The 57,671-nt window shown below is 36.0% G+C and carries 56 protein-coding genes and 1 other annotated feature (2 of these 57 cut by a window edge); of the genes, 54 read left to right on the top strand and 2 right to left on the bottom strand.

Going from position 1 to position 57,671, the window contains the following annotated elements:
• Positions 1 to 338, top strand: the final stretch of a protein-coding gene (locus AC4GZ8_RS18880; protein WP_491083438.1) for a SepM family pheromone-processing serine protease. It extends 691 nt beyond the left edge of the window; the window shows 338 of its 1,029 coding nt (coding positions 692–1,029); the start codon falls outside the window, past its left edge; it ends in the stop codon at positions 336 to 338.
• A 224-nt stretch (positions 339 to 562) separates the two neighbouring features.
• On the opposite strand, the gene AC4GZ8_RS18875 is transcribed toward AC4GZ8_RS18880, so the two are convergent.
• Positions 563 to 1,780 carry a nucleotidyltransferase gene (locus AC4GZ8_RS18875; protein WP_491083437.1) on the bottom strand — a complete coding sequence of 406 codons (1,218 nt, stop codon included), beginning with the start codon at positions 1,778 to 1,780 and terminating at the stop codon, positions 563 to 565.
• Positions 1,781 to 2,084: 304 nt separating this feature from the next.
• On the opposite strand from AC4GZ8_RS18875, the gene AC4GZ8_RS18870 reads away from it, so the two are divergent.
• The 4 genes from AC4GZ8_RS18870 (at position 2,085) to AC4GZ8_RS18855 (ending at position 4,534) form a co-directional block, all read left to right on the top strand.
• Positions 2,085 to 2,603, top strand: coding sequence for a YceD family protein (locus AC4GZ8_RS18870; RefSeq protein WP_491083436.1), 519 nt, complete (start codon positions 2,085 to 2,087; stop codon positions 2,601 to 2,603).
• Between the two features lie 87 nt (positions 2,604 to 2,690).
• Complete coding sequence (gene rpmF / locus AC4GZ8_RS18865; protein ID WP_491083435.1) at positions 2,691 to 2,864, top strand: 50S ribosomal protein L32; 174 nt, start codon at positions 2,691 to 2,693, stop codon at positions 2,862 to 2,864.
• A gap of 96 nt (positions 2,865 to 2,960) precedes the next feature.
• Complete coding sequence (locus tag AC4GZ8_RS18860) at positions 2,961 to 3,728, top strand: enoyl-CoA hydratase/isomerase family protein (RefSeq protein WP_491083434.1); 768 nt, start codon at positions 2,961 to 2,963, stop codon at positions 3,726 to 3,728.
• 176 nt (positions 3,729 to 3,904) lie between these two features.
• Positions 3,905 to 4,534 (top strand): RsfA family transcriptional regulator, encoded by a 630-nt coding sequence (locus AC4GZ8_RS18855; protein ID WP_491083433.1) that lies wholly within the window; start codon positions 3,905 to 3,907, stop codon positions 4,532 to 4,534.
• A gap of 116 nt (positions 4,535 to 4,650) precedes the next feature.
• Here the strand turns inward: AC4GZ8_RS18855 and AC4GZ8_RS18850 are convergent, their stop codons facing one another.
• A complete protein-coding gene (locus AC4GZ8_RS18850; RefSeq protein ID WP_491083432.1) occupies positions 4,651 to 5,115 on the bottom strand; it encodes an N-acetyltransferase in 465 nt (154 codons plus the stop codon).
• A gap of 296 nt (positions 5,116 to 5,411) precedes the next feature.
• Between AC4GZ8_RS18850 and AC4GZ8_RS18845 the strand changes: the two genes are divergently transcribed.
• From AC4GZ8_RS18845 to cobA, 49 genes are all read left to right on the top strand, one after another.
• Positions 5,412 to 6,290, top strand: a complete 879-nt coding sequence (locus AC4GZ8_RS18845) for a 2-dehydropantoate 2-reductase (protein WP_491083431.1) — start codon at positions 5,412 to 5,414, stop codon at positions 6,288 to 6,290.
• 12 nt (positions 6,291 to 6,302) lie between these two features.
• Positions 6,303 to 6,698: a DUF3397 domain-containing protein gene (locus tag AC4GZ8_RS18840; protein ID WP_491083430.1), complete on the top strand. Its 396-nt coding sequence runs from the start codon at positions 6,303 to 6,305 to the stop codon at positions 6,696 to 6,698.
• A 76-nt stretch (positions 6,699 to 6,774) separates the two neighbouring features.
• A complete protein-coding gene (bshC, locus tag AC4GZ8_RS18835) occupies positions 6,775 to 8,403 on the top strand; it encodes a bacillithiol biosynthesis cysteine-adding enzyme BshC (protein ID WP_491083429.1) in 1,629 nt (542 codons plus the stop codon).
• Positions 8,404 to 8,526: 123 nt separating this feature from the next.
• Positions 8,527 to 8,958: a division/cell wall cluster transcriptional repressor MraZ gene (gene mraZ, locus AC4GZ8_RS18830; protein ID WP_491083428.1), complete on the top strand. Its 432-nt coding sequence runs from the start codon at positions 8,527 to 8,529 to the stop codon at positions 8,956 to 8,958.
• Positions 8,959 to 9,086: 128 nt separating this feature from the next.
• Positions 9,087 to 10,019 carry a 16S rRNA (cytosine(1402)-N(4))-methyltransferase RsmH gene (gene rsmH / locus AC4GZ8_RS18825; RefSeq protein WP_491083427.1) on the top strand — a complete coding sequence of 311 codons (933 nt, stop codon included), beginning with the start codon at positions 9,087 to 9,089 and terminating at the stop codon, positions 10,017 to 10,019.
• Positions 10,020 to 10,056: 37 nt separating this feature from the next.
• Entirely contained in the window at positions 10,057 to 10,419 is a 363-nt protein-coding gene (gene ftsL, locus AC4GZ8_RS18820; RefSeq protein WP_491083426.1) for a cell division protein FtsL, read from the top strand.
• A 107-nt stretch (positions 10,420 to 10,526) separates the two neighbouring features.
• Positions 10,527 to 12,710, top strand: a complete 2,184-nt coding sequence (locus AC4GZ8_RS18815) for a penicillin-binding transpeptidase domain-containing protein (protein WP_491083458.1) — start codon at positions 10,527 to 10,529, stop codon at positions 12,708 to 12,710.
• A gap of 256 nt (positions 12,711 to 12,966) precedes the next feature.
• The gene (locus AC4GZ8_RS18810; protein WP_491083425.1) at positions 12,967 to 14,907 is read left to right on the top strand and encodes a stage V sporulation protein D; all 1,941 of its coding nucleotides are present in this window, start codon (positions 12,967 to 12,969) and stop codon (positions 14,905 to 14,907) included.
• 259 nt (positions 14,908 to 15,166) lie between these two features.
• Positions 15,167 to 16,630, top strand: coding sequence for a UDP-N-acetylmuramoyl-L-alanyl-D-glutamate--2,6-diaminopimelate ligase (locus tag AC4GZ8_RS18805; protein WP_491083424.1), 1,464 nt, complete (start codon positions 15,167 to 15,169; stop codon positions 16,628 to 16,630).
• A gap of 178 nt (positions 16,631 to 16,808) precedes the next feature.
• Positions 16,809 to 17,783, top strand: coding sequence for a phospho-N-acetylmuramoyl-pentapeptide-transferase (mraY, locus tag AC4GZ8_RS18800; protein ID WP_491083423.1), 975 nt, complete (start codon positions 16,809 to 16,811; stop codon positions 17,781 to 17,783).
• Positions 17,784 to 19,139, top strand: a complete 1,356-nt coding sequence (murD, locus tag AC4GZ8_RS18795) for a UDP-N-acetylmuramoyl-L-alanine--D-glutamate ligase (RefSeq protein WP_491083422.1) — start codon at positions 17,784 to 17,786, stop codon at positions 19,137 to 19,139. It begins immediately after the preceding gene.
• Positions 19,140 to 19,304: 165 nt separating this feature from the next.
• On the top strand, positions 19,305 to 20,405 hold the full coding sequence (gene spoVE / locus AC4GZ8_RS18790) for a stage V sporulation protein E (protein WP_491083421.1): 1,101 nt from the start codon (positions 19,305 to 19,307) through the stop codon (positions 20,403 to 20,405).
• Between the two features lie 206 nt (positions 20,406 to 20,611).
• Entirely contained in the window at positions 20,612 to 21,703 is a 1,092-nt protein-coding gene (gene murG / locus AC4GZ8_RS18785) for an undecaprenyldiphospho-muramoylpentapeptide beta-N-acetylglucosaminyltransferase (RefSeq protein WP_491083420.1), read from the top strand.
• 48 nt (positions 21,704 to 21,751) lie between these two features.
• Positions 21,752 to 22,660, top strand: coding sequence for a UDP-N-acetylmuramate dehydrogenase (gene murB / locus AC4GZ8_RS18780; RefSeq protein ID WP_491083419.1), 909 nt, complete (start codon positions 21,752 to 21,754; stop codon positions 22,658 to 22,660).
• Between the two features lie 246 nt (positions 22,661 to 22,906).
• Positions 22,907 to 23,695 carry a cell division protein FtsQ/DivIB gene (locus tag AC4GZ8_RS18775; RefSeq protein WP_491083418.1) on the top strand — a complete coding sequence of 263 codons (789 nt, stop codon included), beginning with the start codon at positions 22,907 to 22,909 and terminating at the stop codon, positions 23,693 to 23,695.
• Positions 23,685 to 24,386, top strand: a complete 702-nt coding sequence (locus AC4GZ8_RS18770; RefSeq protein ID WP_491083457.1) for a DUF881 domain-containing protein — start codon at positions 23,685 to 23,687, stop codon at positions 24,384 to 24,386. The genes AC4GZ8_RS18775 and AC4GZ8_RS18770 overlap by 11 nt, the downstream gene beginning before the upstream one ends.
• A 105-nt stretch (positions 24,387 to 24,491) precedes the next feature.
• Complete coding sequence (locus tag AC4GZ8_RS18765) at positions 24,492 to 25,172, top strand: DUF881 domain-containing protein (protein WP_491083456.1); 681 nt, start codon at positions 24,492 to 24,494, stop codon at positions 25,170 to 25,172.
• A gap of 1 nt (position 25,173) precedes the next feature.
• On the top strand, positions 25,174 to 25,539 hold the full coding sequence (locus AC4GZ8_RS18760) for a small basic family protein (protein WP_491083417.1): 366 nt from the start codon (positions 25,174 to 25,176) through the stop codon (positions 25,537 to 25,539).
• 169 nt (positions 25,540 to 25,708) lie between these two features.
• Entirely contained in the window at positions 25,709 to 26,995 is a 1,287-nt protein-coding gene (ftsA, locus tag AC4GZ8_RS18755) for a cell division protein FtsA (RefSeq protein WP_491083416.1), read from the top strand.
• A 44-nt stretch (positions 26,996 to 27,039) separates the two neighbouring features.
• Positions 27,040 to 28,188: a cell division protein FtsZ gene (gene ftsZ, locus AC4GZ8_RS18750; RefSeq protein WP_491083415.1), complete on the top strand. Its 1,149-nt coding sequence runs from the start codon at positions 27,040 to 27,042 to the stop codon at positions 28,186 to 28,188.
• A 353-nt stretch (positions 28,189 to 28,541) separates the two neighbouring features.
• Positions 28,542 to 29,477, top strand: a complete 936-nt coding sequence (gene spoIIGA, locus AC4GZ8_RS18745; RefSeq protein WP_491083414.1) for a sigma-E processing peptidase SpoIIGA — start codon at positions 28,542 to 28,544, stop codon at positions 29,475 to 29,477.
• Positions 29,478 to 29,599: 122 nt separating this feature from the next.
• Positions 29,600 to 30,319: an RNA polymerase sporulation sigma factor SigE gene (sigE, locus tag AC4GZ8_RS18740; RefSeq protein ID WP_491083413.1), complete on the top strand. Its 720-nt coding sequence runs from the start codon at positions 29,600 to 29,602 to the stop codon at positions 30,317 to 30,319.
• A gap of 100 nt (positions 30,320 to 30,419) precedes the next feature.
• A complete protein-coding gene (gene sigG / locus AC4GZ8_RS18735) occupies positions 30,420 to 31,241 on the top strand; it encodes an RNA polymerase sporulation sigma factor SigG (RefSeq protein ID WP_491083455.1) in 822 nt (273 codons plus the stop codon).
• 144 nt (positions 31,242 to 31,385) lie between these two features.
• Entirely contained in the window at positions 31,386 to 31,640 is a 255-nt protein-coding gene (locus tag AC4GZ8_RS18730) for a YlmC/YmxH family sporulation protein (protein ID WP_491083412.1), read from the top strand.
• A 92-nt stretch (positions 31,641 to 31,732) separates the two neighbouring features.
• A complete protein-coding gene (pgeF, locus tag AC4GZ8_RS18725) occupies positions 31,733 to 32,569 on the top strand; it encodes a peptidoglycan editing factor PgeF (protein WP_491083411.1) in 837 nt (278 codons plus the stop codon).
• Between the two features lie 3 nt (positions 32,570 to 32,572).
• Positions 32,573 to 33,259: a YggS family pyridoxal phosphate-dependent enzyme gene (locus tag AC4GZ8_RS18720; protein ID WP_491083410.1), complete on the top strand. Its 687-nt coding sequence runs from the start codon at positions 32,573 to 32,575 to the stop codon at positions 33,257 to 33,259.
• 1 nt (position 33,260) lies between these two features.
• Positions 33,261 to 33,710, top strand: a complete 450-nt coding sequence (locus tag AC4GZ8_RS18715; protein WP_491083409.1) for a cell division protein SepF — start codon at positions 33,261 to 33,263, stop codon at positions 33,708 to 33,710.
• A gap of 6 nt (positions 33,711 to 33,716) precedes the next feature.
• The gene (locus tag AC4GZ8_RS18710) at positions 33,717 to 33,980 is read left to right on the top strand and encodes a YggT family protein (protein ID WP_491083408.1); all 264 of its coding nucleotides are present in this window, start codon (positions 33,717 to 33,719) and stop codon (positions 33,978 to 33,980) included.
• Positions 33,981 to 34,031: 51 nt separating this feature from the next.
• The gene (locus AC4GZ8_RS18705; protein WP_491083407.1) at positions 34,032 to 34,808 is read left to right on the top strand and encodes a YlmH family RNA-binding protein; all 777 of its coding nucleotides are present in this window, start codon (positions 34,032 to 34,034) and stop codon (positions 34,806 to 34,808) included.
• 137 nt (positions 34,809 to 34,945) lie between these two features.
• Positions 34,946 to 35,452 (top strand): DivIVA domain-containing protein, encoded by a 507-nt coding sequence (locus AC4GZ8_RS18700; protein ID WP_491083406.1) that lies wholly within the window; start codon positions 34,946 to 34,948, stop codon positions 35,450 to 35,452.
• A 70-nt stretch (positions 35,453 to 35,522) separates the two neighbouring features.
• Positions 35,523 to 35,751: a binding site (T-box leader), on the top strand.
• A 114-nt stretch (positions 35,752 to 35,865) separates the two neighbouring features.
• Complete coding sequence (ileS, locus tag AC4GZ8_RS18695; RefSeq protein ID WP_491083405.1) at positions 35,866 to 38,628, top strand: isoleucine--tRNA ligase; 2,763 nt, start codon at positions 35,866 to 35,868, stop codon at positions 38,626 to 38,628.
• Between the two features lie 286 nt (positions 38,629 to 38,914).
• Positions 38,915 to 39,238, top strand: coding sequence for a TraR/DksA family transcriptional regulator (locus AC4GZ8_RS18690; RefSeq protein ID WP_491083454.1), 324 nt, complete (start codon positions 38,915 to 38,917; stop codon positions 39,236 to 39,238).
• Positions 39,239 to 39,611: 373 nt separating this feature from the next.
• Positions 39,612 to 40,076, top strand: a complete 465-nt coding sequence (gene lspA / locus AC4GZ8_RS18685; protein ID WP_491083404.1) for a signal peptidase II — start codon at positions 39,612 to 39,614, stop codon at positions 40,074 to 40,076.
• Entirely contained in the window at positions 40,076 to 40,990 is a 915-nt protein-coding gene (locus AC4GZ8_RS18680) for an RluA family pseudouridine synthase (protein WP_491083403.1), read from the top strand. The genes lspA and AC4GZ8_RS18680 overlap by 1 nt, the downstream gene beginning before the upstream one ends.
• A 199-nt stretch (positions 40,991 to 41,189) precedes the next feature.
• On the top strand, positions 41,190 to 41,735 hold the full coding sequence (pyrR, locus tag AC4GZ8_RS18675; RefSeq protein WP_491083402.1) for a bifunctional pyr operon transcriptional regulator/uracil phosphoribosyltransferase PyrR: 546 nt from the start codon (positions 41,190 to 41,192) through the stop codon (positions 41,733 to 41,735).
• A 189-nt stretch (positions 41,736 to 41,924) separates the two neighbouring features.
• On the top strand, positions 41,925 to 43,205 hold the full coding sequence (locus AC4GZ8_RS18670) for a solute carrier family 23 protein (protein ID WP_491083401.1): 1,281 nt from the start codon (positions 41,925 to 41,927) through the stop codon (positions 43,203 to 43,205).
• Between the two features lie 191 nt (positions 43,206 to 43,396).
• A complete protein-coding gene (locus AC4GZ8_RS18665; RefSeq protein ID WP_491083400.1) occupies positions 43,397 to 44,314 on the top strand; it encodes an aspartate carbamoyltransferase catalytic subunit in 918 nt (305 codons plus the stop codon).
• Entirely contained in the window at positions 44,298 to 45,584 is a 1,287-nt protein-coding gene (gene pyrC / locus AC4GZ8_RS18660) for a dihydroorotase (RefSeq protein WP_491083399.1), read from the top strand. The genes AC4GZ8_RS18665 and pyrC overlap by 17 nt, the downstream gene beginning before the upstream one ends.
• Positions 45,581 to 46,666, top strand: a complete 1,086-nt coding sequence (locus AC4GZ8_RS18655; RefSeq protein ID WP_491083398.1) for a carbamoyl phosphate synthase small subunit — start codon at positions 45,581 to 45,583, stop codon at positions 46,664 to 46,666. The genes pyrC and AC4GZ8_RS18655 overlap by 4 nt, the downstream gene beginning before the upstream one ends.
• Positions 46,666 to 49,878 carry a carbamoyl-phosphate synthase large subunit gene (gene carB / locus AC4GZ8_RS18650; RefSeq protein ID WP_491083397.1) on the top strand — a complete coding sequence of 1,071 codons (3,213 nt, stop codon included), beginning with the start codon at positions 46,666 to 46,668 and terminating at the stop codon, positions 49,876 to 49,878. Before AC4GZ8_RS18655 ends, carB begins: the two co-directional genes overlap by 1 nt.
• Positions 49,875 to 50,660, top strand: a complete 786-nt coding sequence (locus AC4GZ8_RS18645; RefSeq protein ID WP_491083396.1) for a dihydroorotate dehydrogenase electron transfer subunit — start codon at positions 49,875 to 49,877, stop codon at positions 50,658 to 50,660. Before carB ends, AC4GZ8_RS18645 begins: the two co-directional genes overlap by 4 nt.
• Positions 50,654 to 51,589 (top strand): dihydroorotate dehydrogenase, encoded by a 936-nt coding sequence (locus AC4GZ8_RS18640; RefSeq protein WP_491083395.1) that lies wholly within the window; start codon positions 50,654 to 50,656, stop codon positions 51,587 to 51,589. Before AC4GZ8_RS18645 ends, AC4GZ8_RS18640 begins: the two co-directional genes overlap by 7 nt.
• Positions 51,561 to 52,277: an orotidine-5'-phosphate decarboxylase gene (pyrF, locus tag AC4GZ8_RS18635; protein ID WP_491083394.1), complete on the top strand. Its 717-nt coding sequence runs from the start codon at positions 51,561 to 51,563 to the stop codon at positions 52,275 to 52,277. The genes AC4GZ8_RS18640 and pyrF overlap by 29 nt, the downstream gene beginning before the upstream one ends.
• Entirely contained in the window at positions 52,274 to 52,906 is a 633-nt protein-coding gene (gene pyrE / locus AC4GZ8_RS18630) for an orotate phosphoribosyltransferase (protein ID WP_491083393.1), read from the top strand. The genes pyrF and pyrE overlap by 4 nt, the downstream gene beginning before the upstream one ends.
• A gap of 706 nt (positions 52,907 to 53,612) precedes the next feature.
• Positions 53,613 to 54,314 (top strand): phosphoadenylyl-sulfate reductase, encoded by a 702-nt coding sequence (locus AC4GZ8_RS18625; protein ID WP_491083392.1) that lies wholly within the window; start codon positions 53,613 to 53,615, stop codon positions 54,312 to 54,314.
• A 12-nt stretch (positions 54,315 to 54,326) separates the two neighbouring features.
• Positions 54,327 to 55,394 (top strand): sulfate permease, encoded by a 1,068-nt coding sequence (cysP, locus tag AC4GZ8_RS18620; RefSeq protein WP_491083391.1) that lies wholly within the window; start codon positions 54,327 to 54,329, stop codon positions 55,392 to 55,394.
• A gap of 117 nt (positions 55,395 to 55,511) precedes the next feature.
• The gene (gene sat / locus AC4GZ8_RS18615; RefSeq protein ID WP_491083390.1) at positions 55,512 to 56,651 is read left to right on the top strand and encodes a sulfate adenylyltransferase; all 1,140 of its coding nucleotides are present in this window, start codon (positions 55,512 to 55,514) and stop codon (positions 56,649 to 56,651) included.
• A gap of 16 nt (positions 56,652 to 56,667) precedes the next feature.
• On the top strand, positions 56,668 to 57,270 hold the full coding sequence (gene cysC / locus AC4GZ8_RS18610; RefSeq protein WP_491083389.1) for an adenylyl-sulfate kinase: 603 nt from the start codon (positions 56,668 to 56,670) through the stop codon (positions 57,268 to 57,270).
• A gap of 115 nt (positions 57,271 to 57,385) precedes the next feature.
• Positions 57,386 to 57,671 carry the 5' portion of a uroporphyrinogen-III C-methyltransferase gene (gene cobA, locus AC4GZ8_RS18605; RefSeq protein WP_491083388.1) on the top strand. It continues 494 nt past the right edge of the window, so only the first 286 of its 780 coding nucleotides appear in the window; its start codon is at positions 57,386 to 57,388; its stop codon lies off the right edge, out of view.

Here is a 57,671-nt window from a genome sequence, read left to right as displayed (position 1 = left end):
TAGGCGGCCCATCTGCTGGGCTTATGATGTCACTTGAAATTTACAACCAATTAACAGAAGGGGATTTAACAAGAGGGTATCAGATTGCTGGAACTGGTACGATAAATGCTGAAGGGGAAGTAGGTCCGATTGGTGGTATTTCACAGAAAATTGTTGCGGCTGACAAAGAGGGAATCGATATTTTTCTTGCACCAAATGAAAAGGGGAATCCAATATCTAATTACAAAGAGGCTGTTGAAACAGGGAAAAAGATCGGTACGGACATGAAGATTATCCCGGTTGATACGTTTGATGAAGCTGTTGAATACTTACAGAACCTAGAAACAAAAAAAGCATAAAATTGGAAAAAAAGGCTTTCGCAATAAAGATATAGCGAAAGCTTTTTTTAAAAGGAAAGTTAAATTTAGTACTGAGTTTTTGTGTTTAGACACGAAGCACAGGGTGTGCAAGTCCTACAGCCAGCGATGCCGGTTTTGTAACTCCTCTAGGATCAATTTGGAAATGAAACTATTCCAAATCGACTTAATTGCCCAAGGCTTCAAAGCTCTTGCATATTTCTAATCTAATTAATCCGAATAGGCGGAGTTGCAAATTCTTTTTGGAGCAGGCTAGACCGATAGGGTTCAGGTGTAATCATATAATATGTATTCGCTGCCTTTATATCAAGATCTAATATCGGATGATGAAAGGTTGAAAGCTTTGAGATTATTGGTAATTTCACCTTTTTTTTATGTTCTCTTAGATACTCTTGACCTGTAGATGACATCCCTAACAGCCTAATATAAGGAGCTTTTTTGGTGATATTACCATCCATTTGACTTTTTGTAGTATTTGTTAAAATATGAGTACATAATCTTTGAAGTCTTGTCCAGGTATATCTCTTTGTTTTAATTCTTTCCATAAAATCATGAAAACTTGTTGCTTTTTGGATATGCTGCTTTAATCTATTTTCAAGTCCTTCCTCTGCCTCATAAATTGCGTTCATTTCATCTAAGCTCATTGTCAAAATTCGATATTTTAAAAATTGAAAATAGCATTCCCATTGATGAAGAGCATGGTGTTTTTGTTCATAGTCGTTTAGAAGTTGGTGTGTGTGATTAGGAACATAGGCACCTATATCACGATTACCTGAAAAAATGGCTTTGCGAATACTAGTTGCACTGGCAATTGTTGAAGAATTGAAATGAAGATCATGGTATCCAGCAGATGTTCGCTTTATTGTCACTGGTTTTATCGTTGAATGCTGATCGTGTATAGCTTTCACATAATGAAACCCTAAAATGTTGTTTGGTAATGAAAGATCTAATGGAGAAGTTTTAAATTCTCCAAAACTAAGGTTTTGGAATGCTAGAGTCAGTGCCTTAGGATAACTGACCCCTGTTTTTACATACTGATGAATGAATTCTTCGTATTTGTGATTCGATTCAGTCAAAAGCTCGTTTGTTATCAAAAACGGCTCTATGTCTCCTGTTTCACTCCCAAAACAAAGGGAATCACAGAAAAGGGCATCTAGTATAGAAACAGCCCCATTTGCAAATGTTTCAGCCTTTTGGGTGGCAAATGCATAAGGCAATTCGACTACAAGGTCAACACCAGATGCAAGTGCCATCTCAGTTCTCGACCATTTTGATACAATTGCCGGTTCGCCACGTTGTAAGAAATGTCCACTCATGACGGCTATGACAATATCAGCATTCGTTTCTTTCTTAGACTCATTTAAATGGAATAAATGGCCATTGTGAAAAGGATTATATTCTACAACGATTCCTAATACATTCATTTTCTCACCACATTTAACAATTTGTTCTAAAGATTAGTTACTATCACGTTAACCAATTCTTTAACATTATATCTCATTTGTTAAAATGTTTTTCTAAGAATGAAAATTAATTAATGGAATTGTGAAAAATATCCAAAGTTTCATCATGGATCAGAAGTGTGTTTTAAGTATTTACCTTGTGAAAAGTCTTGATTTTATTTTGAAATAATTAGATTATCATGTATACTTACACTGTAAAGAAAAAATATTGACAAATATTATTGCGAAGGCTATAATTACCTTTGTTGCCTTGAGGTGATATGTATTGAAATGGACAATTAGTCAGCTACATCAATTGCAAAGCAAGGGTTTAAAGATTGATGAGGAAATTGATCTAAGCGATTTAGTCAGAACCCATCCGGATATTCGAGACATTTCGCCTGTGAATGTTAAAGGTAGAGCTGATATTAGCTCGACCAAGGTTACATTCCACTTATCAATTTCAGGTTCAATGGTTTTACCTTGTTCTCGAACTTTAGTGGATGTTCCGTATCCATTTTCAATTGATACAACGGAAACTTTCTTATTAAAACCAGCAGACTATGAAACGGAAGAGGAGTTATATCTTCCAGAGGGTGATGTAATTGATCTAATCCCTATTATTAAAGAGATCATAGTTGTTGAAATTCCTATGCAGGTGTTCTGTGATGATGTAACAAATGAAGAAGGTGCTGCTCCACAAGCGGGAAAAGACTGGGAAGTGATCTCAGAAGAAGATCAGAACAATAAAGTTGATCCTCGGTTGGCTGGACTAGCTAAGTTCTTCGAAAATGAAGAAAGCTAATTTTTTTTCTATAGCTTATAACAACAGCAATTGAACCGGTGCTTATCGGTTTCTTTATGCGCAATGCTCTTTAAGGAGGTGGGAATAATGGCTGTACCTTTTAGAAGAACTTCTAAAACGAAAAAACGACTACGTCGTACACATTTTAAACTACAAGTACCTGGTATGGTAGAATGCCCAAACTGCGGTGAAAGCAAACTTGCTCACCGTGTATGTAAAGCATGTGGAACATACAAAGGAAAAGATGTTGTTAGCAAATAATACATTTCTAACAGCTTAAAAAGCGTAAGAATCTTTGATTCTTGCGCTTTTTTTATAGCAATAAGTTTTTTGCAAAAATAAGAAAGGATTATGTTTATGAATAAAGTGATCATTACTGAACCTATTAAAGGTGTCATTGAGCTTAAGCTTAGTAGACCTTCAAAGTTAAATGCTATTGATTTTGAAATAATGGAAGAATTGACTGAAAATTTACATAATTTGCAATCAAATAAAGAATTAAGGGCCATTGTTTTAGTTGGGGAAGGAGAAAAAGCCTTTTGCTCTGGCGGGGATATTGAGGTTTTTAAGAACATAAAAACAAGAGATGAAGCATACGAAATGTTATCGAAAATGGGAGAAGTCTTATACCAGCTTATGACATTTCCGCTTCCAACGTTTGCGTTTTTAAATGGATTAGCTTTTGGCGGCGGCTGTGAGATTGCGGCTGCATGTGATTTTAGGGTTGCCAAACAAGGGATTACTGTCGGTTTTATCCAAGGGAGATTATCTATTATAACTGGCTGGGGTGGCGCAACAATATTACATGAAAAATTAACCTATGACAATGCGATGTCTCTCTTATTCTCAGCTAAAACCATATCAGCTGACAAAGCAAAAGAAATAGGTTTCATCACTGAAATAGTTTCTGAACAATCTTTTATCCAAAAAGCCTATGAATTCATGGATCAAGCCTTGATTAAAAATTCGTCTGTTTTAAGAGCTTACAAAGCAATTAAGGTCGATCAATGGATAAGATCAAATCTTTACTCACGGATGATGACTGAAATTAACAGTTGTGCTGAATTGTGGGCATCTGACGATCACCATCTAGCTGTGGAAAAATTTCTTTCTAGGAACAAATGAAACTAAATAAATTGAAAGTAAATTTCTACCATTATAAGCATGCTGCCAAAAGAACGGTATGTTCAAAGGGGTGATAATGTCCTTCTCATTTTCTTACATAATAGAGTGTAATGTAGTCTACTTAATCTATTAGCTGCATATGTATAGAAAAAAGTAATTAATGGAGGGAGATTATCATGACAACTACACGTCAAGATGCATGGACACATGATGAAGACTTATTGTTAGCGGAAGTTGTGTTGAGGCATATTCGTGAAGGGGCTACCCAACTTGCGGCTTTTGAGGAAGTAGGTCGCAAATTATCAAGAACACCTGCAGCATGTGGATTTAGATGGAATTCTTATGTTCGAAAACAATATAAAACTGGTATTGAACTTGCGAAGAAACAAAGGAAAGAGCTTAGAACTCGCACTTCTCAAGAAACAAAAGATGAAACAGAATCTAAAAAAGAAGTATCTGTTGAAGTTCCTGTTACAGAATCTGTAGGTTCACATTCAAAAAATACAATTAGAGAGCTTATTTCATTCCTCAAGCAATATGAGGAAGCTCCCTCTCTTCAAGTGGTCCAAGAAGAAAATAGTCAATTGAAAATGAAAATCCAAGGTTTAGAAAGAAAAGTAGCTGAGTTACAACAGGAAAAACAATCTCTTGTCAATCATATCCAGATCGTTGAAGAGGATTACCGGGCCCTAATTGAAATCATGGATCGGGCAAGAAAAATGGTAATCCTCCAAGAAGATGAAAGAAGCAGAAAGGTTAAATTCCAAATGGATAAGAATGGGAATTTAGAAAGAGTGGAAAAATAAGCTTATAAAAATACAGCACGGGAAAGATTATAATCTTTCCCGTGCTGTATTTTTATCCTATCAGTTCGATAGATAAGCATGGAGGTATGTGAATACAATTCTATTTCATTACTTATTTACTGCTGAGTAGTTCCTGCCGGATACCAAACTAATGGGTTTTCTCCTTTATCCCGGTCTAAATCATATTTGACAGGCTCAAAGCCCATCTTCGTCCAAAACTCACTTGATTTTATTCTTGGGTTTGTTTTGATCGGAAGTTGATACGATTTAGCAAAATCTACAAGAGCACTTCCATAGCCTTTTCCTTGATAATTAGGTAGAACCTCCAGTTTCCAAAGTTCAAGGTAATCTTGCTTGGGTTGAAAATAATGATCAAATTTTTTGTCAATTCGATAAAGGCTCATCCTAGCTACAAGCTTATCACCATAGTAAATACCATAAAACGGAGAGTCGCTGTCATTTTCAATCATGTTTGATTGAAGATCTTCAAGCATTGAAAGTTCCTGTATTCCATATTCTTTAAACTTTTTAAATTCCTCTAAGGTCTTATAATTGACTAATAATCTTTCAACTTTTAACATAGTTTTTCCCCCTTGGTGCCATAATCTAAAAATAAAGATCATGTAAAATAGATGAAAGTAATTAATAAATTCATTATATCATGGAGAGAGAAGTCTATGGTACGCAAAAGAATAAACGCTTACAGTTTAAAAAGACAATGAAGTAACGTAATTGATTTTTATTAGATAATATAGGCAAAATTCTAGTATTCATGTTGTTATTTTTGATATGATTGTGCTGATTAATGTTTAAAACGATTAATTAACAATATGCACGAAAGCCTGGAAGATTGTTTAAGTAATAGTGGGTGACATTTATGGAAATTGGAATAGTGGGTGCAGGATCATTAGGTCTTCTTTATGCGTACTATCTTTCGAAACAGCATAAAGTAACGTTGTATACAAACCGGCAGGAACAAGCTGACCAAATTAATAGCTTAGGAATACGGATAGTTAAAGGGGATTTTCAAGATACTGCGATTGTTCAAGCAACAGCAATAAAAACGTATACGGAGTCTTTACTGATTATAACCGTAAAACAATATCATTTGGATTCAATCATAAACGAACTAAAAACACTTAGTCCTAGAACCATCGTTTTTCTGCAAAATGGCATGGGACATATTCGTCGCTTAGCTTCCTTGTTACATCATCATGTTGTAGTAGGGATTGCAGAGCATGGAGCATTAAAGGTAGAAGACCATATTGTTCATCATACAGGAGAGGGTACGACAAAGCTTGCTCTTTATCAAAATCATGAAGGGCTTAAATGTGATATAGGTGAATTGGTAAACAGTCAACCACATCATTTTCCAATCGAATTCTTGACTGATTGGGAGGCGATGTTAAAAAGGAAATTGATTGTAAATGCTACTATTAATCCGTTAACAGCTGTTTTACGGGTCAAAAATGGAGATTTAATGACAAATATATATTATAAAAAGTTATTCTATGACCTTTTCGAAGAAGTCATATCAATTCTTGGGATGGAGGGAAAAGAAGAGCTTTGGGACCATGTGAGCAATATTTGTTCGAAAACGGCTGAAAATGAATCTTCCATGTTTCGGGATATTCAACAGGGAAGGCCAACAGAAATTGATTCGATTTTAGGGTATCTAATTTTGAATGCTAATGAAAAGAACATCCCTAATGTATCATTTCTATATCATGCGATTAAAGGGATTGAAGGTAATTAGAGGGGTGTGCATATGGGTGGTTTCTTAAACTGGATTATTTCAATTTTAATTACTTTACCAATCATCAGTTTGTTTTTGCTGTATATTATCATACGTATTTTCAGTGATAACAAAAGAAAGTCATTAGTTTTAACAATTGATTTTTCAACCATTTTTTTTATTATCTCAGTACACTTCCATTTTATTACTATTTTTAAACAATCATTTTTACTTTTCATTTTACTAGTTATAGGTTGTTTATTATTGTTTGTCTATTTTGTTGAGTACAGAAAATCCAAAAGTCTTTCCATAAAAAAGATCACAAGAAAAACATGGAGACTAACATTTTTACTTTTTGTTACAAGCTATATTGTATTAACCGTCATTGGCTTTACATCTGGGGTCATAAAAAACATCTTTCCTTTATAATGCATAAGGAAATGAAAAGTGTTAAAGTACTCGAATTGAGCCAACATAAGATTTTAATCGAGAAAGGAAGTTTTATATGGAGATTGTTGAACTCTCCCTGCGCTCTTCTAACCAATTAGTAAATGACTTGAATGATCAAACCTTAAACAACGAACTATTTTTCGATTATAATGTTCACTCTCCTGAAGTATATCAAAGCAGAGCAGCGGAATTGAAAAATCGCTCTTTTCAGCGTGAAGAGTTGTCAGCATACTTAAGGGATTACACAAACCGATGTTTAAATCAAAATGAGAAAACTCTAGAAAATATTGAAAGACTAAAGGATCCAAACAGTTTAGTTGTGATTGGCGGTCAGCAAGCTGGCTTATTAACAGGTCCTTTATATACAATACATAAAATTATTTCGATTATAAAACTTGCAAAAGATGAAGAAAATCAATTAGGTGTGCCAGTTATTCCTGTATTCTGGATAGCAGGTGAAGATCATGATTTTGCAGAAATTAATCATGTTTTTATTAAGAAAAATAAAATAGCAAAAAAATTAGCTATAAAAGATTATCCTTTAAAGAAACAATCTGTTGCTGAACTGCCAATAAATCGACAAAAAACAATCGAATGGGTAGAGCAGGTTTTTGAAGCTTATGGAGAAACAGATTACTCCAATAACTTAATCAGTAGTATGAAAGAATGTATTGAACAGTCGAATACGTATGTTGATTTTTTTGAAAAGCTCATCCTAACACTATTTGGTCAAACAGGACTTGTGCTCATTAATTCTGGAGACCCCCAATTAAAATCGTTAGAGAAGGCTTGTTTTCGATCAATCGTTGATCGTAATGAGGAGATTTTTCATGCTGTACAATCACAACAACTAGAAATGAAGGATCATCAATATCGCCCAATAATTGAAATGGCTGATAAAAGTGCGAATTTCTTTTATCACCATAATGGTGAACGATTTTTATTGGAAAGACGAGCAAACGATGAGTTTCATATATCAGACATAGGTTTATCGCTTTCAAAAGCTGAGTTAATCGACTTAATTGAAACATCTCCTGAGAAGTTTAGTAACAATGTCGTAACAAGACCCATCATGCAAGAGTATTTATTTCCAACATTAGCGTTTATTGCTGGGCCAGGGGAAGTAACGTACTGGGCAGAATTAAAAAAGGTGTTTTCCCTATTTGAAATGAAAATGCCGCCTGTATTGCCAAGACTACAAATAACTTTTGTGGAAAGAGCAATTGAAAGAAATATTGAAGAAACAGGAGTTAGTATAGAAGAAGTATTATATGAGGGCGTAGAGAAAGCAATTGAGCGGTTCCTTCAAAAAGAAACACCAATAGACATGAATCCTCTCATTGAAAAAGCGAAAAATGATATCTCAGAGATTCATGCATCATTAATTGAGGAAGCCCTTAAAATTGATCCTAGCTTAAAGCCGTTGTTAAAAAAGAACGGGGAATTTATTAAAGGTCATCTAGATTTCTTTTCTAAAACAGTTGAAAAAAGAAAAAGACAACAGCACGAAGTTTTACTATCAAAGTTTCAATCGATTGAATTAGAGTTAATGCCAGGCTTGCATCCACAAGAAAGAGTTTGGAATATATATTACTATTTAAACAAGTTTGGCCCGGAATTTGTTGGAGAATTGCTAAACTTGTCATATTCTTTTAATGGAAAACATAAAATTGTCAAAATTTAAATAAAAGTTTTTTGAAAATCCTGTGAATACAGGGTTTTTTTTTTGTGGAAAGAAATGTAGAATAGAAGTGGAGATAAGTGGGGGGAAGTGGTGAGTTAGGGAGAGAAAGTGGGGACATCGAGCATGTTTATGGGAGAATACCATCACACCATTGATATAAAAGGCAGAATGATCGTCCCTTCAAAGTTTAGGGAGGGCCTTGGAGATTCATTTGTGATCACTAGAGGCTTGGATCAGTGTTTATTTGTTTATCCAATGAGTGAATGGAAAGTAATTGAAGAAAAGCTAAAAGCACTCCCATTGACGAAAAAAGATGCTCGTGCATTTACTCGTTTTTTCTTTTCAGGTGCGACTGAATGTGAAATTGATAAACAAGGTCGTGTTAATATCGCCACACCATTACTGCAATATGCAAAACTAGAGAAAGAATGTGTTGTTATCGGCGTTTCAAATCGGATTGAGTTATGGAGTAAGTCCATTTGGGAAAACTATGTTGCTGAACAGGAAGATTCTTTTGAGGAAATTGCGGAAAATATGATTGACTTTGATCTCTAATCTTCACTTTAGCAATAAAACAAATCATAAAATGGACAAGCTAAAGGTAAGCCAAGAATAGGGATCGTTAACAACCCTATGTTTTGGTTTCTAAAGTAGGAAACTGATTTGATGAGGTGGTACAACTTATGTTTAAACATACAACTGTGTTATTGAAAGAAACTGTAGATGGCTTAAATATTAAAGAAGATGGCGTTTATGTTGATTGTACTCTAGGGGGAGCGGGCCATAGTAGTTACCTTCTCTCAAAGCTATCACAAAAGGGTCATCTATATGCATTTGATCAAGATGATGTAGCACTTAAAAATGCAAAGGAAAAGCTTTCAGAATATGAAGGTCAAGTAACGTTTATCAAAAGCAACTTTCGGTATTTAACAGAAAAATTGGCGGAATTAGGAGTTGACAAGGTTGATGGAATTTTATTTGATCTTGGAGTTTCATCACCTCAGCTGGATACTCCTGAGCGTGGATTTAGCTACCATCATGATGCACCTTTAGATATGAGAATGGATCAGCAATCAGATATATCAGCTTATGAGGTTGTTAACAGCTGGTCATACGAGGAATTAGTGAAAATCTTTTTCCGGTATGGAGAAGAGAAATTCTCAAAACAAATTGCCAGAAAGATTGAGTCTCAAAGAGAGGTACAGCCGATTCGTACGACAGGGGAATTGGTGGACATTATTAAAGAAGCAATTCCTGCGCCAGCTAGAAGAAAGGGTGGACATCCTGCAAAAAGGATTTTTCAAGCCATAAGAATTGCTGTTAATGACGAATTAAAAGTTTTTGAAGAGGCGATAGCTCAATCCATTGAGTTGTTAAAGCCGCAAGGAAGAGTGAGTGTTATTACTTTTCATTCCCTTGAGGATCGAATTTGTAAAACCGCCTTTAAAGAAGCTGCTACACCACCTGAACTTCCTAGGAATATGCCTTTTATACCAGAAGGGTATGAACCTAAGGTAAAGCTTATTACGAGAAAGCCTATATTGCCAAGTGAGCAGGAGCTAGAAGAAAACAATCGAGCAAGATCAGCAAAGCTACGTATTGCTGAAAAAATATAAAAAAGTTGGTACTTAAAAACAAAGGAGGTTGCAAAAAATGAGTAATTTAGCAATGAAATTAGAGCAACAACGTCAAGAACAGATCCAACACATACCAAAACAGGAACCAATAATTGTTAAAAGAAGAGCCACTATTACACCAGGAGAGAAATTTCTCATTTTAGTGTTTGTTTCTTTATTTGTTATTGGAGCAATTGCGATTGTGTCGAATTCGTATTCTGTTTATCAAGCAAATATTGAAATACAAGAAATTGAAGCTCAGATTGAGAAACAAACAAAGTTAAACAGTGACCTCCATGTTCAGGTAGAGGAATTAAGTACATATGACCGTATATGGGAAAAGGCAAAAGAGCTTGGGTTGACATTAGACCAAAATAACGTAAAGAGTGTACAAAATTAATAGTGATATAAACCAAGAGGATGACTCTAAAGTCATCCTCTTCATTCTATCCTACCCAAATCATATTCCAAGGTGGTATGATACACCATAGGAGGTTTAGTATGAAATTGACACAGAAAAACAAGAACATGAATAGAGGCGCTGCATTTTTAGCGTTACTATTTGGTGTGCTATTTTTCACTATTTTTATTCGTTTCTTTTATATTCAATCAACTGGATCAGTTCATGGACAAGCCCTAGCTGCTAGAGCAGAAGAGCTGTATGAAAGTCAACGAACAATTGAAGCGAAAAGAGGTTCAATCTTAGATCGAAAAGGTGAAGTAATTGCTGAAGATAAGTCATCCTATAAACTCGTTGCCATTTTGGATGATAAAATTACAACTGATCCTGATAACCCTCAACATGTTGTTGATGTAGAAGAAACGGCTGAAAAAATTGCACCATTGATTAATTTGGAAGTAAACGAAGTCAAAAAAATTCTCTCGAAAGATTTGTATCAGGTTGAATTTGGTACAGCTGGTCGTGATATTAGCCACACATTGAAAGAAAAGATTGAAGAATTAGAGCTCCCGGGAATTACTTTTATTCGTGATACACAACGTTTTTACCCAAATGGATTATTTGCTTCTCACCTAATTGGATATGCTCAAACCAAAGAGGACACAGGAGAAACAGTTGGAATGATGGGACTTGAAAAAACATTAGAAAAATATCTTCACGAAAAAGATGGGTATATAAAATTTGAAAAAGATCACTATAATTGGAAGCTTCCGAATAGTAATGATAAAATTGTTGCTCCAAAGAATGGGAATAATGTCTATTTAACAATTGATCAAAAAATACAAACTTTTTTAGAAGATTCTATGAATCAAGTTGTAGAGGAATATTCACCGGAAAAAATAATCGCTGTCGTGGCAGACCCTAAGACAGGAAAGATTCTTGCGATGGCTCAGCGTCCTAGCTTCGATCCTAATAAAAGGGACATTACCTCATATTATAATGATGTAATTTCATATCCTTTTGAACCGGGATCGACAATGAAAATCTTTACGCTAGCATCTGCTATTGAAGAAGGAGTATATAATGGAAATGCAACCTTTCAATCTGGTTCATATGCTGTTGGTCCTTCTGTTATTCGTGACCATAAACGTGGAGGCTGGGGTCCTATCACTTTTGATGAAGGTGTTCAAAAATCATCAAATGTTGGATTCTCCATTTTAGCGAAGGAATTGCTAGGAACAGATAGATTATATCAATATTTAGATAAGTTTGGATTTACGAAAAAAACGGGGATTGATTTACCGAACGAAGCGGAAAGCAAAATTAACTACAATTATGAAATTGATAAAGTATCTACAGCATTCGGCCAAGCTTCAGCTATTACACCGATTCAACTAGTTCAAGCAGCAACTGCAATTGGAAATAACGGAAAAATGATGAAGCCATATGTTATTGAAAAAATAGTTGATCAAGATACAGATGAAATAGTAAAAGAAAACAGTCCAAAGGTTGTTTCTCAGCCAATATCTGAAAAAACAGCTAAGGAAACCCTCGATATTTTAGAAACAGTTGTAAGTGCAGAGGGAGGTACTGGTAAACCGTATAAAATTGACGGATATGAAGTAGCAGGGAAAACAGGAACAGCTCAAATTCCAAATCCAAATGGAAAAGGTTATTTAACTGGGCATGATAATTATATCTTTTCTTTCTTAGGAATGGCGCCTAAGGAGGATCCTGAGCTTGTTGTCTATGTCGCGGTTCAACAGCCTGATTTAAAAGGTAAAGCAGGATCAGTACCTGTATCCATGATCTTTAATACTGTCATGAAAAATAGTTTACAATACTTGCAAATAGAACCAACTGAAGAGGTTAAATCAAATAACCAGTCTAAGACAACTTCAAATGGGATTAAACTTCCTGAAATGGTGGATTTAGCTCCCGCTGATGCGATAAATCGTTTGAAAGAGTTAGGCTTAGAACCAATTGCACTTGGTACTGGAAAAGAAGTAATCTCCCAATATCCAGCTGCTGGATCAGAGATGATGACAAATGAAAAAATATTCATTCAAACCTCTGAAAATGCGAAAATACCTGACTTAACGGGCTGGTCTAAACGTGATGTGATGAAGCTAGGAAATTTATTAGGTTTATCAATAAAAGCAGAAGGTTCTGGGTATGTCACAAAACAAAGTATTAAGAAGGATACCATCTTGAAAAAAGGAGACGTCCTAACGGTAACACTTAGTTCTAATGAAGTAAAAAAAGAAAAAAACAGTGAAGCAACTGAATAACGAAAAATAAGTAGGATAGGGCTCAAATAGATTCTGATATAGATGAATTCTAGTAGATAGAATTGCTATATTGGCATGTATTTGGCCTTTTTTTGTCTACTATAAACCCTAAATAGGTCAATTAAAAATGAAGAAGTAAGAGTCAATGTTAAAGATCAAATAGGTGGATGTATCTCTGGCTACTCGTTTTCTGTTCTACCTTTCTTAGTACAAGCATATATATGTGAACGAGCCTAGACAAGGAGGAATAAAGGATATGCGGGTATCTAATGTGACCGTTCGAAAACGTCTTGCTTTGACGTTACTTTTCGGTTTTCTCATTTTCTTAGTGATTGATATACGTCTAGGATATGTTCAATTCTTTCTTGGTAATACACTGACTTCAGGTGCAAAGGATTTATGGAGCAGAAATATTCCTTTTGAGCCTGAACGTGGGGAAATCCTAGATCGTAACGGTGTGAAGCTCGCGACAAATATGAGTGCACCAACGATTTATGTTGTACCAAGGCAGATTGAGAATCCGGCAGAAGCTGCAAAACAATTAGCAGCGGTATTAAATATGTCTGAGGAAAAAGCGTATAACCATATTACGAAGAAGGTATCAATCGAGAGGATCAATCCTGAGGGTAGAAAAATTTCACATGAAAAAGCAAATGAAGTAAGGGATTTAAACATTAAAGGAGTCTATATAGCCGAAGATTCTGTGAGATATTACCCTTATGGAAGCTACCTGTCCCATGTGTTAGGTTTTGCTGGTATAGATAACCAAGGGCTATTAGGTCTTGAAGCTTATTATGATGAACAGTTAAAAGGGCAAAAGGGATATGTGAAATTTTACTCTGATGCCAAAGGAAAAAGGATGCCAGATGAAGCTGACGATTATACAGCACCTGTTGATGGGAATAATTTAAAGTTAACGATTGATTCAAGGGTACAAACGATTCTGGAGAGAGAATTGGATAATGCCCAGGCTACCTACAATCCGGATGGCATTATAGCAATTGCTATGAATCCTAATAATGGGGAAATCTTGGCTATGTCCAGTAGACCTGATTTTGATCCTGCTAACTTTAAAGAAGTAGATCCAATGATCTATAACCGAAATTTGCCGGTTTGGAGTACGTATGAGCCAGGATCTACATTTAAAATTATTACATTAGCCGCAGCTTTAGAAGAAGGAAAAGTAGATTTAAAGAAGGACGAATTCAATGATTCTGGGTCTGTCGAAGTTGATGGTGCAAGACTAAGGTGTTGGAAAAGAGGAGGACATGGACATCAAACGTTTTTAGAGGTTGTCCAAAACTCCTGTAACCCGGGTTTTGTAGAGCTTGGACAAAGGTTAGGTGAAGAAACACTCTTTAAGTATATTAAGGACTTTGGGTTTGGGCAAAAAACAGGAATTGACTTACAAGGTGAAGGGACAGGTATTATGTTTAAGCCTGAACAGGTTGGTCCTGTTGAACTAGCGACAACTGCATTTGGCCAAGGGGTTTCGGTTACTCCGATTCAACAGGTTGCAGCTGTGTCAGCTGCGATAAATGGAGGAGTTCTTTATACTCCATATATTGCGAAAGAATGGGTAGATCCTGTTACAAATGAAGTGATAAGAAGAAATACACCTGAAGCAAAAAGAAAGGTTATTTCAGAAGAGACATCAAAAGAAATTCGTTATGCGCTTGAAAGTGTTGTAGCACTTGGATCTGGTAGAAATGCATTTGTTGATGGGTACCGCGTTGGAGGTAAAACTGGTACTGCTCAAAAAGTAAAAGATGGTCGTTACATGGAAAACAATCATATCGTTTCTTTTATTGGATTTGCACCTGCAGATGATCCGCAAATTGTCGTGTATGTCGCAGTTGACAATCCAAAAGATACCATACAATTTGGTGGAACGGTAGCTGCACCTATCGTTGGTAATATTATGAGAGATGTTTTACCTGAGATAGGTGTAAAGCCTAGAGAAGGTCAAATTGAAAAAGAATATAAATGGCTCGACACAAAACTTGTCGAAGTACCGAATATTATAGGGCTATCAAAACAAGAACTGGCTGAACAATTTGTGAATTTGAAGCTTGATGTATCTGGTGAAGGAGATGTTGTTGTGCAACAATCCCCAAATAAAGGTGTAAAAGTGAAGGAAGGGTCCACACTTAGAGTATATTTAGGTGAGGAAAAGGAAATGAAACAAAGCCAATAAACGAAGAAAGCTTGCCTTTTGCAAAAAAATTGCATAGGCACGCTTTCTTTTTGTTGGTTTGTCAAAGCATCTTGACAATATAACAGCATAAAATAAATTTCTTCATCTTTTTCTTAAGAAAATGCAAGGAAAGATAGCTCTTTTTACATAAGTAAGATAAAATAAGTACGGAGAAAAAATACATAACTGATGAAAGTATGGTTTGACATTGTCTAAAACTTAGGCAGTTAAAAACCAGTAATGAAAGTAGGAATATTATATGAAATTAAATGAATTACTAACATATTTGCATGATGATTTATCAATATCAGAAGCAAATCCAACTATCAGTTCTATTGAAATGGATTCTAGGGAAGTTAAGTCTGGTAGTTTGTTTATTTGTATAAAAGGCTATACAGTTGATGGTCATGATTTTGCTCAAAAAGCAGTTGAAAGTGGTGCTGTGGCAATTCTTGCAGAAAGAGAGCTGGATGTTAAGGTTCCTGTTATTCTTGTAAAGGACACGAAACGTGCTATGGCTGTACTTGCTGATATTTTTTATGGCCAACCTACACATTCGATGCACCTTATCGGGGTAACAGGAACAAATGGTAAAACAACAACTACACATATCATTGAAAAGATTCTAAATGAGGCGAACAAAAAAACAGGCCTGATTGGAACCATGTATATGAAAATTGGAGATCAACAAAAAGAGGTAAAAAACACAACTCCAGAGAGTTTGACACTTCAAAAGACATTTAGAGAAATGAAGGATGCTGATGTTACGCATGCAGTAATGGAGGTTTCATCTCATGCCTTACATCTTGGGAGAATCCATGGTTGTGACTTTAATGTAGCTGTATTTACGAATCTAACACAAGATCATTTAGATTATCATAAAACAATGGAGGCCTATAAATATGCCAAGGGTCTATTGTTTGCGCAACTTGGAAATCGATTTGATCATGATCGTATGAAATATGCGGTATTAAATGAAGATGAAGAAGCATCAGAAGAATATAAAAAAATGACATCCGCTAAAATTGTCACTTACGGAATTGATCGTAACGCAGATATTATGGCGAAGGAAATAAAAATGACGTCAAAGGGGACTACATTCCAGCTTATTACCCCAGTTGGAACAAAGTTAGTCACGATTCAAATGGTTGGAAAGTTCAGCGTCTATAATGTTTTAGCTGCTGTTGCTGCTACACTCTGCTCATCAATTCCATTAGATACAATTGTGAATGCTATCGAATCATTGGAAGGTGTAAGAGGTCGCTTTGAATTAGTTGATGGAGGTCAGGATTATACCGTAATAGTGGATTATGCCCATACACCAGATAGTCTTGAAAATGTCCTTCATACTATTAAGCAATTCGCAGAGGGTAATGTTTTTTGTATCATTGGCTGTGGTGGGGATCGAGATAAAACGAAGAGACCTCTTATGGCTAAAATTGCTGTAGAAAATAGTGATGAACCGATCTTTACCTCAGATAACCCAAGAAGTGAAGATCCAAAAACGATCTTGCAGGACATGGAAAAAGGAGTAGAAGGCCGCCATTATACATCAATTGTGAATAGAGAAGAAGCTATTTTCCATGCAATCAAAAACGCCCGAAAAGGTGATGTTATTCTCATTGCTGGAAAAGGTCATGAAACGTATCAACAAATAGGAACAGAGATTATTGATTTTGATGATAGAGAAATTGCTCTAAAAATGATAAAAAATCGAATTTAGTTGTGAAAAATTAAGACCTTTCATAAGAATAGGTAACAAAGGTAGAAAGAGAAGTTGATAAGATGATGAAAAAAATCCGTTTAGAAAAACATAATCAAAAAAATACCTCATATGATATTGTCGTAAAAGATAAGCTTGTATATAATAAGGAATCAGTTTTCCATGGGGAGGTGTACGCATGTTAGAACAGGTGATCTTAATTACAATTGTTATGGGATTCTTAATAAGTGTATTGCTATCCCCCATCATTATTCCGTTTTTAAGAAGATTGAAGTTTGGTCAGAGTATAAGAGAAGAAGGACCAAAATCACATCAGAAAAAATCTGGAACTCCTACTATGGGAGGCGTAATGATTATTATTTCAATCATCATTACAACGATTGTAATGACAGGGAAATTTTCTCAACTAAGTGTTGAAATGTACTTACTATTATTCGTGACGTTTGGATATGGTTTACTAGGCTTTCTAGACGATTTTATTAAGGTTGTCATGAAACGAAATCTTGGTTTAACATCAAGACAGAAGTTGCTTGGCCAAGTGATCATTGCGGTCATTTTCTATTTAGTTTTCACCCAATATGGTTTTTCAACAGAAATCTCCATACCTGGCACAGCCTTTACATTTGATTTAGGTTGGGGATATGTGATTTTAGTTGTGTTTATGTTAGTAGGGGGTTCCAATGCTGTTAACTTAACAGATGGATTAGACGGCCTATTATCAGGTACAGCTGCCATAGCCTTTGGTGCTTTTGCCGTACTAGCTTGGAATCAATCACAATATGATGTTGCAATATTCTCAGTAGCTGTTGTAGGAGCAGTTCTAGGATTCTTAGTCTTTAATGCACATCCTGCAAAAGTATTTATGGGAGATACAGGCTCTCTAGCATTAGGTGGGGCGATTGTAACAATTGCAATCCTAACTAAACTTGAGATTTTACTTGTACTAATTGGTGGAGTTTTTGTTATCGAAACACTATCAGTTATTATTCAAGTTATCTCATTTAAAACAACAGGAAAAAGAGTATTTAAAATGAGTCCTCTTCATCACCATTATGAACTAGTGGGATGGTCAGAATGGAGAGTTGTTGTAACGTTTTGGACGGTAGGTCTTTTATTTGCAGTACTTGGAATTTATGTTGAGGTGTGGTTGTAATTGAAAAATGTGAAGGATTATTTACATAAAAATGTGTTAGTTATCGGTTTAGCAAAAAGCGGCTTAGCGGCCGCTAAATTATTACATCGGCTTGGGGCAAATGTAACGGTTAATGATGTAAAAGCAACAGAAGAAGATGTAATCGTAAAAGAATTAAAAGCTCTGGGGATAGATGTAGTCGGTGGTGGACATCCATTATCGTTAATAGATGAGTATCCGGTTGATTTGATTGTAAAAAACCCCGGGATTCCATATTCAAACCCTTTACTAGTTCGAGCAAAAGAGAAATTTATTCCGATCATAACAGAGGTCGAGCTTGCCTATAAAATTTCAGAAGCAGATATTATTGCAATCACTGGTTCGAATGGAAAGACGACGACAACAACGCTCATTTATGAAATGCTGAAAGAGGACCACAAACAGCCATTAATTGCTGGAAATATTGGTACTGTTGCCTGTGAAGTAGCACAAAGGGCAACGAGTGAAAATGTCATTGTCATGGAGTTATCATCATTTCAATTGCTCGGAACCATTGAATTTAAACCTGCAATTGCCATGATTCTTAATATCTTTGACGCACACTTAGATTACCATGGAACGAAAGATGAATATGTACGTGCAAAAGGGAAAATTTATGAAAATCAAACATCTGAGGATGTTTCGATAATAAATAGAAATGACAAAGAAGTCTGTTTTCTCTCAGAAAAATCTAATGCACAAAAAATATACTTTTCAACATCAATGATCTCTGAAAATGGAGTATACATTCAAGATGAATTCATTTGGTATAAGGGTGAAAAAATCATCAAGTTGCAAGATATCGTATTACCAGGAGAGCATAATGTAGAGAATATTCTTGCAGCGATAGCAGCTGTCAAATTAAGAGGCGTGTCAAATAAGTCAATATACAAGGTGTTAACAACCTTTCAAGGAGTAAAACATCGACTTCAGTATGTAGATTCTGTCAATGGTCGCCGCTTTTATAATGACTCAAAGGCTACAAATATCCTTGCTACAAGCAAGGCACTTCAAGCTTTTTCATCACCTACAATTTTGCTGGCAGGCGGGCTTGATCGAGGAAATGAGTTTGATGAATTGAAACCATTTTTGAAAAATGTAAAAGCAATGATGCTTTTTGGTGAAACGGCTCCAAAACTAGAGAGAATTGCAAAAGAAAGTGGAATAGAACATATTAAACGTGTCGATAATGTAGAAAAAGCAGTATCTACGGCGTTTGATGTTTCTGAAAAAGATGATGTTATATTGTTATCCCCTGCATGTGCTAGTTGGGATCAGTATAAAACTTTTGAGGAAAGAGGAGACATTTTTATTCAAGCCGTGCATAAGCTTAAATAAGGGCTTGTACGAATGAATCAACCATACTTCTGATGTGGACATATTAAACATTTGTTAGGCATGCGTGTTGAATTCTGTTTATAATGCCATGGTTTTTAGCACAGGTTGTGCAATTGTCTATGGTGCCATACAGCCCTTAATAAACTGATACAGGGGTGTTGGGCGTTGACAGCGAAAAGGTCTGCTCCAGATTTTATCTTAGTTATCCTTACTTTACTACTCTTAACGATTGGCCTTATTATGGTATATAGTGCAAGTGCTGTATGGGCTACGTATAAATTTGATGATTCGTTCTTTTTTGCTAAACGTCAGCTGTTATTTGCTGGAGTTGGTGTCATCGCGATGTTTTTTTTGATGAACGTCGATTATTGGACATGGAGAACATGGGCAAAAATGCTTATTATTATCTGTTTTTTTCTTTTAATTGCTGTGTTAATTCCGGGAATTGGAATGGAAAGGAACGGGTCTCGTAGTTGGATTGGTGTTGGTGCATTTTCAATACAGCCTTCAGAGTTTATGAAATTGGCCATGATTGCTTTTTTAGCAAAATTCCTATCTGAAAATCAAAAAAAAATTACATCGTTTAAAAAAGGATTATTGCCTTCGTTAGGCCTTGTTTTTACCGCTTTTGGTATTATAATGCTTCAACCTGACTTAGGAACGGGTACAGTTATGGTAGGCACATGTATAGTGATGATCTTTGTATCAGGTGCAAGAGTCGTTCATTTTGTATGGCTGGGCCTTCTTGGAATTGCTGGATTTGTTGCACTAGTATTATCAGCACCTTACAGAATCAAAAGGATTACCTCATTTTTAGACCCATGGGAGGATCCACTAGGCAGCGGTTTTCAAATTATTCAATCTCTTTATGCTATTGGGCCAGGAGGACTGTTTGGTCAAGGATTGGGACAAAGTCGACAAAAGTTCTTTTATCTACCAGAGCCGCAAACTGATTTTATTTTTGCGATATTAGCAGAAGAGCTAGGCTTTATTGGAGGATCTTTAGTCATTTTGTTATTTGGCTTGCTTCTCTGGAGGGGAGTAAGAATTGCACTTGGAGCTCCTGATTTATATGGCAGCTTTTTAGCCATTGGTATCATAACGATGGTTGCGATACAGGTGATGATCAATATTGGGGTTGTAACTGGTTTAATGCCTGTTACAGGAATTACCCTTCCATTTTTAAGTTACGGAGGGTCATCTCTCACATTAATGTTAATGGCAATAGGTGTTTTATTAAATGTTAGCAGATATTCAAAGTATTAGTGTAAAAGATGTTTTAACATAGGTTGTTTATCATATAAAATAAAAGGTATTGAGGCTGACGCTAGGTAAGTGACAGATCATGAGGTTTCTTTTTAATCTCTGGCAGTCCTTAATGGTCAGCCTTATTACATTTACATAGTAGTTTTATTTATAGGTTTAAAAATACCCGACCTATGTTTAAATTAAATATTATTGGGGGAAAGAATATGAGAGTTGTAGTAAGTGGTGGAGGAACTGGTGGACATATCTATCCAGCACTAGCATTAATTAATGAAATAAAAAAACATCATTCTGATGTTGAATTCTTATATATTGGTACCGAAAATGGCTTAGAGCATAATATCGTAAAACGAGCCGGCATTCCGTTTAAATCTGTAGAAATTTCAGGTTTTAAAAGAAAGCTCTCATTTGAAAATGTGAAAACAGTTACTCGTTTTGTAAAAGCTGTTTCACGTAGCAAGCGTTATTTAAAAGAGTTTAAAGCAGATGTAGTGATAGGCACAGGAGGTTATGTATGTGGACCTGTTGTATATGCTGCATCAAAAATGAAGATCCCGACTGTGATTCATGAACAAAATAGTTTACCCGGTATTACAAATAAATTTTTATCTAGATATGTTGACAAGGTTGCCATTTGTTTTGAAGAGGCAAGAAAACACTTTCCAGAAGAAAAAGTAGTTTTAACTGGGAATCCACGTGCATCTGAAGTGTTAGGACAAAATGCTGCCAAAGGTCGCGAATCGCTTGGGCTTGACAAAAACAAAAAAACAGTCTTAATTTTCGGCGGTAGCCGTGGAGCAAAAGCAATAAATGAAGCTGTATTACAAATGATCCCATCTTTAGATGGTAAGCCGTATCAGGTAGTATATGTAACAGGAGAAGTTCATTATGATAAGGTGATTGAGGAAGTGAAAACATTAAATCAATCAGCACATGTCATCATAAAACCATTTATTCATAATATGCCTGAAGTATTGGCATCAGTTGACTTAATTGTCTCTAGAGCTGGAGCAACATCATTAGCTGAAATTACGGCATTGGGCTTGCCTAGTATTCTTATTCCAAGTCCTTATGTAACTGCAAACCACCAGGAGGTAAATGCAAGGTCGTTAAGTGATCATGATGCTGCTATTATGATCAAGGAAGTTGATCTTAATAGTCAAAAGTTATTGTCTCAAATTGATGATCTTTTATTAAATGAATCTAAACTAAATAAAATGAAGAAAGCATCAAAGGATTTAGGTATTCCAGATGCTGCAAGCAGGCTTTATAATGTGTTAACTAAAATTTCTAAATAAAAAACGAGTCGGTCATTCCGCAAGTCAACAAGATTAGGGAGGTAAAGTATGAAAGCTATATTTGATGAATTAACAGAAGCTAAAATTGGAAAGGTTTTAGAAAATGAACCTTTAGCTAAACATACAACTATAAAAATTGGTGGTCCTGCCGATATATTTATAGAACCAAATAGTACTGATAGCTTGTGTAAAGCGATGGAAATTATTAAAAAACATGATGCAAAGTGGACGGTAATTGGTAGAGGTTCCAATTTACTTGTTGCCGACAAAGGAATTGAAGGCGTCGTAATTAAGTTGGGAGTCGGAATGGATAACTTTGAACTGGATGAGGAAACCCTCACTGTTGGGGGAGGTTATTCAGTTATTAGACTAGCTACGATTATTAGTAAAAAGGGGTTATCCGGATTAGAGTTTGCAAGTGGAATTCCTGGTTCAATTGGCGGAGCAGTGTATATGAATGCAGGTGCTCATGGCTCCGATATGTCAAAAATTTTAGTGAAAGCACGTATCTTATTTGATGATGGTACAATAGAATGGTTATCTAATGAGGAGCTTGGTTTTTCTTATCGAACATCCATACTCCAGGAAGAACGACCTGGTATATGTATAGAAGCGGTTTTAAGATTAACAAAAGGTGATAAAGCAGATATCGTTGCAGTCATGCAAAAAAATAAAGATTATAGAAGAGATACACAGCCTTGGAACTATCCATGTGCAGGTAGTATCTTCCGCAACCCCCTGCCGAATTATGCTGGTCAATTAGTCGAAGCTGCAGGGCTTAAAGGGTACCAAATCGGTGGAGCAAAAATATCTGAAATGCATGGTAACTTTATTGTGAATGCTGGAGGAGCGACAGCTCAAGATGTACTTGATTTAATTGCATTTGTTAAACAAACAATCCTTGAAAAATATGATGTATCGATGGAAACTGAAGTAGAAATAATCGGTCGTAATTAGTCACAATACTCCCCATTATTTCCTTTTATTGTGTTATAATGACTAATGTAAAAATGGCAATATGATCTTCTATTGATTAATAAACGGCATTTTAAATGCCGTTTGTTTTATCGTTAGGAAATGTTAAAGTTATTGTAGGTTGAATTCAACAAAATTTAACAATTCTAACATAAGATAAAAGCTAAATACTTAACTAGAAGTAAAAGAAAGCTACCTAGACTCTTACCTAGGGTGGGGTGAAACAGATTGGAAAAAAAAGTTGTTTCGTTAGAAGACCGCATACCAAAATTACAGCAACAGCGAAAACAGAAAACTAATCGCAGACTTATTTCATTCTTATCTATTTTCTTTCTATTAATATTACTTGTTATCTACTTTCAATCTCCATTAAGTAAAGTAGGCAGTGTTAAAGTAGAAGGAAATGTCCTCGTGGACTCCAAAGAAATTATCAATTTGAGTGAAATAACTACCTCATCAGGCTTTTGGAATATTGATACAGAGGAAGTTCAACAATCTATCCAAGAACATTTACAAATAAAAAAAGCCATCGTTGAAAAAAAATTCCCAAATCACATTGTGTTGGTTGTTAATGAATATGAAAGTATAGCCTATCTCGAGGATAAGGGAGGATATAGGCCAATTCTAGAGAATGGACAAGTCCTTAAAGAACGAACAGTAAATATAACAGCAGATGCGCCAGTTTTAATTAATTGGAAAAAAGAAGAGGATATTAAAGAAATGATAAGTGAATTAAAAAAATTATCTCCAAGTATTTTTAATTCAATTTCTGAAATACATCATACCCCTGATAAAACCGATCCTTGGTTAGTCCATCTGTATATGAATGATGGCTATGAAGTAATGGCATCAGTTCGTACTTTTTCTAAGAAAATGAATTCTTATTCTAAAATTGTCAGCCAGCTAGATGAAAATAGTAAGGGAATCATTCATTTTGAGGTAGGTACATACTTTGAATCTTTTACACCATTAACAACAAAGGAGGAGGATGAGATATTAAATGAAGATGAGAGGTAGCTATGTCATTTTTTCACTCATTCTTCTTATTCTTGGATTTCTTATCTCCTATTCGTATCAGTTAACAAAAGAGAAAAATCGTGATAGTACAATTACCACAGAACAATGGGAGCGAGAGTATGAAATAAGATCGCAACTCATTGCAAAAGAAGAAAAAAATCAAGAACTTCAAGAGGAACTTTTCAAAAAACAAGATGAAGTAAAAAAAATAGAAGAGTCATTAAAAGATCAGAAGCAAGTATACTATAATCTTGTTGAAGATGTCGAAAAGTTTCGTATGTATGTTGGAGACCTGGCAGTTGAGGGAAAAGGAGTTCAAATTACATTAGAGGACGCCTCATATGTACCAGAAGGTGAAAACGTAAATAATTATATTGTTCATGAAAGTCATCTTTTCAATGTTATAAATGAGCTCTATATCTCGGGAGCTGACGCCATATCGATCAACGGACAAAGATTATCTAGCCATTCGTATATATATTGCAATGGCCCGGTCGTAACTGTTGATGGAAATCAGTATCCTGCACCTTTTGTGATTTCGGCTATAGGTGATCCTAGTGTGTTATTACCTGCATTAAATATAAATGGAGGAATTGTCGATCAACTAGCCTATGATAATGTGGTTGTTACATTAGAGAAAAAGGACAAAATTGTGATGGAGCCTTTGCTTCAAGATCAAAGATCTTCCTAGTGCATGTCTTTTGAAGAGGTGTGCTTGAATTTTCATTTAGACAGATAGGTGGTAGGGGTGAAGCAATCGAATGGGAAAAAGGCAATTAGTTTTACGCTTTTAACAATGATTTTTGGGTTAATGCTTGGTATTCAATATCAAACAATAAAAAACCCTATAGAACGAGACACACGTGATATGTGGCAGTTAAGAGAAGATTTAAAAAAAGAGCAGCAGCTTCAATTAGAATTATTGAGTGAAATTCGAAAATATAATGAAATCATTGAGTCACACGAAAACGAAAACAGTGTTAACCCAGAAAATGCTCTAAAGGAAACATTGTCTGTTTTAAAGGAAGAAGCTGGACTCACGGAAGTAACAGGCTCGGGTATTACCATAACGATTGATAAATTATTTTCTGAGGAGCTATTAGGGATCGAAATAAAAGATATTTCACCTGATTTATTAAAACGCCTAATTAATGAATTAAACTCTTATGGTGCTCAAGAAATTTCCATTCAAGGCAGGCGTTTAATAAATTCAACAGTGATTAGAGATATCAATGGACAGACAAAAATAGATAATTTCAGCTTGCACAGCTATCCAATTGAAATAAAAGTAATCTCAGATAATGTGGACAAACTTTATAATCGTATGAATGCCTCCACAACAGATGAAGACTTCGCGATCGATAATTTAAGTTTAACAATCTCAGAGCCAATTGAAGAATTAACAATTCCAGCTTATGAAGATTCGATCCGTGTTCGAAATATGAAGCCTGTAGAAATAGTAGAAGGGGGAGAATAATATGTGGCTGCCAGTTCTTGGTCTCATATTAGGTGTGTTTTTGGGATTAGTTTCAGAATTAAGAATTCCCCCGGAGTATTCTAATTATTTATCAATTGCTATTTTAGCAGCTCTTGATACATTATTAGGTGGAATTCGAGCACATTTGCAAGATATTTATGATGAGATGGTTTTCGTATCTGGTTTTTTCTTTAACATCATTTTGGCTGCAAGTTTAGCTTTTCTCGGTGTCCATATTGGTGTAGACTTATATTTAGTAGCTGTGTTTGCATTCGGAGTGAGACTTTTTCAGAATATTGCTGTTATCAGGAGAATATTGATTTCAAAATGGTCAATTTCTCGCGGGAAATTGAAAAAAGTTGAATAAATTAAAGGAAATATTAAGTATTTGACGAATAAACACTAGTGAAGCAAAAATTCAAGATTATATAAAAAAATAATTTGTTTTGTAACAAACCTGTAAAGCTAGATTCATTGTCATGTTGTTCTATAAAGAATAGAATAGAAAGTATTGATAGATAGGGAGGTGCCTTAGAATGAACAACAATGAATTATTTGTAAGTCTTGACATCGGTACATCCAGTGTTAAAGTAATTATTGGTGAAATGACGAATGATGCTTTAAACATTATAGGTGTAGGTAATGTGAAATCAGAAGGATTAAGAAAAGGATCTATAGTCGATATAGATGAAACGGTTCATTCTATTAAAAAAGCGGTAGAGCAGGCCGAGAGAATGGTTGGAATCTCCCTAAAACGAGTTGTAGTAGGAGTAACAGGAAATCATGTTCAACTACAAGACTGCCATGGGGTAGTAGCGGTTTCTAGTGAAAATCGTGAGATATCCAATGAGGATGTTAGACGGGTGATTGAGGCTGCTCAAGTTGTTTCTATTCCACCTGAAAGAGAAATCATCGATGTCATCCCAAGACAATTTATTGTGGATGGGTTAGATGAAATAAACGATCCAAGAGGGATGCTCGGTGTACGCTTAGAAATGGAAGGAACAATCATAACTGGATCAAAGACGATTTTACATAATTTGTTACGATGTGTAGAACGTGCTGGTTTAGAAATTACTGATATTTGTTTACAACCATTGGCAGCAGGTTCTGTCGCTTTGTCAAAAGATGAGAAGAACCTTGGCGTTGCATTAATTGATATTGGCGGTGGCTCAACGACAATTGCAGTCTTTGATCAAAACCATTTAGTTGCAACGAGTGTACTTCCAATTGGCGGTGAAAATATCACAAAAGATATTTCAATTGGACTACGCACGACAACTGATGAAGCAGAGCGTCTTAAACTAAAGTATGGACATGCTTTTTATGATCATGCATCAGAAGATGAAATTTTTGATGCATCAGTTATTGGGTCAGATCAAAAAAGAACATTTAATCAATTAGAGCTTGCAGATATAATTGAAGCAAGGTTGGAAGAATTATACGAACTTATTTTGTATGAACTAAGAAGACTTGGAATTCAAGAACTGCCAGGAGGATTTGTATTAACTGGTGGAACTGTTAAAATGCCGGGAGTCTTAGAGCTAGGACAAGCAGTCCTCCAAAATAGTGTGAGAATCGCAAGTCCAGATTATATCGGAGTTAGAGAGCCACAGTATATGACAGGAGTCGGTTTAATCCAATTTGCATATAAAAATGCTAAAATTCAAGGTAGAAAAATAGGTTCAAATGTTACGGTTGATGCAGTAGAGGTTGCTGCAACGAAAGAGCCTCAGCAGCAGCAGAGGATAAAACCTCAAAAGCAACAAGAAGATAAAAAAGTAAATAAAGTGAAGAAATTTTTTGGCTACTTCTTTGAATAGTAAACATCAATTAGAAGTCATTTGATGGATTAGGAGGATTTTGCATGTTGGAGTTTGATACAAATATTGACGGCTTAGCTACCATTAAGGTCATCGGAGTTGGTGGCGGTGGTAATAACGCCGTTAATCGAATGATAGAACATGGGGTTCAAGGTGTAGAATTTATTGCAGTTAATACGGATGCTCAAGCACTAAATTTATCTAAAGCTGAAGTGAAAATGCAAATCGGTTCAAAATTAACAAGAGGATTAGGCGCAGGTGCTAATCCGGAAGTTGGGAAAAAAGCTGCTGAAGAAAGTAGAGAGCAAATCGAAGAAGCGTTAAAAGGCGCAGATATGGTATTCGTAACAGCTGGAATGGGTGGTGGAACAGGAACAGGTGCAGCACCTGTTATCGCTCAGATTGCAAAAGATCTTGGTGCATTAACAGTTGGTGTTGTTACAAGACCTTTCACTTTTGAAGGCCGTAAACGTCAAATGCAAGCTGCTGGCGGAATAACATCAATGAAGGAATCGGTTGATACATTAATTGTCATTCCGAATGATCGACTACTTGAAATTGTAGATAAGAACACACCAATGCTTGAAGCATTTAGAGAAGCGGACAATGTATTACGTCAAGGTGTTCAGGGTATCTCAGACTTAATTGCAACACCTGGTCTAATTAACCTTGATTTCGCTGATGTGAAAACAATTATGTCTAATCGAGGATCGGCATTAATGGGGATTGGTGTAGCAACTGGAGAGAATCGTGCTGCAGAAGCTGCTAAAAAGGCCATTTCAAGTCCATTATTAGAAAAATCAATTGATGGAGCACAAGGTGTTCTTATGAACATTACTGGTGGAATGAATTTAAGCTTATATGAAGTTCAAGAAGCTGCTGATATCGTTGCAACTGCTTCAGATCAAGATGTAAACATGATTTTTGGATCTGTTATTAATGAAAATTTAAAGGATGAAATTATAGTTACAGTTATTGCAACTGGTTTCACTGAGCAGGAAATGAACTCTTTAAAGCCCCAAAATACTCGTTCATTTGGTAACGCTGGTACAATGTCTAAACCTGCTCCAAAGCGTGAAACTCATCGAGAAGAACCAGTTCAAGAGACAATTAATCGCGGTAATGTTCAACAACAAACAGATGAAGCATTAGATATTCCAACGTTCTTGAGAAATAGGAATAAACGCAGATAAAGAAAGAGTGCCAAAAGGCACTCTTTCTTTTCTATTCTATCCTCTCATATACCACTGCAAATAAGAAAATTTTTCACTTAATCAATATTACAGTCATCTAAAAATTTCCTCTTTTAATTAATTATTGGGTTAATTTAAATAGATCTAGTCGTTCACTATTTATCCCCTTTTAGTCCGGTCGACAAAAATTCTAATAATCTTTCAAAAATACTTACTGTTTCTCGGCAGTAAGTGACAGACTTCCTATTTGATTGGATTTATACTATTTCCAACAGCTGCTCATCTATTGATCTACTTTTTAGTGGGCTTGATAATAGGAGGGATTTGTATGCCAGAGGGGAAAGGGGTAGCAGATGTCTATTTATTTAGACGTTATATGGTTTTTGAACTTTTCCTTTGATTTACTTCTGCTGGTTTTAACTGCAATCGTGTTAAAAAGGAAAATAAATAAATTTCGATTGGTCTTAGCTGCCCTGATAGGGTCAAGTATTGTAATCATGATGTTTACTCCGCTTGCATTTATTGCAACTCATCCGTACGGGAAAATGTTAATCTCCTTTTTGATGGTTTTATCAGCTTTTGGGTTTAAAAGATTTCGTTTTTTCTTTCAAGGACTGCTTACCTTTTATTTCGTAACCTTTTTGGTTGGCGGAGGAATGATTGGAGTTCATTATTTTTTACAACAAGAAATGACCTATCTAGATGGGGTTTTAATGACAAATTCTACTGGATTTGGACATCCAATTAGCTGGTTGTTTGTTCTAATTGGTTTTCCAGTTCTATGGCTGTTTGCTAGAAATAGTTTAGAAGGTATTGAAGCTAAGAAAATTCATTATGATCAGATAGTTAATGTACAGATCAAAGTGGATGATATTCAGTTTACACTAAAAGGACTAATTGATAGTGGCAACCAGCTGTTTGACCCTATAACAAGAAGTCCTGTAATGATTATCGATACTTTAAAAGTACAGGAATTTCTTCCGAAGCTTCTTGTTCATCAAGCAACCCAGGATGATGTGATGAAAGCGATGAGTGAACAGCCAACTAACGAGAGTCATCCGTGGGAACATAGAGTTCGTCTTATTCCTTATCGAGTAGTAGGAATTGAGCATCAGTTTTTACTAGGTTTCAAACCTGATGAAGTATGGATTGAAACCCAAAATGAAACATTCAAAGTTCATAAAACAATTATTGGTTTGAATCGAACGACACTATCCTCAGAGGACGCTTATGAGTGTATAGTTCATCCTAAAATGCTACAAGGAACATCGATCCAACAAGTGTCTTAGTGGTGCTACTTCTATCTTACTCTGTTCCGAATCATTTAGTACGTTAGAGTATATTTTCTTTTCATATTTTTTAGAATTTACTTTGTATATGAAATACAATTAAGATCTTGAGGGGGAGGACAATGAAAAAATTAAAATTACATCTTACTTATTTGTGGTATAAGCTATTAATTAAACTAGGGATCAAATCTGATGAGGTTTATTACATAGGTGGAAGTGAAGCATTACCACCACCTCTCTCTAAAGAAGAGGAAGAAATACTACTTCAAAAGCTGCCATCGGGGGATCAAGCTGCAAGATCAATATTAATTGAGAGAAATCTTCGCCTAGTTGTTTATATTGCACGAAAATTCGAGAACACAGGTATAAACATTGAAGATTTAATCAGCATAGGAACAATTGGATTAATTAAAGCAGTGAATACGTTTAATCCAGAAAAGAAAATCAAGCTTGCTACATATGCATCACGCTGTATTGAAAATGAGATCTTAATGTATTTGCGTAGGAACAACAAACTTCGTTCTGAGGTATCGTTTGATGAACCACTAAACATTGATTGGGATGGGAATGAATTATTGTTATCAGATGTACTTGGAACAGAGGATGATATTATTACAAAAGACCTTGAAGCAAATGTAGATCGAAAATTGCTCTTAAAAGCTCTTCAACAATTAAATGATCGTGAAAAACAAATAATGGAACTTCGTTTTGGATTGCAAGGAGGGGAAGAAAAAACTCAAAAAGATGTTGCAGACATGTTGGGTATTTCACAATCCTATATTTCAAGGCTTGAGAAAAGAATTATAAAAAGGTTGCAAAAAGAATTTAATAAAATGGTGTAAAAAAAATTTTTATTTGTTGAATACTTGATATATCAATAAAAAGAGGATATCTACTTCATGTAACGTAGATAGCTTGTGCATATTTTTTCCTGTCGAGGAGATACTTAACTCTGTACAGCAACTCCTGTTAGGAGGGAAAGATGTGACAAGAAATAAAGTCGAAATTTGTGGAGTAGATACCTCAAAACTTCCAGTTCTTAAGAATGAGAAAATGAGAGAGCTATTTAAGCAAATGCAAAACGGAGACTTATCAGCAAGAGAAGAGCTGGTAAATGGCAACTTAAGATTGGTACTTAGTGTAATCCAGCGATTTAACAACAGAGGAGAATTTGTTGACGATTTGTTTCAAGTTGGCTGTATAGGATTAATGAAATCCATAGATAATTTTGACTTAGGCCAGAATGTCAAATTTTCAACATATGCTGTACCAATGATAATCGGAGAAATCCGTAGATACTTAAGAGACAATAACCCAATCCGAGTCTCCCGCTCACTCCGAGACATTGCTTATAAGGCGCTTCAAGTAAGAGAACGTCTGATGAGTGAAACATCTAGAGAGCCTACAGCAGAGGAAATATCTAAGGAGCTTGATGTGCCTCACGAAGAGATTGTATTCGCACTTGATGCTATTCAGGACCCTGTATCACTTTTTGAGCCAATTTATAATGACGGAGGAGATCCTATCTTTGTCATGGATCAGTTAAGTGATGAAAAAAATCGGGATATTCAATGGATAGAAGAATTAGCATTAAAAGAAGGTATGAGACGATTAAACAGTCGAGAAAAACTAATTTTAAGAAAGCGTTTCTTCCAAGGGAAGACTCAAATGGAAGTTGCAGAAGAAATTGGAATATCTCAAGCTCAAGTGTCAAGACTTGAAAAAGCTGCAATTAAACAAATGAATAAAAATATCCAAAATTAGGGCTGCTCATAATGAGGAGCCTTTTTCCATTCCTTAGAAAGAAAAAGTTTCCTTGTTTTGAATAGTTAGGCTACATACCAACATAGATATGTAAGAGGGGAGTTAGTGAAGTAACGACTGACAAAAGATATTGGAGGGAAGGTTATGTATATTTCTGAGTTCCAAACAAAAGACGTAGTCAATGTATCTGATGGAAAAAAGATGGGGAACATAGGAGACTTCGATATTAATGTTACAACAGGGAAGATTCAAGCTATTATTATTAATGGGAATGGCAAAATGCTTGGCTTTTTTGGGAGAGATGAAGAATGTATCATTCCTTGGAGAAATATAGTGAAAATAGGGGAAGATGTCATTTTAGTTAGAATGAATCGACAAATTGATCTACAAGAAGAATAATTTCTCATGAATGCTAAACGTTAAGGGGAAATTGTGGTAAAATAAAGAGCGATAGAACACATTAAATGTCGAATAAAAGGGTTGAACATATTATGATAGCTAACGTTTTTGAGCGAAGGGACAAAACCCACTTAACTTTAACAGCTTGGAATGACTTAATAGACGGTTTGACAGTTGGCTTTTCCACGAAATCTGGTGGTGGAAGTACTGGGAACTTTAGTTCTTTAAACCTTGGCCTTCATGTTAAAGATCAACCAGAAATTGTTAGGGAAAATCGAGAAATTCTTGCTAGGGAACTTTCATTTCCATTAAAAAAATGGGTCTTTGCTGAACAGGTACACTCAAACAAGATTATGAAAGTGAACAAATTTAGCAGAGGGAAGGGAATTCACACTTATGAGGATGGATTAGCAGGGTGTGACGGTGTATATACTTCTGAAAAAGGCATTATGCTATCCCTTTGTTTTGCAGATTGTGTCCCATTGTTTTTTATTGCTCCTAAGCACTCCTTGATAGGGTTGGCGCATGCTGGCTGGAAAGGAACAGTAAAAGATATAGCAGGAAAGATGGTGAAAAAATGGCAGGAAGATGAAGGTGTAGATGCCAAGGATATTTATGTTGCCATTGGCCCTTCAATTGGAGGATGCTGTTATATCGTTGATGAAATAGTGATATCATCAATAGATAAACATGTGGTAAAAAATTATCCATTGCCATATAAAACATTATCTAATGGAAAATATCAGTTAGATTTAAAGCTTCTTAATGAGCATTATTTACGTAATGTAGGGATTGCAGAAGACCATATACTGATTTCAGGGCTTTGTACAAGCTGTGAGGAAGAATTATTTTTTTCACACCGCAGAGATAATGGGCATACAGGTAGAATGCTAAGCTTTATTGGAATAAATGAGGAGGTTACCCTCTAAAAGATGAACGTACAGGAAAATTACCGAAAAATTAAAAAAACAATACAAAATACTTGCCAACGAATTGGCAGAAATCCAGAAGAAATAAACGTAATAGCAGTTACAAAATATGTTAGTGTTCAACGTGCTAAAGATGCGCTTGAAGCTGGAGTTCGTCATCTGGGTGAAAATCGGGATGACGGACTAAATGAAAAGTTAAAAGAACTAGGGAATACTCCAACATGGCACTTTATTGGTTCGTTACAGACAAGAAAAGTAAAAAATATCATAGATAAAGTGGATTATATCCATTCTCTTGATAGACTGTCTTTAGCGAAAGAAATTGATAAACGAGCTATAAAACCAATGAAATGTTTTGTTCAAGTTAATGCCTCTGGAGAAGAATCAAAACATGGATGTTCACCAGAGGACCTCGTTGACTTCGTTCAACAGTTAACTCAATACCGGAATATTCAAGTCGTTGGTTTAATGACAATGGCACCATTTACTAATGATAAAGATGCCATAAGAAGTTGTTTCAAAAAGTTAAAACAACTTAAGCATGATGTACAAGCTTTACAGTTACCTTCAGCTCCTTGTCATGAATTATCTATGGGAATGTCAAATGATTATGAAATAGCTATTGAGGAAGGCTCAACGTATATAAGAATCGGGACTTCACTTGTTGGAAATGAAACTGGAGGTGTTTAATATGTCCATAAAAAATAGATTTAAAAGCTTTTTTGCTTTAGATGAAGAAGAATATGAATACGAAGAGCCTGAAACGAAACAAGAAGAATATGAGGCTCCGCAGCAACAAACTTTTCCACAAAAATCTTCACAAACATCAAAACAAAATGTGGTAAGTTTGCAAAGTGTTCAAAAATCATCTAAAGTGGTTTTAAGCGAACCAAGAGTTTATGCAGAAGCGCAGGAAATAGCTGATCAATTAAAAAATCGTCGTGCTGTTGTTGTCAACCTTCAAAGTATACAAAGAGATCAAGCAAAACGGATCGTTGATTTCCTTAGCGGTACAGTATATGCGATCGGTGGAGATATTCAACGTATTGGAACGAATATTTTTCTTTGTACTCCTGATAATGTGGATGTATCAGGAGCGATATCTGAATTAGTAACAGAAGATGATCATCAAAGGTGGTAGGCAAACATGAGTATATTATTAAGTTTAATTAACACCCTAATCACGTTTTACTCGTATGCGCTTATCGTATACATATTACTTTCATGGTTTCCTGGAGCTAGAGAATCAGGTTTTGGTCAATTCTTGGCTAAAATCTGTGAACCTTATTTAGAGCCATTCCGAAAAATCATTCCTCCATTAGGAATGATTGATATTTCACCAATTGTCGCAATCTTAGCTTTACGTTTTGCACAATATGGTGTTGCATCAATATTTAGAATGATTGGCTAGGGACTATTTATATAGTCCCTCTTTTTTCATATTTTAAAACGGAGTTGTATTATGGATCAAATTTACCAACATTTTCGTCCTGAAGAGAGACAATTTATCGATCAAGTAGTGGAATGGAAGGAAAAGGTTCTAAATCAATATAGCCCAAAGCTAACTGATTTTCTAGACCCACGTGAACAAGAGATTGTTTCTTCTGTTATAGGGGAACATTCAGAAGTCAAAGTGTCTTTTTCTGGAGGGGGTAAGGATACAGAAAGAAAGCGTGCACTATTGTATCCGGAATATTATCAGGTAGAAGAAGAAGATTTTCAACTAACATTGTTTGAAGTTCAATATGCCTCGAAATTTATTACATTACAGCATAGGCAAGTGTTAGGATCTTTAATGAGTCTTGGATTAAAGCGCAATAAGTTTGGTGATATTCGATTTCACCATGATACGGTACAATTTATTTGTGCAAGCGAGACCTCTGATTATCTTCGTGCGAATTTTTATGAAATAGGTCGTGCTAAAATATCTTTAAATGAACTGGAAGTTAATCAATTTATCCCAAATATTGAAGATGTACAAGAGATCATCACGACAGTTACCTCTTTACGACTTGATGTAGTAGGAGCAGCAATCTATAATCTATCACGCCAAAGAGTTCAACCTCTCATCGCAAATGGACTTGTGAAGGTGAACTGGAAGGTTGTTGAGTCTACTTCGTTTGAGTGTCGTGAAGGTGATACCTTGTCAATCAGAGGATATGGAAGAAGTAAATTGACTTCGATTGAGGGAAGAACAAAAAAAGATCGAATAAAAATTGTCGTGAGTAAGCAAAAATAGAAAAAATTAATAGTCATGTTAGGCATGAAAATCAAAATAATTTAAAGAAATAGCAGGATTTTCAACAAACCTGTCGAAATATGATTTATAATGTTGTCAAGGATTAACTATTTAACTACATATTGGAGGTGGCATCCATGCCTTTAACACCTTTAGACATCCATAATAAGGAATTTAATAAAGGGTTTCGTGGATACGATGAGGATGAAGTAAATGAATTTTTAGATCAAGTCATTAAAGACTACGAGATGATTATCCGCGAAAAGAAAGAATTAGAGTCTCGTGTATCAGAATTAACTGAAAAACTAGGTCACTTTACCAATATTGAAGAAACATTGAATAAATCAATTGTGATCGCACAAGAAGCAGCAGAAGAAGTGAAGCGCAATGCTCAAAAAGAATCAAAGCTTATCATTAAAGAAGCTGAGAAAAATGCTGATCGAATTATTAATGAATCATTATCAAAATCGCGAAAAATTGCGATGGAAATTGAAGAACTGAAAAAGCAATCGAAAGTATTTAGAACACGTTTCCAAATGTTAATTGAAGCTCAGCTAGATCTTCTTAAAAACGATGATTGGGATCATTTACTAGAATATGAAGTTGAGCCTATTTTTGGTGAAGCTGAAGAAACAAAAAGCTAAACTTGACTTTTTGTTTTTTTATCGCATATAATACGGAAACGTAGATGTTTTTTAAAATTCAAAACACAAATAATAAACGGTGAAAGGGACAGTAGTCTTTTAACAACCTTATTTAAGCGAATCGAGGAGGGTGGAAGCTCGACATAAGGATAAAAGATGAACATCACCCTTGAGTTCCATGCTGAACATTTTTATAAGTAGGCAATGGCGATACATTCACGTTACGAATGCTGGAGTGGATTAAATGATTGATTTAATCTAATAGGGTGGTACCGCGAGATAACCTTCTCGTCCCTTGTAGGGATGAGAAGGTTTTTTGTGTTTTCAGGAGGCATAATCAAATAAATGGTTTACCTCATGAGAAGGAAAATAAAAAATAGCTAAAAGAATCATTAATTATTGGAGGAATAAAGATGGATTACAAAGATACCCTTCTGATGCCCAAAACAGATTTTCCGATGAGAGGGAACTTACCAAAAAGAGAGCCATTAATTCAAGAAAAATGGGAAGAAATGAAGATTTATGAAAAGGTGCAAGAACGTACAAAAGACCGTCCTCTTTTCGTTTTACATGATGGACCTCCATATGCGAATGGTGACATTCATATGGGGCATGCTTTAAACAAAATCTTAAAGGATTTTATTGTTCGTTACAAATCTATGAGCGGATACTGTGCTCCTTATGTACCTGGTTGGGATACACACGGTTTACCAATCGAGACGGCTTTAACGAAAAATAAAAAAGTAAAAAGAAAAGAAATGTCGGTAGCTGAGTTCCGTAAGCTTTGTGAGGAATATGCATGGGAGCAAATCAATGGTCAACGTGAGCAATTTAAGCGTCTTGGTGTACGTGGAGATTGGGAAAACCCATACGTTACACTAAAGCCTGAATATGAAGCACAACAAATTAAAGTATTTGGTGAAATGGCGAAAAAAGGATATATCTATAAAGGGTTAAAACCTGTTTATTGGTCTCCATCAAGTGAATCAGCTCTTGCAGAAGCAGAGATTGAATATGCTGACAAACGCTCACCATCAATTTATGTAGCCTTTCCTGTTAAAGATGGAAAGGGTGTCCTTTCAACTGATGAAAAAATTGTTATCTGGACAACAACTCCATGGACAATGCCAGCTAATTTAGGTATTTCTGTCCATCCAGAGCTTGAATACAGTGTGGTGGCAGTAGAGGATGGAAAATTCGTTATTGCTTCTGAGTTAGTTGAATCTGTCGCTTCAACAATTGGTTGGGAAAATTATGAAGTAAATCGTACAATAAAAGGTTCAGATCTTGATCGAGTTGTTGCAAAGCATCCAATTTATGATCGTGATTCACTTGTTATGCTTGGTGAACATGTTACCAGTGATGGTGGAACGGGGTGTGTTCACACAGCACCTGGTCATGGGGAAGATGACTTTATTGTAGGTCAACAATATGGCCTAGACGTTTTATGTCCAGTCGATGAAAAAGGATATATGACAAAGGATGCACCTGGCTTTGAAGGATTATTCTATGATGAAGCGAACAAACCAATCACAGAAAAACTTCAAGAAGCGGGAGCATTATTAAAGCTTCAATTTATTACACACTCTTATCCACATGACTGGAGAACAAAGAAGCCAACTATTTTCCGTGCAACAGCTCAATGGTTTGCGTCTATTAAAGATTTCCGTGATGATTTATTAAAAGCTGTTAATGAAACAAAATGGGTGCCAGCTTGGGGTGAAACTCGCCTTTATAACATGGTTCGCGATCGAGGAGATTGGTGTATTTCTCGTCAACGTGCTTGGGGTGTACCAATTCCGGTATTTTATGCTGAAAATGGTGAGCCAATTATCACAGATGAAACAATTGAACATGTTTCAAGCTTGTTCCGTGAGCATGGTTCAAATATTTGGTTTGAACGTGAAGCAAAGGATCTATTACCAGCAGGATTTACGCATGAAGGTAGTCCAAACGGTAAATTTACAAAAGAAAATGACATTATGGATGTTTGGTTTGATTCCGGTTCTTCTCATCAAGCTGTTTTATTAGAAAGAGAAGATCTCCAAAGACCAGCTGATTTATATTTAGAAGGATCAGATCAATATCGTGGATGGTTTAACTCTTCTTTATCAACTGCTGTAGCTGTGACTGGAAAAGCACCTTACAAAGGTGTTCTATCCCATGGATTTGCCTTAGATGGTGAAGGTCGTAAAATGAGTAAATCTTTAGGGAATACTGTTGTTCCTGCAAAGGTTATGAACCAACTTGGGGGAGATATTCTTCGTTTATGGGTAGCATCAGTAGATTATCAAGCAGATGTTCGTGTGTCTGATGCCATTCTTAAGCAAGTGGCTGAAGTATACCGAAAAATTCGTAACACGTTCCGTTTCTTGTTAGGAAACTTAAGTGATTTTAATCCCGCAACAGATACAGTAAGCTTAGAAAATCTAAGAGATGTTGACCGTTATATGCTTGTAAAGCTTAATAATCTAATTAAACGTGTGAAAGAAGCTTATGATCAATATGAATTTGCAGCAATTTATCACGCAGTACACAATTTCTGTACAATTGAATTGAGCTCTTTCTACTTAGATTTTGCCAAAGACGTACTTTATATTGAATCAAAAGAAAATCAAGAACGTCGTGCTATTCAAACCGTTCTTTATGAAACACTGCTTTCACTAGTTAAATTAGTAACACCAATCCTTCCTCATACAGCTGATGAAGTTTGGGAACAAATTGAGTCTGTTGATGAAGAAAGTGTTCAACTTGTTGATATGCCAGAGGTAAAAGAATATGAACAAGCAGATGAGCTTGAGAAGAAGTGGGATTCTTTCATGACATTGCGTGATGATGTGTTAAAAGCTTTAGAAGTAGCCCGTAATGAAAAAGTCATCGGAAAATCCTTAACAGCTAGTATTTCACTTTACCCAAATGCAGAGGCAAAAGCATTACTTGAATCTGTTAAGGAAGATTTAAAACAGCTATTTATTGTTTCTGGTTTTGAAATCGCCGGAGATTATGATGCTGCACCTGAGAATGCTCAAGCGTTCGATTCAGTTAAAATAGTTATTTCGCAAGCAGAAGGTGAAACTTGTGACCGTTGTTGGATTGTTACACCTGAGGTAGGTCAAGTTGAAGACCATCCAACATTATGTCAACGCTGTGCGACTATTGTTAAAGAACATTATTAATGTGAAAAAAGTCATATCCATAGGATATGGCTTTTTTGTGTTTCAAAACAATATATAAACGCCCATTTTTTCACAAAACTGTTTGGAACGAGTTTTAGCAGGGTAAAAATAAATAACTAATAAAAATTGGCCGAAAAAATGAAGTTAACAGCCATTGCATGCACAGGAAAATTCTTATCAGGGTGAGTCATCAAACTTTCGGGCAAAACTATATTAACATCATGAGCAGGATAAGGAGTTGTCCATCTTGAATAAATTTTCTGGTATTCGCTATGAATTGCAAGTGATGAAAGAGGAGCTGCGAGCACGTTTATTCGAACACAGTTTGTTTGAAATGACTTGTGATGATCATCAGGGCAAAAGTCAAACATTGATCCATCATATAAAAGAAGAACTTCAAGATGTAGAACATGCCTTAATGAAAATTGATAAAGGCCTTTACGGGTATTGTGAAGAAACCGGTGAAGAAATTCCTTTTGAAAAATTAAGGATACTCCCAACAGCTAGAACAAAGTACGATTTCTTTTTCCAAGAATTATTTGAACGAAAATCCCTTCCACACCATGATTATACTCATGAAGAAACATATATTACAGGTAGTGATTTTTAAGCAAAAGCTCGAATTACTTACTATTGTGAGTAATTTGAGCTTTTTTATTGAAGGAAACGATAAAATGCATCGATTGTGGATAAGCGCTTAGGCATCCGCTTCGAAACACAGGATGTGTAAATGCAGTCGTTTAGGACGTCGCGTTTTTAGACTGCCTCTAGGGGTCTAGCCAATTTAGAATTGAAGGCAAAGAACGCCTTTTATTCTAATTCGTTTTATTTGCCCTAGGCTGATCAAGACGATTGCGCTTTTGTTCTCAAAATTGAACAAATTATGTTCGATTTCGTAACTTCTTTACGCTTTCTTTTTTGTTATGGTACAATTCATAAGGATAAACCTTGTACAAATTGAACATAGAAAGTTGGGGAAAAACGTGTATTATTACATAATTGCCGCTTTGATCATCATCATTGACCAACTAACAAAATGGTTAATTGTAAAAAATATGGAGATTGGTGATCATATTCCTGTTATTGAAAATTTCCTTTACATTACATCTCATCGAAACAGAGGAGCAGCGTGGGGAATTTTACAAGGACAAATGTGGTTTTTCTATATAATTACAGCGGTTGTCATCGCAGGATTAATTTATTATATCCAAAAACATACAAAGCAAAATAAGGTTATGGGTATTGCACTAGGTTTTATGCTAGGTGGGGCAATTGGTAATTTCATTGACCGTTTATTCCGGAAAGAAGTTGTCGATTTTATTAATACATACATCTTTTCATATGACTTCCCGATTTTTAATATAGCTGATTCTGCTTTATGTATTGGAGTTGGATTACTATTTATTCATATGTTGTTTTTTGAAGGGAAAGAGAAGGAGCAAGCTTAATGAATACGTTTGAATTACAAGTAAATGAAGAGTCTAAAAATGAAAGAATTGATAAGTTTTTATCCTCAGTTAATGAAGAATGGTCACGTACACAAGTACAGCTTTGGATTAAAAACGGACTAGTAAAAGTAAATGACCGCTTAATAAAAACGAATTATAAATGCCAAGTAGATGATAATATTACTGTTGAAATACCGGAACCTGAAGCATTAGACGTTAATGCAGAAGAAATGGATTTAGATATTTATTATGAAGATCAGGATGTTTTAGTTGTTAATAAACCTAAAGGGATGGTTGTACATCCTGCACCAGGACATATGAGCGGCACTCTTGTGAATGGTTTAATGGCACATTGTAAAGATCTTTCAGGTATTAATGGTGTACTAAGACCTGGAATTGTTCACCGTATTGACAAAGATACGTCTGGATTACTCATGGTTGCGAAAAACGATATGGCTCACGAATCATTAGTGCAACAACTCGTTGACAAAACCGTTACTCGGCGCTATAAAGCTCTTGTTCATGGAGTGATTCAGCATGACCATGGTACAATTAATGCTCCAATTGGACGTGATAAGGTTGATCGTCAGAGTATGACTGTTACGAATGTCAGCAGTAAAGAAGCTGTAACCCATTTTCATGTATTAGAAAGATTTGACCAATATACATTTGTTGAGTGTCAACTTGAAACAGGTAGAACACATCAAATTCGTGTTCACATGAAATATATCGGATATCCACTAGTAGGAGATCCTAAATATGGACCAAAAAAGACTCTGCAAATTAATGGACAGGCGCTTCATGCGGGGATCCTTGGCTTTGAGCATCCTAGAACAAAGGAATACCTTGAGTTTGAGGCACCATTACCAGATGAGTTTGTCAGTGTTTTAGAACAAATTAAAAATAATCGTTGACACATTTCTACATGTTTGTCATAATGTAAATAACTTAAGAAGAACCTTTAACACAGTCCCGTGAGGCTGAGAAGGAAAACGGATAAGACAACAGAGTCTATTATTGACTCGGTCTAATTATGTCTTCGTTAACCCTCTCACTGTAAACGGTGAGAGGGTTTTTCGTTTTCAGAGGTTAAGAAACGAAAGGAGAATGAGGATGTCTCAAAAAGCAGTTTTATTAGATGAGCAAGCAATCCGCAGAGCACTAACAAGAATCGCTCATGAAATCATCGAGAGAAATAAAGGAATTGAAAATAGCATCTTAGTCGGGATTAAAACAAGAGGCATTTATCTTGCGAATAGACTAGCTGAAAGAATCGAACAGATTGAAGGGAAAAAGATTGCCATAGGTGAGTTAGATATTACTCTTTATCGAGATGACCTGTCAAAAAAGACAGAGGACCAAGAGCCTTTGGTAAAGGGATCTAATATTCCAGTTGATGTAACTAATCAAAAAGTCATCTTAGTTGATGATGTTTTATATACAGGCAGAACAGTAAGAGCTGCTATGGATGCTCTTGTTGATATAGGAAGACCCGCCAATATTCAACTAGCTGTATTAGTTGATAGAGGTCATCGTGAATTACCAATTCGGGCAGATTATGTTGGCAAGAACATTCCAACATCAAGCTCAGAAAAAATTGTTGTTGAACTGAAAGAAGCCGACCAACAAGATCAAGTAACAATCCATGAAAATGAATAATTTTACCCTTTAAAGACTTGTCCAGAGAGGCAGCAAAGGGGACATAAAGATGTGGTCAACATATAGACTGCTTATCTTTTTGTACCTCTTTGCACTCAAAACAAGCAAAGAGGTTTTTTGTTTAAATAAAAACTTTTCTTTCAAACATACTAGCTACCAAAGAATGAATTCACACCGGAGGTTTAAAAAATGAAAGAAGAACAGATCGTATTAGATGTAAAAGATGCACCTAGACCATTTACCTGGCTTGCTCTAAGCTTTCAGCACTTATTTGCAATGTTTGGTGCGACAATCCTTGTACCGTTTTTAGTTGAGTTAGATCCTGCAGTAGCGCTAATATCAAGCGGTCTAGGTACTATAGCCTTTTTACTTATAACCAAAGGTCAAGTACCAGCCTATCTCGGATCATCCTTTGCCTTTATTACACCAATTATCGTTGCAAAATCATCAGCCGGCATAGGGGCTGCAATGGTCGGAAGCTTTTTAGCTGGCCTAGTATATGGAATAATAGCACTCCTTATCAAAGGAACGGGACATAAATGGATTATGAAGATTCTCCCGCCGGTTGTTGTCGGCCCTGTCATTATTGTTATCGGCTTAGGCTTAGCTGCAACAGCGGTTGGAATGGCAACAAACGATCCTGCAGGAGAATATAGCTTAAAATACTTTTCAGTAGCTTTAGTAACATTATTAATTACCATCTTATGTTCCATCTTCCTAAAAGGGTTTTTCAACTTAATCCCAGTCCTAATCGGAATTGCGGGTGGTTATATATACTCTCTAGTAATTGGTATTATTGATTTTAAAAGTGTTATCGAGGCGAAATGGCTTCAATTGCCAAACTTTGTTTTCCCTTTTGTTGACTATACACCAACCATCACACTTGACATTGTCCTGCTGATGGTACCGGTAGTAGTCGTAACAATCTCAGAGCATATCGGACACCAGTTAGTGTTAGGAAAAGTAGTAGGCAGAGATTATATCGAAAAACCAGGTTTACACCGCTCGATATTAGGTGATGGTGTAGCGACAATGATTGCGGCACTTATCGGTGGCCCTCCAAACACAACTTATGGTGAAAATATCGGAGTGTTAGCTATCACAAGAGTTTATAGCGTCTTTGTAATTGCAGGCGCGGCAGTATTAGCTATCCTTTTCGGATTTATCGGTAAAGTTTCAGCTCTGATTAGTTCGATCCCTACTCCTGTCATGGGAGGGGTATCCATCCTGTTATTCGGGATTATCGCTTCTTCTGGGTTGCGAATGATGATTGACAGCAAATTAGACTTAGGAAATAAACGAAATCTTATTATTACATCTGTCATCTTGGTCATTGGAATTGGTGAAGCAACTCTGAAAATAGGTAATTTCGACTTGCATGGTATGGCATTAGCTGCAATCATCGGAATCGTGTTAAATTTAGTACTACCTTCTGAAAGTGACGAAACAATAAATAAAGAAACAGCATAAGATTGGCTTAGATCTTTTAAAGAAAAGTCCAGAGAGACTTAAAAGGGTGTAAGGCAAACAAAGGTATATCTATACCTTCATTTGCTCTACCTAAAAACACCCTGATGTTCAAGTTCAGGGTGTTTTTTTTAAGAGAAGGCAAACTAGAAAAAAGCTTTTCTCTAAAAATAGGAATATAGGAGTGGTTGGGCATGTCAAACCTACTTATGATGAACCAGCTTTCAAATGAAGAAATACACGCAATTTTAGAAGATGCAGAACAATATCGACTTGGTAAAGGGTGGAAACCAACAAGTGCAGTATTTGTCTCAAACTTATTCTTTGAGCCGAGTACAAGAACACGCTTTAGTTTTGAAGTAGCTGAAAAGAAATTAGGACTTCAAGTTTTGAATTTTACAGCAGAACATTCGAGTGTTCAAAAAGGTGAAACCTTGTATGATACGGTAAAAACACTTGAAGCGATCGGAGCAAATGCAGTTGTGATAAGGCATCAACAAGATCACTTTTTTGAGGATTTGATTGATAAAGTTTCCATCCCGGTTATCAATGCTGGAGATGGCTGTGGCCATCATCCAACACAATCACTTTTAGATCTACTCACAATAAAACAAGAATTTGGTCATTTTGAAGGTTTGAATGTATCGATCCACGGTGATATAAGGCATAGCCGTGTTGCAAGATCCAATGCAGAAGTCCTGACAAGATTGGGTGCAAAAGTACTGTTCTCTGGCCCTGAGAAATGGCAAGATCCAACAAATACTTATGGTGAATATGTGGATGTTCATACAGCCATCCAACAATCAGATGTTGTGATGCTTCTAAGAATTCAACATGAAAGACATGAAGAAAAGGATCATGCAGAAGATTATTTAAAAGAATATGGATTAACGAAAGAAAGAGAAAGACAAATGAAAAAGCATGCGATCATCATGCATCCAGCACCAGTCAATCGTGGAGTTGAGATTGATGGAGATTTGATAGAATGCGAGCGTTCTAGAATCTTTAAACAAATGGAAAATGGCGTATTCACTAGAATGGCTGTATTAAAAAGAGCTTTACAACAAATTGAGCAAACTCAGGAGGTAATGAAACATGTTATTTGTTCTTAAAAATGGATTTATTTTAGATGAGCTTGGTGAGTTGAAAAAATCTGACGTAAAAGTAGAAGAGGGCAAAATTGTTGAAATTGGAGAGAACCTTTCGACAGATGGTTGTAAATTAATTGACGCAGATGGGCAACTTATCTCAGCAGGTTTTATTGACCTGCACGTTCACTTAAGAGAGCCGGGCGGAGAGCATAAAGAAACAATTGAAACAGGAACAAAAAGTGCAGCTCGAGGCGGCTTTACAACGATTGCGCCAATGCCAAATACTCGCCCGGTACCAGATACAAAAGAACAAATGGAATGGCTTCAAAACCGAATTAAAGAAACAGCAGTTGTAAAGGTACTACCTTATGCGTCTATTACAACAAGACAATTAGGGGAAGAACTAACAAACTTTAAAAGCTTAAAAGAAGCAGGTGCTTTCGCTTTTACTGATGATGGAGTAGGGGTTCAATCCGCTGGTAAAATGCTCGAGGCTATGAAAGAGGCAGCTTCGATTGGCGCAGCTATTGTTGCACACTGTGAAGATAATACATTAATTAACAAAGGATCTGTCCATGAAGGAGAATTTTCAAGAAAGCATGGAATAAACGGTATCCCATCAGTTTGTGAGTCTGTTCATATTGCAAGAGATATCCTTCTTGCTGAAGCTGCAGGCTGTCATTACCATGTGTGTCATATTAGTACAAAAGAATCTGTTCGTGTTGTAAGAGATGCTAAACGTGCCGGTATCAAAGTAACTGCAGAGGTTACACCACACCACTTGTTACTATGTGAAGATGATATTCCGGATCTTGATCCGAATTTTAAAATGAATCCACCTTTAAGAGGAAAAGCAGATCAAGAGGCGTTAATTGAAGGTTTACTAGATGGAACAATTGATTTTATTGCAACAGACCATGCTCCACACGCAGCAGAGGAAAAAGCAGAAGGCATGCAGCTTGCACCATTTGGTATCGTTGGGCTAGAAACAGCATTCCCACTATTATATACCCACTTCGTGTTAACGAAAAAATTAACATTAAAACAACTAATTGACTTTTTAACTATTGAACCTGCAAAAGCGTTTGGATTAGCAGGAGGCTCACTAAAAGTTGGTGAAGCAGCTGACATAACTGTACTTGATTTAAACAATGAAGCAAGCATTGATCCAAATGAATTCTTATCAAAAGGAAAAAATACACCGTTCACTGGCTGGAACTGTAAGGGCTGGCCAACATTAACAATCGTAGATGGAAACATTGCATGGGAAAAGGGAGGCATCACAGTATGAAAAGACAATTAATATTAGAAGATGGAACAGTATTTCTAGGTGACGCATTTGGAAGTGATAAAGAAAATTTCGGTGAGGTTGTCTTTAACACAGGGATGACAGGCTACCAGGAGATTTTATCGGATCCATCATACTGTGGTCAAATCGTAACATTAACATACCCGTTAATCGGAAACTATGGGATTAACCGAGATGATTTTGAAACAATTACACCTTTTATTAACGGATTTGTTGTAAAAGAATTTTGTGATTATCCTTCTAACTGGAGAAGTGAATATACAATTGATGAATATTTTAAAATGAAAAATATACCTGGTATTGCAGGAATTGATACTAGAAAGCTAACGAGAATCATTCGTATGCATGGAACGTTAAAGGGAGCAATCTGTTCAGCTGATGCAAACCCTGAAGAAGTGATTCAAAAATTAAAGGGAACGGAACTACCGACAAACCAAGTTCAAGTTGTATCAACAAAAACAGCATATCCTAGCCCAGGTAGAGGTCATCGTGTTGTATTAGTTGATTTTGGGATGAAACACGGTATATTACGAGAACTGAATAAAAGAAATTGTGATATCGTCGTTGTTCCACATAATATTACCGCAGAGGAAGTATTACAGTTAAATCCTGACGGAATTATGCTTTCAAACGGACCTGGAGATCCAAAGGATGTACCAGAAGCTATTGAAATGATTAAAGGTGTTTTAGGGAAGGTACCTTTATTCGGAATCTGTTTAGGTCACCAGCTATTTGCTCTAGCTTGTGGAGCTGATACAGAAAAAATGAAGTTTGGTCATCGTGGATCAAATCACCCTGTCAAAGAGTTAAGCACAGGTAAAGTGGATATCACTTCTCAAAACCATGGATATACAGTGAGGGAAGAATCTATTAAAGCAACTGATTTAGAAGTTACTCATATTGCCTTAAACGATGGAACAGTTGAGGGATTAAAACATAAACAATCACCTGCATTTACGGTTCAATATCATCCAGAAGCTTCACCTGGTCCAGAGGATGCGAACGGATTATTTGATCAATTTTTAACTATGATTGAAGCTAATAAGAAAGAAGGGGTTCTATAATGCCAAAACGTACAGACATCAATAAAATTCTTGTTATCGGTTCAGGTCCAATCGTTATCGGTCAAGCAGCAGAATTCGATTATGCGGGAACACAAGCGTGTATCGCGTTAAAAGAGGAAGGCTATGAAGTTGTTCTAGTAAACTCAAATCCAGCAACGATTATGACAGATACGGAAATTGCAGATAAAGTCTACATCGAGCCCCTTACATTAGAGTTTTTAAGCAATATTATTCGTAAAGAACGTCCAGATGCTCTTGTTCCAACGCTTGGTGGCCAAACAGGGTTAAATCTAGCAGTTGAGCTTGCTGAATCTGGTGTACTTGAAGAATGTGGAGTAGAAATTTTAGGAACAAAACTTTCAGCGATTAAGCAAGCAGAGGATCGTGATCTTTTTAGACAATTAATGAATGAATTAAATGAACCTGTACCTGAAAGTGAAATCATTCATAATTTAGAGGAAGCAAAAGCGTTTGTTAATCAAATTGGGTATCCAGTTATCGTTAGACCAGCTTATACATTAGGTGGAACTGGTGGCGGAATTTGTGAAAACGAAGAAGAACTTATTGAAATTGTGACAAGTGGTTTGAAAAACAGCCCTGTCACACAATGTTTATTAGAAAAAAGTATTGCAGGTTTCAAGGAAATCGAATATGAAGTGATGCGTGATTCAAGTGACCATGCGATCGTTGTTTGTAATATGGAAAACTTTGATCCAGTTGGTGTTCACACTGGTGACTCGATTGTATTTGCACCTAGTCAAACGCTAAGTGATCGTGAATATCAATTATTACGCAATGTCTCATTAAAGATCATACGTGCGTTAAAAATCGAAGGTGGATGTAATGTTCAGCTAGCACTTGACCCTCATAGCTTCAACTACTATATTATCGAGGTTAACCCGCGTGTAAGTAGATCTTCTGCACTTGCTTCAAAGGCAACAGGTTACCCGATTGCCAAGCTTGCGGCGAAAATCGCTGTTGGTCTTACACTAGATGAAATGAAAAACCCTGTTACAGGTCGAACATATGCATGCTTTGAGCCGGCATTAGATTATATTGTGTCAAAAATACCTCGTTGGCCATTTGATAAATTTGAATCAGCAAACCGTCACTTAGGTACACAAATGAAAGCAACTGGAGAAGTTATGGCCATTGGTCGTACACTTGAAGAATCACTATTAAAAGCTGTTCGTTCATTAGAATCAGATGTTGATTACCTACGTTTAAAAGATGCTGACCAGTTCACGGATGAGTTAATCGAAAAACGAATTCGTAAAGCAGGAGATGAACGATTATTCTACATCGCAGAAGCATTTAGAAGAGGTGTCACAAAAGAAACGATCAATGAATGGAGTAAAATTGATCTATTCTTCTTAATGAAAATTGAAAAGATCATTTCTCAAGAAAAACATATACAAGAAAATCCATATGAACTTACAACACTACAAACAGCCAAGGAAATGGGCTTTGCAGATTCAGAGATTGCAAGACTATGGAATACAAATGATCGTGAAGTTTATGAGCTACGTAAACAGGCTGATATTATCCCAGTCTACAAAATGGTTGATACATGTGCAGCAGAGTTTGAATCTGCAACACCTTACTTCTATGGTTCTTATGAGGATGAAAACGAATCGATTGTTACTGATCGCGAAAGTGTTGTTGTCCTTGGTTCAGGTCCAATCCGTATCGGGCAAGGTGTAGAATTTGATTACGCAACGGTTCACTCAGTATGGGCAATCAAAGAAGCTGGTTATGAAGCGATCATCGTAAATAACAATCCTGAAACAGTATCAACAGACTTCAGTATTTCAGACAAGCTTTACTTTGAACCACTTACAATTGAAGATGTGATGCATATCATCGATCTTGAAAAGCCTAAAGGTGTTGTTGTCCAATTTGGCGGTCAAACAGCAATTAACTTAGCTGATGAACTTCAAGCTCGAGGAGTTAAAATTCTTGGTACATCACTTGAAGACTTAGATCGCGCTGAAGATCGTGACAAATTTGAACATACACTAGCAACATTAGGTATTCCTCAGCCGCTTGGTAAAACAGCTACTTCTGTGGAACAGGCTGTTAAAATAGCTGAGGGAATTGGTTACCCGGTATTAGTTAGACCTTCTTACGTACTAGGCGGTCGTGCGATGGAAATTGTTTACCAAGAAGCAGAACTTTTACACTATATGAATAATGCTGTAAAAATTAATCCGCAGCATCCAGTATTAATTGATAAGTATTTAACAGGGAAGGAAATTGAAGTTGATGCTATTTCAGACGGAGAAACAGTATTAATCCCGGGAATTATGGAACATATTGAACGTGCAGGAGTTCACTCTGGAGATTCAATTGCAGTATATCCTCCACAATCTTTATCTGAAGAAATTAAAAACAGCATCATTGATTATACAATTAAATTAGCAAAAGGTTTAAACATCATTGGACTCTTAAACATCCAATTTGTTTTATCAAAAGGTGAGGTTTTCGTCCTGGAAGTTAACCCGCGTTCAAGCCGTACGGTACCATTTTTAAGCAAAATTACTGGAGTGCCAATGGCAAACCTAGCAACTAAGGTGATCCTTGGAGCAAAGTTGACCGATCTTGGCTATGAAACAGGCTTATACCATGAGAGTGAGGGTGTATATGTAAAAGCTCCTGTCTTCTCATTTGCGAAATTACGCCGAGTTGACATTACATTAGGACCAGAAATGAAATCAACTGGTGAGGTAATGGGGAAAGATGTGACCCTTGAAAAAGCTCTTTACAAAGCTCTAGTTGCTTCTGGTATCCAAATTAAAAATCATGGCTCTGTTTTATTAACAGTAGCGGACAAAGATAAAGAAGAAGGCTTAGAGATTGCAAGAAGATTCCATCAAATTGGCTATCAAATTCTAGCAACCAGCGGTACGGCAAGTTATTTAAAAACATATAACATTCCAGCAAAAGTAGTAAACAAAATTGGAGCAGAAGAACCAAGTTTATTAGAAGTTATTCGAAAAGGTGAAGCCCAGTTTGTGATCAACACGTTAACAAAAGGAAAACAACCAGCAAGAGACGGCTTTAAAATTCGCCGTGAATCAGTAGAAAATGGTATTCCATGTTTAACATCTTTAGATACAGCTGTAGCGATTTTACGAGTTCTTGAATCCATGACATTCTCTACAGATACAATGCCAAAGATCAACAAGCAGCTAGAGGTGAGCTTAACGTGATAAAAAAAGAACAGATGGTTGTGACAAAGCATGAAAAAATAGCAGAACAGATTTTTCAACTAACACTACAAGGTGATCTTGTGTTAGAAATGGGAAACCCTGGTCAGTTCGTACACTTAAAGGTATCAGAAGGAGCTACACCACTCTTAAGAAGACCGATTAGCATCTCTGAGATTAATAAAGAACAAAAGCAATTTACGATGATTTACCGTGCTGAAGGAGCTGGAACACAGCTCCTCTCTAAAAAAACAGTAGAAAATGTAGTCGATGTACTAGGTCCATTAGGAAACGGTTTTCCAATTGACCAAATGGAAAGTGGTCAGACTGCGTTGCTAGTTGGCGGTGGAATTGGAGTTCCTCCATTACTAGAATTATCGAGACAATTGGTAAAAAAAGGTGTTAACGTACAGCATGTTTTAGGATTCCAATCCAAACAAGCAGTTTTTTTAGAAGAAGAGTTTTCTAAATTGGGAGAGACAATCATTACAACTGACGATGGTTCCTATGGTTATAAGGGATTTGTAACAGATGCTATTAAAGATCATAGCCTAAAGTTCGACACGATGTATACATGTGGGCCTACACCAATGCTAAGAGCATTAGAAAAACTTCATGGACATAAACCACTATTTTTATCTTTAGAGGAACGAATGGGTTGTGGTGTTGGAGCATGTTTCGCTTGTGTATGTCACACAGGTGATGATCCAACAGGAACAACATATAAGAAAGTATGTAGTGATGGGCCGGTATTTAAGGCTGGAGAGGTGGTTTTATCATGCTAGACATCCAATTACCTGGTTTATCATTAAAAAACCCAATTATGCCAGCTTCAGGTTGCTTCGGCTTTGGAAGAGAATACAGTCAATTTTATAATTTAAGTCAGCTTGGCTCTATCATGATTAAAGCTAGTACCCAAGAGCCTCGCTTTGGAAACCCAACTCCTCGTGTAGCTGAAACTGAAGCTGGTATGTTGAATGCGATCGGGCTTCAAAATCCAGGTGTTGAAAAGGTCATGTCAGAAGAACTAACTTGGCTTAATCAGTATGATGTACCAATTATTGCGAATGTAGCTGGCTCACAAATAGAGGATTATGTATATGTGGCAGAAAAAATTAGTCAGGCTCCAAATGTTCATGCACTTGAGTTGAACATTTCATGCCCCAATGTAAAAACTGGTGGAATTGCATTTGGAACAATTCCTGAGGTAGCGGCACAGCTTACGAAAGCAGTAAAAGAAGTGTCTGCTGTCCCTGTATATGTTAAGCTGTCACCAAATGTTTCAAATATTGTTGAAATGGCAAAAGCAATTGAGCAAGCTGGTGCAGATGGCTTAACAATGATCAACACACTTATTGGCATGAGACTTGATCTAAAAACAGGCAGACCAGTTATTGCAAACAAAACCGGTGGATTATCAGGTCCTGCCATTAAGCCAGTTGCTATTCGTATGATATATGAAGTTAGCCAGGCTGTTAATATTCCAATCATTGGGATGGGCGGCGTACAAAATGTGGACGATGTCATTGAATTTTTATATGCTGGAGCAAGTGCAGTTGCTGTTGGTACAGCTAATTTTGTTAACCCTTATGTCTGTCCGGAGATTATCGAACAGCTGCCTGCAAGGCTGCAAGAACTTGGTTTTGAGCATGTAACAGAATGTGTTGGAAGGAGTTGGAAGGTGAATGGGAAGACCCCTCATTATAGCTCTTGATTTTCAAGATCGTCAAGAAGTAGATCATTTTCTGCAGCAATTTGAAAATGAAACACTATATGTGAAAGTAGGCATGGAATTGTTCTATCAAGAAGGTCCATCGATTATTTCACATATCAAACAATTAGGACACAAAATCTTCCTTGACTTGAAACTCCATGATATCCCAAATACTGTTAAACAGGCGATGCGTGGATTAGCTAAGCTTGAAGTTGATTTAGTCAATGTTCATGCTGCAGGTGGAAAAAAGATGATGCAGGCAGCAATTGAAGGCTTAGAAGCAGGTACACCTGAAGGAAAAAAACGTCCTTTATGTATTGCTGTTACTCAACTAACAAGTACTTCTCAAACAATGGTAGAAGAAGAGCTTTTGATTAAAGAAGATATAAATGATGTTGTTCTTCATTATGCTCAAATGGCGAAGGAAAGCGGGCTAGAAGGGGTCGTTTGCTCAACACATGAGGTTGAACGTCTTCATCAGAAGCTAGGAACTTCTTTTATGACAGTTACCCCAGGTATTCGGATGAAAAATGATTCGTCAGATGATCAAACTAGAATTGCAACCCCTGATCAGGCGCGACGTTTAGGGTCAACAGCCATTGTTGTAGGTAGAAGTATTACAAAGGCAACGAATCCTTATGAAGCATATGTAAATGTAAAAAAAGCATGGGAGGAAATCGGGGAATGAAACAAACAATCGCAAAACATCTATTAGAAATCAAGGCAGTATATCTACAACCAAATGATCCTTTTACATGGTCAAGCGGGTTAAAATCACCTATCTACTGCGATAATCGCCTAACTCTCTCATTCCCTTCTATAAGAACAGATATAGCAGAAGGTCTTGCTTCTTTAATCAAAGATTATTACCCTGGGGTAGAGGTAGTAGCTGGTACTGCCACAGCAGGTATCCCACATGCAGCTTGGGTAAGTGATAAATTAGATTTACCAATGTGTTATGTACGTAGTAAGGCAAAGGGACATGGTAAGGGAAATCAGATTGAAGGTAAAGTTTCAGAAACTCAAAAAGTTGTAGTTGTCGAAGATTTAATTTCAACTGGTGGTAGTGCTATTACAGCAGTAGAGGCTCTTCGTGCAGCTGGCTGTGAAGTCCTTGGGATCGTATCGATCTTTACATACGATCTTGCCCTAGGAAAATCTAAATTAAATGAAGCGAATATAAAATCTCACTCTTTATGTGACTACGATACCCTTGTTGAAGTTGCTGCAAAAGAAGGGTATGTAACAGAACAAGATATTAACAAGCTAAAAATGTGGAGAGAAGATCCATCTTCAGAAAAATGGCTTGAGGCATAATTCTAGCATATATTATAAAAATAAGCGTTTTGTCGTGTGAACAAAACGCTTATTAAAGTTATGCTTAATTGTTAATGGTTAAGGCTAAAAAAGCAAAGGAGCTTGCGGCACATAATAAAAAAATAAAATTATAGATCGAATGAAGCCACTGTTTTGGCGTGTTTATTTTATTCAATACATACAATAAACCTATTCCTAATACTGAAAATACAAACGAGCTCCTAATGGTTTTAAGTTGATACAAAATTGCAGGATCTGGCTTGTACATTAAAACATGTGCCATGAAAAGACAAAAGAAATAAAAGGAAATCATTACAAAGATCAAATCTATGACAAACATCCCCATATAACTCCTCCTTCTTATCTTCAAAAGATATGAAGTTTCATATGAAAACATGAAATGAAGAATAAAAGTTGATAAAAAAATTAATCCGATCAATAAACTCGGGTTGACATTTGTTAAAATTATGCTAAAATTTTGAATTAATATGATATCTTAAAAAGGTCTTATGCGCTTTTGTCCCAGGATCTTATAAAAAAGCTAAAAATATTTATAAATTGATTATGCAAATGTATTGTCAAATCACAGATTAGGTGTATAATTCATACTATGTTGATAGGTTTTACACATAATCCCGAGTATTAATGTGTGAATAAAGGGGATTTAAACCCGAGTTTAATAGTATGATAGAAAGAGGTGAATCGTATGTTAACATATGAAAACTGGACTGAACCAAATAATGATTTTGAGGTTGATGAAACATATAAAGGTGCTCTAAATGTAATTAATTGGGCGTATGACCAATACGGTGAAGAGGTTGTGTATGCATGCAGCTTCGGTATTGAGGGAATCGTATTAATTGATTTAATTTCAAAAGTAAAACCGAATGCCAAAATTGTATTCCTTGATACTGATGTTCATTTTAAGGAAACATATGAACTAATTGATAAAGTGAAAGAAAAATATCCTTCATTAAATATTGAGCTAAAGAAACCCGAATTAACCCTTGAAGAACAAGCTGAGCAATATGGAGATAAATTGTGGGAGACGAACCCTAATCAATGCTGTAATATCCGTAAAATTGTTCCATTAACGGATACTTTAAAGGGTGCAACTGCATGGATTTCAGGTCTGAGACGTGAACAGTCTGAAACAAGAAAGCATGTAAATTATATTAATAAGGATGAACGCTTTCATTCAGTAAAGATTTGCCCGCTCATTCATTGGACATGGAAAGATGTATGGAGATACGTGCATAAAAACGATCTAACATATAATCCATTACATGATAGAGGATACCCTAGTATCGGTTGTTTTCATTGCACAAAGCCAGCATATGATGAAAATGATTTAAGATCTGGAAGATGGTCAGGGCAAATGAAAACAGAATGTGGCCTCCACCAATAGGAGGATAAATCAATGTTAGAGATCATTGCCATCATTATTAGCTTCTTTTTTGCAATGAATATTGGGGCTAGCGGTGCTGCAGCCTCAATGGGTGTTGCATACGGCTCGGGAGCAATTATTCGACCAAGAAATGCTTTAATTTTATGTGGGATCGGAGTCATATTAGGAGCTGTTATTGGCGGTGGAGAGGTTGTCAAAACAATTAGTGGAGGAATCATTCCTTCCTCATTAATTTCAATAAAATTGGTGATCATCATCCTTTTTTCAGCAACCTTCTCCTTGTTTTTATCAAACCTATTAGGTATTCCGCTTTCTACGAGTGAAGTAACTGTAGGTGCTGTTGTAGGTGTTGGAATTGCATACCAAGCATTATACGTTAATAATTTACTTTATATCGTCATGTTCTGGTTTATTGTTCCTATCGTTGCTTTTGGCATCGCCTATCTATTTATTAAGATTCTTCACAAATTCAAACTTAATAAAAAGTTGAACTTTCAAGGAAAGCTGATCACATATTTACTTATTTTTGCAGGCTTTTTCGAGGCTTTTTCTGCAGGTATGAATAACGTAGCAAATGCTGTGGGACCACTTGTAAGTGCAGGAATTCTGACAGTTTCAAACGGAACCTTATATGGAGGAGTGTTTGTTGCACTTGGTGCGTTATTATTAGGGCGTCGGGTGCTTGAAACGAATGGAAAAAAAATTACGAATTTTTCTAAAATAGAAGGTGTGCTCATTTCAGGTACAGGAGCAACACTTGTTATTATCGCATCTATTTTTGGAATTCCAGTTCCATTAACTCAAATTACAACTTCATCTATCCTAGGAATTGGTATTGCAAAATCAGGTGCAAATGTTTTTCAACAAAAAATTGTTAAAAATATGTTGATGGTTTGGTTAATTTCCCCACTTGTTTCACTAACAATGTCTTATTTCTTAGTGAAATTGTTTTTAGAAAGTGATTTATATACAATCTTTGTGTTAGGTAGTTTATTACTCGCAACTATTGGTGCAAATAGTCTTATGAAGGCGAGTAAACAGGAAAAGCGTGCCGTTCATGAAGAGGGCGGGGGAATTTAATGGTATAATCCCTATTATTCATATTGGTTTTATTAATTTTGGAGTATGTTAAGATAATAGGGGTTTATACGGTACCATTTTCACAAATAATACATTTAAATTTGGAGGAATTGAACAATGAGCTTACTTCCACATGGAGGAACATTAATTCAAAAATTATCTTTAGGAGCAGATGTATCACATATTCAAAAAGAAATTGAATTAGATGCCATTTCGTTAAGTGATCTTGAACTTATTGCAATTGGTGGATACAGCCCAATTGAAGGCTTTTTATCACGCGAAGATTATCAATCTGTTGTTGAAAATATGAAATTGAAAAATGGTGTTGTATGGAGTATTCCAATCACCTTGCCTGTAAATGAGGAAAAAGCTGCTTCATTAACAATTGGAGAGGAAGTACGACTTGTGTCAGATCAAGTTACATATGGCACAATTAAAATTGCGGATATTTTCACACCTGATAAACAAAAAGAAGCAATAAATGTTTATCGTACAGATGATTTAGCACATCCTGGCGTGAAAAAAATGTTTGAACGTGGAAACGTCTATGTTGGTGGAGAAATCACATTAGTGAAACGTCCAGAAAAGAAATTTGCTGATTTCTATTTAGATCCAAAGGAATCAAGAGCGAAATTTGAAGAGTTAAATTGGAACACAATTGTTGGCTTCCAAACTCGTAATCCAGTTCATCGTGCTCACGAATATATTCAAAAAACTGCATTAGAGACAGTTGATGGCTTGTTTTTAAATCCATTAGTAGGTGAAACAAAATCTGATGATATTCCAGCACATATTCGTATGGAAAGCTATCAAGTATTGTTAAAGAATTATTACCCTGAAGATCGTGTACACCTTGCTGTTTTCCCAGCTGCAATGCGCTATGCTGGTCCACGTGAAGCCATTTTCCATGCATTAGTTCGTAAAAACTATGGTTGTACACACTTCATCGTTGGTAGAGACCATGCAGGTGTTGGTGATTACTATGGAACATATGATGCACAGAAAATTTTCTCTAATTTTACAGCTGACGAACTAGGAATTACACCAATGTTCTTTGAACATAGCTTCTACTGCACAAAATGTGAAGGAATGGCTTCTTCTAAAACATGTCCACATGGTAAAGAGGATCGTGTGATTCTTTCAGGTACAAAGGTTCGTGCAATGCTTCGCAATGGGGAACTGCCACCAAGCACGTTCAGTCGTAAAGAAGTTGTAGAAGTATTAATAAAAGGTATGAGAGAAACTGTTAATTCATAAGGAGGGTGACTTAAGCATGGCAGCGAATAATATTGTGTGGCATGATGCGTCTGTAACAAAAGAAGAAAGAAGAAAAAAGAATAACTACCAGAGCTATGTTTTATGGTTTACTGGCCTTTCGGGATCTGGAAAATCAACATTAGCAAACGCACTTGCAAGGTATTTGTATGAATCAAATATTCAAGCATATGTTCTTGATGGTGATAATATCCGTCATGGATTAAATAAAGATCTTGGGTTTACGGATGAAGACCGAAAAGAAAATATTCGCCGTATCGGTGAGGTTTCAAAGCTTTTTGTCGATAGTGGGCAAATTGTGCTAACAGCATTTATTTCACCTTTCCGTGAAGACAGACAACAAGTTAAAGATATTCTTTCTGAAAATGAATTCTTTGAAGTTTATGTAAAATGTTCGTTAGATGAATGTGAAGTTCGAGATCCTAAAGGATTATATAAAAAAGCACGAAATAACGAAATTAAACATTTCACTGGTATTGATTCACCTTATGAAGAGCCGGAAAATCCTGCTATTACAGTTGATACTGAAGCTCAAGATATTGAAGAATCAGTGAAGCAAATTGTAAATTTCCTAGTAGAAAAAGGTTTAATTCATCAATAAAATAAATTGAAAATCGTTTATGATAATAGCAATTGGTATATACCAATTGCTATTACTTTCATTTTCGAAAAAAATGATCTCTTGCTATTTCATTTAGGTAGGGAGGAGGGCTTTCATGTCAAAGGTTTATTTAGTTGGAGCAGGTCCAGGAGACGAAGAGTTATTAACGATTAAAGCACTAAAATGTATTCAACAATCAGACGTAATTTTATATGATCGTTTAGTGAATAAAGAGATTCTTAAACATGCAAAGAAAGATTGTGAGCTTGTTTATTGTGGGAAGCTGCCAAACTATCATACAATGAAGCAAGATACAATCAATCACTTTTTAATAAAGTACGCAAAAAGCGGGAAAACAGTGACAAGACTTAAAGGTGGAGATCCATTTATTTTTGGACGTG

Source organism: Metabacillus sp. RB-C-LZQ-3-1, assembly GCF_058315175.1.
This window is presented reverse-complemented; position numbering and strand designations above follow the sequence as displayed.

What these genes read in the sequence shown, in the direction of transcription:
- mraY (WP_491083423.1), top strand. Translation starts at nt 16,809, where the DNA reads ATGTTAGAACAGGTGATCTTAATTACAATTGTTATGGGATTCTTAATA.
- rsmH (WP_491083427.1), top strand. Translation starts at nt 9,087, where the DNA reads ATGTTTAAACATACAACTGTGTTATTGAAAGAAACTGTAGATGGCTTA.
- spoIIGA (WP_491083414.1), top strand. Translation starts at nt 28,542, where the DNA reads ATGTCTATTTATTTAGACGTTATATGGTTTTTGAACTTTTCCTTTGAT.
- murB (WP_491083419.1), top strand. Translation starts at nt 21,752, where the DNA reads ATGAAAGCTATATTTGATGAATTAACAGAAGCTAAAATTGGAAAGGTT.
- AC4GZ8_RS18765 (WP_491083456.1), top strand. Translation starts at nt 24,492, where the DNA reads ATGATTTTTGGGTTAATGCTTGGTATTCAATATCAAACAATAAAAAAC.
- AC4GZ8_RS18805 (WP_491083424.1), top strand. Translation starts at nt 15,167, where the DNA reads ATGAAATTAAATGAATTACTAACATATTTGCATGATGATTTATCAATA.
- AC4GZ8_RS18875 (WP_491083437.1), bottom strand. Translation starts at nt 1,780, where the DNA reads ATGAATGTATTAGGAATCGTTGTAGAATATAATCCTTTTCACAATGGC.
- sat (WP_491083390.1), top strand. Translation starts at nt 55,512, where the DNA reads ATGAGCTTACTTCCACATGGAGGAACATTAATTCAAAAATTATCTTTA.
- AC4GZ8_RS18690 (WP_491083454.1), top strand. Translation starts at nt 38,915, where the DNA reads ATGAAAGAGGAGCTGCGAGCACGTTTATTCGAACACAGTTTGTTTGAA.
- ftsZ (WP_491083415.1), top strand. Translation starts at nt 27,040, where the DNA reads ATGTTGGAGTTTGATACAAATATTGACGGCTTAGCTACCATTAAGGTC.
- AC4GZ8_RS18655 (WP_491083398.1), top strand. Translation starts at nt 45,581, where the DNA reads ATGAAAAGACAATTAATATTAGAAGATGGAACAGTATTTCTAGGTGAC.
- mraZ (WP_491083428.1), top strand. Translation starts at nt 8,527, where the DNA reads ATGTTTATGGGAGAATACCATCACACCATTGATATAAAAGGCAGAATG.
- AC4GZ8_RS18855 (WP_491083433.1), top strand. Translation starts at nt 3,905, where the DNA reads ATGACAACTACACGTCAAGATGCATGGACACATGATGAAGACTTATTG.
- cysC (WP_491083389.1), top strand. Translation starts at nt 56,668, where the DNA reads ATGGCAGCGAATAATATTGTGTGGCATGATGCGTCTGTAACAAAAGAA.
- pgeF (WP_491083411.1), top strand. Translation starts at nt 31,733, where the DNA reads ATGATAGCTAACGTTTTTGAGCGAAGGGACAAAACCCACTTAACTTTA.
- AC4GZ8_RS18670 (WP_491083401.1), top strand. Translation starts at nt 41,925, where the DNA reads ATGAAAGAAGAACAGATCGTATTAGATGTAAAAGATGCACCTAGACCA.
- pyrE (WP_491083393.1), top strand. Translation starts at nt 52,274, where the DNA reads ATGAAACAAACAATCGCAAAACATCTATTAGAAATCAAGGCAGTATAT.
- AC4GZ8_RS18680 (WP_491083403.1), top strand. Translation starts at nt 40,076, where the DNA reads ATGAATACGTTTGAATTACAAGTAAATGAAGAGTCTAAAAATGAAAGA.
- AC4GZ8_RS18730 (WP_491083412.1), top strand. Translation starts at nt 31,386, where the DNA reads ATGTATATTTCTGAGTTCCAAACAAAAGACGTAGTCAATGTATCTGAT.
- AC4GZ8_RS18700 (WP_491083406.1), top strand. Translation starts at nt 34,946, where the DNA reads ATGCCTTTAACACCTTTAGACATCCATAATAAGGAATTTAATAAAGGG.
- AC4GZ8_RS18850 (WP_491083432.1), bottom strand. Translation starts at nt 5,115, where the DNA reads ATGTTAAAAGTTGAAAGATTATTAGTCAATTATAAGACCTTAGAGGAA.
- murG (WP_491083420.1), top strand. Translation starts at nt 20,612, where the DNA reads ATGAGAGTTGTAGTAAGTGGTGGAGGAACTGGTGGACATATCTATCCA.
- pyrR (WP_491083402.1), top strand. Translation starts at nt 41,190, where the DNA reads ATGTCTCAAAAAGCAGTTTTATTAGATGAGCAAGCAATCCGCAGAGCA.
- bshC (WP_491083429.1), top strand. Translation starts at nt 6,775, where the DNA reads ATGGAGATTGTTGAACTCTCCCTGCGCTCTTCTAACCAATTAGTAAAT.
- AC4GZ8_RS18720 (WP_491083410.1), top strand. Translation starts at nt 32,573, where the DNA reads ATGAACGTACAGGAAAATTACCGAAAAATTAAAAAAACAATACAAAAT.
- AC4GZ8_RS18705 (WP_491083407.1), top strand. Translation starts at nt 34,032, where the DNA reads ATGGATCAAATTTACCAACATTTTCGTCCTGAAGAGAGACAATTTATC.
- ileS (WP_491083405.1), top strand. Translation starts at nt 35,866, where the DNA reads ATGGATTACAAAGATACCCTTCTGATGCCCAAAACAGATTTTCCGATG.
- AC4GZ8_RS18860 (WP_491083434.1), top strand. Translation starts at nt 2,961, where the DNA reads ATGAATAAAGTGATCATTACTGAACCTATTAAAGGTGTCATTGAGCTT.
- carB (WP_491083397.1), top strand. Translation starts at nt 46,666, where the DNA reads ATGCCAAAACGTACAGACATCAATAAAATTCTTGTTATCGGTTCAGGT.
- AC4GZ8_RS18710 (WP_491083408.1), top strand. Translation starts at nt 33,717, where the DNA reads ATGAGTATATTATTAAGTTTAATTAACACCCTAATCACGTTTTACTCG.
- sigE (WP_491083413.1), top strand. Translation starts at nt 29,600, where the DNA reads ATGAAAAAATTAAAATTACATCTTACTTATTTGTGGTATAAGCTATTA.
- AC4GZ8_RS18715 (WP_491083409.1), top strand. Translation starts at nt 33,261, where the DNA reads ATGTCCATAAAAAATAGATTTAAAAGCTTTTTTGCTTTAGATGAAGAA.
- ftsA (WP_491083416.1), top strand. Translation starts at nt 25,709, where the DNA reads ATGAACAACAATGAATTATTTGTAAGTCTTGACATCGGTACATCCAGT.
- AC4GZ8_RS18640 (WP_491083395.1), top strand. Translation starts at nt 50,654, where the DNA reads ATGCTAGACATCCAATTACCTGGTTTATCATTAAAAAACCCAATTATG.
- AC4GZ8_RS18810 (WP_491083425.1), top strand. Translation starts at nt 12,967, where the DNA reads ATGCGGGTATCTAATGTGACCGTTCGAAAACGTCTTGCTTTGACGTTA.
- rpmF (WP_491083435.1), top strand. Translation starts at nt 2,691, where the DNA reads ATGGCTGTACCTTTTAGAAGAACTTCTAAAACGAAAAAACGACTACGT.
- AC4GZ8_RS18840 (WP_491083430.1), top strand. Translation starts at nt 6,303, where the DNA reads ATGGGTGGTTTCTTAAACTGGATTATTTCAATTTTAATTACTTTACCA.
- AC4GZ8_RS18845 (WP_491083431.1), top strand. Translation starts at nt 5,412, where the DNA reads ATGGAAATTGGAATAGTGGGTGCAGGATCATTAGGTCTTCTTTATGCG.
- cysP (WP_491083391.1), top strand. Translation starts at nt 54,327, where the DNA reads ATGTTAGAGATCATTGCCATCATTATTAGCTTCTTTTTTGCAATGAAT.
- pyrC (WP_491083399.1), top strand. Translation starts at nt 44,298, where the DNA reads ATGTTATTTGTTCTTAAAAATGGATTTATTTTAGATGAGCTTGGTGAG.
- ftsL (WP_491083426.1), top strand. Translation starts at nt 10,057, where the DNA reads ATGAGTAATTTAGCAATGAAATTAGAGCAACAACGTCAAGAACAGATC.
- AC4GZ8_RS18625 (WP_491083392.1), top strand. Translation starts at nt 53,613, where the DNA reads ATGTTAACATATGAAAACTGGACTGAACCAAATAATGATTTTGAGGTT.
- pyrF (WP_491083394.1), top strand. Translation starts at nt 51,561, where the DNA reads ATGGGAAGACCCCTCATTATAGCTCTTGATTTTCAAGATCGTCAAGAA.
- AC4GZ8_RS18760 (WP_491083417.1), top strand. Translation starts at nt 25,174, where the DNA reads ATGTGGCTGCCAGTTCTTGGTCTCATATTAGGTGTGTTTTTGGGATTA.
- AC4GZ8_RS18770 (WP_491083457.1), top strand. Translation starts at nt 23,685, where the DNA reads ATGAGAGGTAGCTATGTCATTTTTTCACTCATTCTTCTTATTCTTGGA.
- AC4GZ8_RS18665 (WP_491083400.1), top strand. Translation starts at nt 43,397, where the DNA reads ATGTCAAACCTACTTATGATGAACCAGCTTTCAAATGAAGAAATACAC.